This is a genomic window from Massilia sp. 2TAF26 (genome assembly GCF_052115005.1).
GTDB lineage: Bacteria > Pseudomonadota > Gammaproteobacteria > Burkholderiales > Burkholderiaceae_D > Telluria.
This window is the reverse complement of record NZ_JBFRFV010000010.1, coordinates 112,977-170,647: the sequence shown is the minus strand read 5'-3', so window position 1 is coordinate 170,647 and position 57,671 is coordinate 112,977. Positions and strand designations below refer to the sequence as shown.

46 protein-coding genes (2 of these 46 cut by a window edge) are annotated in these 57,671 nt (G+C 65.3%); 20 read left to right on the top strand and 26 right to left on the bottom strand.

The features are described 5' to 3' along the window. The 4 genes from AB4Z32_RS13185 to xapA all read right to left on the bottom strand — a co-directional run. Window positions 1-1,547 carry the 5' portion of an aldehyde dehydrogenase family protein gene (locus AB4Z32_RS13185; RefSeq protein WP_442122298.1) on the bottom strand. Its footprint begins 832 nt before the window's first position, so 1,547 of the gene's 2,379 nt are visible here — the first part of the coding sequence; its start codon is at window positions 1,545-1,547; its stop codon lies off the left edge, out of view. A 17-nt stretch (window positions 1,548-1,564) separates the two neighbouring features. After that, window positions 1,565-2,533, bottom strand: coding sequence for a deoxyribose-phosphate aldolase (gene deoC, locus AB4Z32_RS13180; RefSeq protein WP_442122297.1), 969 nt, complete (start codon window positions 2,531-2,533; stop codon window positions 1,565-1,567). After that, window positions 2,530-3,723, bottom strand: a complete 1,194-nt coding sequence (locus tag AB4Z32_RS13175) for a phosphopentomutase (RefSeq protein ID WP_442122296.1) — start codon at window positions 3,721-3,723, stop codon at window positions 2,530-2,532. The genes deoC and AB4Z32_RS13175 overlap by 4 nt, the downstream gene beginning before the upstream one ends. 130 nt (window positions 3,724-3,853) lie before the next feature. Beyond that, window positions 3,854-4,690, bottom strand: a complete 837-nt coding sequence (xapA, locus tag AB4Z32_RS13170) for a xanthosine phosphorylase (RefSeq protein ID WP_442122295.1) — start codon at window positions 4,688-4,690, stop codon at window positions 3,854-3,856. A 315-nt stretch (window positions 4,691-5,005) separates the two neighbouring features. On the opposite strand from xapA, the gene AB4Z32_RS13165 reads away from it, so the two are divergent. From AB4Z32_RS13165 to AB4Z32_RS13155, 3 genes are read left to right on the top strand one after another with little or no spacing between them, the layout of a single operon-like run. Further along, window positions 5,006-6,118: a carbohydrate kinase gene (locus AB4Z32_RS13165; protein ID WP_442122294.1), complete on the top strand. Its 1,113-nt coding sequence runs from the start codon at window positions 5,006-5,008 to the stop codon at window positions 6,116-6,118. A gap of 2 nt (window positions 6,119-6,120) precedes the next feature. Further along, the gene (locus tag AB4Z32_RS13160) at window positions 6,121-7,035 is read left to right on the top strand and encodes a pseudouridine-5'-phosphate glycosidase (protein ID WP_442122293.1); all 915 of its coding nucleotides are present in this window, start codon (window positions 6,121-6,123) and stop codon (window positions 7,033-7,035) included. Between the two features lie 21 nt (window positions 7,036-7,056). Further along, entirely contained in the window at window positions 7,057-7,962 is a 906-nt protein-coding gene (locus tag AB4Z32_RS13155) for a LysR family transcriptional regulator (RefSeq protein ID WP_442122292.1), read from the top strand. Window positions 7,963-7,991: 29 nt separating this feature from the next. Here the strand turns inward: AB4Z32_RS13155 and AB4Z32_RS13150 are convergent, their stop codons facing one another. Then, entirely contained in the window at window positions 7,992-8,459 is a 468-nt protein-coding gene (locus tag AB4Z32_RS13150) for a MarR family winged helix-turn-helix transcriptional regulator (RefSeq protein ID WP_442122291.1), read from the bottom strand. A gap of 142 nt (window positions 8,460-8,601) precedes the next feature. Between AB4Z32_RS13150 and AB4Z32_RS13145 the strand changes: the two genes are divergently transcribed. Then, on the top strand, window positions 8,602-9,609 hold the full coding sequence (locus AB4Z32_RS13145) for an alpha/beta fold hydrolase (protein WP_442122290.1): 1,008 nt from the start codon (window positions 8,602-8,604) through the stop codon (window positions 9,607-9,609). A 19-nt stretch (window positions 9,610-9,628) separates the two neighbouring features. Continuing rightward, window positions 9,629-10,741, top strand: coding sequence for a thioredoxin family protein (locus AB4Z32_RS13140; protein ID WP_442122289.1), 1,113 nt, complete (start codon window positions 9,629-9,631; stop codon window positions 10,739-10,741). A 140-nt stretch (window positions 10,742-10,881) separates the two neighbouring features. Here the strand turns inward: AB4Z32_RS13140 and AB4Z32_RS13135 are convergent, their stop codons facing one another. Beyond that, window positions 10,882-11,472 (bottom strand): hypothetical protein, encoded by a 591-nt coding sequence (locus tag AB4Z32_RS13135; protein ID WP_442122288.1) that lies wholly within the window; start codon window positions 11,470-11,472, stop codon window positions 10,882-10,884. 101 nt (window positions 11,473-11,573) lie between these two features. On the opposite strand from AB4Z32_RS13135, the gene AB4Z32_RS13130 reads away from it, so the two are divergent. Continuing rightward, on the top strand, window positions 11,574-12,068 hold the full coding sequence (locus AB4Z32_RS13130) for a hypothetical protein (RefSeq protein ID WP_442122287.1): 495 nt from the start codon (window positions 11,574-11,576) through the stop codon (window positions 12,066-12,068). 34 nt (window positions 12,069-12,102) lie between these two features. Here the strand turns inward: AB4Z32_RS13130 and pcp are convergent, their stop codons facing one another. The 3 genes from pcp to AB4Z32_RS13115 are packed head-to-tail and all read right to left on the bottom strand — an operon-like array spanning window position 12,103 to window position 14,436. Next, the gene (gene pcp / locus AB4Z32_RS13125; RefSeq protein ID WP_442122286.1) at window positions 12,103-12,747 is read right to left on the bottom strand and encodes a pyroglutamyl-peptidase I; all 645 of its coding nucleotides are present in this window, start codon (window positions 12,745-12,747) and stop codon (window positions 12,103-12,105) included. A 4-nt stretch (window positions 12,748-12,751) separates the two neighbouring features. After that, window positions 12,752-13,720, bottom strand: coding sequence for a DUF979 domain-containing protein (locus AB4Z32_RS13120; protein WP_442122285.1), 969 nt, complete (start codon window positions 13,718-13,720; stop codon window positions 12,752-12,754). Next, window positions 13,717-14,436 carry a DUF969 domain-containing protein gene (locus tag AB4Z32_RS13115; protein ID WP_442122284.1) on the bottom strand — a complete coding sequence of 240 codons (720 nt, stop codon included), beginning with the start codon at window positions 14,434-14,436 and terminating at the stop codon, window positions 13,717-13,719. The genes AB4Z32_RS13120 and AB4Z32_RS13115 overlap by 4 nt, the downstream gene beginning before the upstream one ends. 213 nt (window positions 14,437-14,649) lie before the next feature. Here AB4Z32_RS13115 and AB4Z32_RS13110 point away from each other — a divergent pair, with 213 nt between their 5' ends. Continuing rightward, entirely contained in the window at window positions 14,650-15,801 is a 1,152-nt protein-coding gene (locus tag AB4Z32_RS13110; RefSeq protein WP_442122283.1) for an NHL domain-containing protein, read from the top strand. A gap of 3 nt (window positions 15,802-15,804) precedes the next feature. Here the strand turns inward: AB4Z32_RS13110 and AB4Z32_RS13105 are convergent, their stop codons facing one another. Continuing rightward, the gene (locus AB4Z32_RS13105) at window positions 15,805-16,107 is read right to left on the bottom strand and encodes a YciI-like protein (RefSeq protein WP_442122282.1); all 303 of its coding nucleotides are present in this window, start codon (window positions 16,105-16,107) and stop codon (window positions 15,805-15,807) included. A gap of 87 nt (window positions 16,108-16,194) precedes the next feature. Here AB4Z32_RS13105 and AB4Z32_RS13100 point away from each other — a divergent pair, with 87 nt between their 5' ends. The 6 genes from AB4Z32_RS13100 (at window position 16,195) to AB4Z32_RS13075 (ending at window position 22,792) form a co-directional block, all read left to right on the top strand. Continuing rightward, complete coding sequence (locus AB4Z32_RS13100; protein ID WP_442122281.1) at window positions 16,195-16,494, top strand: PAAR domain-containing protein; 300 nt, start codon at window positions 16,195-16,197, stop codon at window positions 16,492-16,494. Between the two features lie 168 nt (window positions 16,495-16,662). Then, window positions 16,663-17,724, top strand: a complete 1,062-nt coding sequence (locus tag AB4Z32_RS13095) for an alpha/beta hydrolase (protein ID WP_442122280.1) — start codon at window positions 16,663-16,665, stop codon at window positions 17,722-17,724. Window positions 17,725-18,082: 358 nt separating this feature from the next. Then, entirely contained in the window at window positions 18,083-19,084 is a 1,002-nt protein-coding gene (locus AB4Z32_RS13090) for a BMP family lipoprotein (protein WP_442122279.1), read from the top strand. A gap of 109 nt (window positions 19,085-19,193) precedes the next feature. Further along, entirely contained in the window at window positions 19,194-20,723 is a 1,530-nt protein-coding gene (locus AB4Z32_RS13085; protein ID WP_442122278.1) for an ABC transporter ATP-binding protein, read from the top strand. 11 nt (window positions 20,724-20,734) lie between these two features. Beyond that, complete coding sequence (locus tag AB4Z32_RS13080; RefSeq protein ID WP_442122277.1) at window positions 20,735-21,826, top strand: ABC transporter permease; 1,092 nt, start codon at window positions 20,735-20,737, stop codon at window positions 21,824-21,826. Next, window positions 21,827-22,792, top strand: a complete 966-nt coding sequence (locus AB4Z32_RS13075) for an ABC transporter permease (RefSeq protein ID WP_442122276.1) — start codon at window positions 21,827-21,829, stop codon at window positions 22,790-22,792. Here AB4Z32_RS13075 and AB4Z32_RS13070 read toward each other — a convergent pair whose 3' ends face one another. From AB4Z32_RS13070 to xdhA, 9 genes are all read right to left on the bottom strand, one after another. Then, window positions 22,793-23,635 (bottom strand): MipA/OmpV family protein, encoded by an 843-nt coding sequence (locus tag AB4Z32_RS13070; RefSeq protein ID WP_442122275.1) that lies wholly within the window; start codon window positions 23,633-23,635, stop codon window positions 22,793-22,795. A 49-nt stretch (window positions 23,636-23,684) separates the two neighbouring features. Beyond that, a complete protein-coding gene (locus tag AB4Z32_RS13065; protein ID WP_442122274.1) occupies window positions 23,685-24,746 on the bottom strand; it encodes a S1/P1 nuclease in 1,062 nt (353 codons plus the stop codon). Window positions 24,747-24,782: 36 nt separating this feature from the next. Next, complete coding sequence (locus AB4Z32_RS13060) at window positions 24,783-26,498, bottom strand: bifunctional metallophosphatase/5'-nucleotidase (protein ID WP_442122273.1); 1,716 nt, start codon at window positions 26,496-26,498, stop codon at window positions 24,783-24,785. A 134-nt stretch (window positions 26,499-26,632) separates the two neighbouring features. After that, the gene (locus AB4Z32_RS13055; protein WP_442122272.1) at window positions 26,633-30,046 is read right to left on the bottom strand and encodes a carboxypeptidase regulatory-like domain-containing protein; all 3,414 of its coding nucleotides are present in this window, start codon (window positions 30,044-30,046) and stop codon (window positions 26,633-26,635) included. 572 nt (window positions 30,047-30,618) lie between these two features. Next, complete coding sequence (locus tag AB4Z32_RS13050; protein ID WP_442122271.1) at window positions 30,619-32,118, bottom strand: adenosine deaminase family protein; 1,500 nt, start codon at window positions 32,116-32,118, stop codon at window positions 30,619-30,621. 45 nt (window positions 32,119-32,163) lie between these two features. Continuing rightward, window positions 32,164-33,474, bottom strand: coding sequence for a guanine deaminase (gene guaD, locus AB4Z32_RS13045; protein WP_442122270.1), 1,311 nt, complete (start codon window positions 33,472-33,474; stop codon window positions 32,164-32,166). After that, window positions 33,474-34,484 (bottom strand): xanthine dehydrogenase accessory protein XdhC, encoded by a 1,011-nt coding sequence (gene xdhC, locus AB4Z32_RS13040; RefSeq protein ID WP_442122269.1) that lies wholly within the window; start codon window positions 34,482-34,484, stop codon window positions 33,474-33,476. The genes guaD and xdhC overlap by 1 nt, the downstream gene beginning before the upstream one ends. A gap of 1 nt (window position 34,485) precedes the next feature. Beyond that, window positions 34,486-36,834, bottom strand: coding sequence for a xanthine dehydrogenase molybdopterin binding subunit (xdhB, locus tag AB4Z32_RS13035; protein WP_442122268.1), 2,349 nt, complete (start codon window positions 36,832-36,834; stop codon window positions 34,486-34,488). A gap of 13 nt (window positions 36,835-36,847) precedes the next feature. Then, window positions 36,848-38,305, bottom strand: coding sequence for a xanthine dehydrogenase small subunit (gene xdhA / locus AB4Z32_RS13030; protein WP_442122267.1), 1,458 nt, complete (start codon window positions 38,303-38,305; stop codon window positions 36,848-36,850). A gap of 205 nt (window positions 38,306-38,510) precedes the next feature. Between xdhA and AB4Z32_RS13025 the strand changes: the two genes are divergently transcribed. The 4 genes from AB4Z32_RS13025 (at window position 38,511) to AB4Z32_RS13010 (ending at window position 43,736) form a co-directional block, all read left to right on the top strand. Next, on the top strand, window positions 38,511-39,068 hold the full coding sequence (locus AB4Z32_RS13025; protein ID WP_442122266.1) for a ClpP family protease: 558 nt from the start codon (window positions 38,511-38,513) through the stop codon (window positions 39,066-39,068). A gap of 61 nt (window positions 39,069-39,129) precedes the next feature. After that, a complete protein-coding gene (locus tag AB4Z32_RS13020) occupies window positions 39,130-40,428 on the top strand; it encodes an HlyC/CorC family transporter (protein WP_442122265.1) in 1,299 nt (432 codons plus the stop codon). Between the two features lie 323 nt (window positions 40,429-40,751). Further along, window positions 40,752-42,479, top strand: a complete 1,728-nt coding sequence (gene pilB, locus AB4Z32_RS13015) for a type IV-A pilus assembly ATPase PilB (RefSeq protein ID WP_442122264.1) — start codon at window positions 40,752-40,754, stop codon at window positions 42,477-42,479. A 21-nt stretch (window positions 42,480-42,500) separates the two neighbouring features. Next, window positions 42,501-43,736 (top strand): type II secretion system F family protein, encoded by a 1,236-nt coding sequence (locus AB4Z32_RS13010; RefSeq protein WP_442122263.1) that lies wholly within the window; start codon window positions 42,501-42,503, stop codon window positions 43,734-43,736. Window positions 43,737-44,081: 345 nt separating this feature from the next. Here AB4Z32_RS13010 and AB4Z32_RS13005 read toward each other — a convergent pair whose 3' ends face one another. From AB4Z32_RS13005 to AB4Z32_RS12985, 5 genes are all read right to left on the bottom strand, one after another. Then, entirely contained in the window at window positions 44,082-44,609 is a 528-nt protein-coding gene (locus AB4Z32_RS13005; protein WP_442122262.1) for a DUF1003 domain-containing protein, read from the bottom strand. A 348-nt stretch (window positions 44,610-44,957) separates the two neighbouring features. Beyond that, a complete protein-coding gene (locus AB4Z32_RS13000) occupies window positions 44,958-47,327 on the bottom strand; it encodes a PAS domain-containing protein (RefSeq protein WP_442122261.1) in 2,370 nt (789 codons plus the stop codon). Window positions 47,328-47,807: 480 nt separating this feature from the next. Further along, a complete protein-coding gene (locus tag AB4Z32_RS12995; RefSeq protein WP_442122260.1) occupies window positions 47,808-48,383 on the bottom strand; it encodes a DUF1648 domain-containing protein in 576 nt (191 codons plus the stop codon). Window positions 48,384-48,439: 56 nt separating this feature from the next. Next, complete coding sequence (locus AB4Z32_RS12990) at window positions 48,440-49,771, bottom strand: carbohydrate porin (protein ID WP_442122259.1); 1,332 nt, start codon at window positions 49,769-49,771, stop codon at window positions 48,440-48,442. Window positions 49,772-49,824: 53 nt separating this feature from the next. Beyond that, window positions 49,825-52,224: a glucose/quinate/shikimate family membrane-bound PQQ-dependent dehydrogenase gene (locus AB4Z32_RS12985; protein ID WP_442122258.1), complete on the bottom strand. Its 2,400-nt coding sequence runs from the start codon at window positions 52,222-52,224 to the stop codon at window positions 49,825-49,827. Window positions 52,225-52,499: 275 nt separating this feature from the next. Here AB4Z32_RS12985 and AB4Z32_RS12980 point away from each other — a divergent pair, with 275 nt between their 5' ends. Next, window positions 52,500-53,786 (top strand): DUF3472 domain-containing protein, encoded by a 1,287-nt coding sequence (locus AB4Z32_RS12980; protein WP_442122257.1) that lies wholly within the window; start codon window positions 52,500-52,502, stop codon window positions 53,784-53,786. 23 nt (window positions 53,787-53,809) lie between these two features. After that, a complete protein-coding gene (locus tag AB4Z32_RS12975; protein WP_442122256.1) occupies window positions 53,810-54,469 on the top strand; it encodes a choice-of-anchor J domain-containing protein in 660 nt (219 codons plus the stop codon). Here AB4Z32_RS12975 and AB4Z32_RS12970 read toward each other — a convergent pair. After that, window positions 54,450-55,250, bottom strand: a complete 801-nt coding sequence (locus AB4Z32_RS12970; RefSeq protein WP_442122255.1) for an AraC family transcriptional regulator — start codon at window positions 55,248-55,250, stop codon at window positions 54,450-54,452. The genes AB4Z32_RS12975 and AB4Z32_RS12970 overlap by 20 nt on opposite strands. A gap of 87 nt (window positions 55,251-55,337) precedes the next feature. On the opposite strand from AB4Z32_RS12970, the gene panB reads away from it, so the two are divergent. After that, the gene (gene panB / locus AB4Z32_RS12965) at window positions 55,338-56,180 is read left to right on the top strand and encodes a 3-methyl-2-oxobutanoate hydroxymethyltransferase (RefSeq protein ID WP_442122254.1); all 843 of its coding nucleotides are present in this window, start codon (window positions 55,338-55,340) and stop codon (window positions 56,178-56,180) included. Here the strand turns inward: panB and AB4Z32_RS12960 are convergent. After that, on the bottom strand, window positions 56,165-57,671 hold the 3' portion of the coding sequence (locus AB4Z32_RS12960; RefSeq protein ID WP_442122253.1) for a TonB-dependent receptor domain-containing protein. The gene runs 1,499 nt beyond the window's last position; the window shows 1,507 of its 3,006 coding nt (coding positions 1,500-3,006); its start codon lies off the right edge, out of view; it ends in the stop codon at window positions 56,165-56,167. The two genes, panB and AB4Z32_RS12960, sit on opposite strands and share 16 nt — an antisense overlap.

The window sequence follows — 57,671 nt, the reverse complement described above, 5'->3', positions numbered from 1 at the left end:
CGGTCGACGGCGAACGGGACACCCTCTTCCACCGGCTTGAGCTTGCCCTTTTCAGGCGCGAGCGGCGCGGCCGGGCGGCGGTCTTCGGCCAGCGGGGTCAGGTACTCGTACATGCCCTCCTTGCCGCCTTCGCGGCCGAAGCCCGATTCCTTGTAACCGCCGAAGCCGCAGGCGGCGTCGAACTGGTTGGCGGTGTTGATCCACACCACGCCGGCCTTGATGGCGGGCGCGACGTCCAGTGCCAGGCTGATCGACTCCGTCCACACGCAGGCGGCCAGGCCGTAGACGGTGTTGTTGGCCAGCTGGACCGCTTCACCCGGGGTGCGGAAGCTCATCGCCACCAGCACCGGGCCGAAGATTTCGGTCTGGGCCACGGCGGCCGAGGTCGAGGCGCCGGTGATCAGGGTCGGCAGGTACCAGGAGCCGGCAACCGGCATGTCGCAGCTCGGCTGCCAGATTTCGCAACCCTCGGCGCGGGCGGATTCCACCAGGCCGGTGATGCGCTGCTGCTGCACCGGATCGACCAGCGCGCCGATGTCGTTCGACTTGTCCAGCGGCGAGCCGACGCGCAGGTTCTGCATGCGCGCCTTGACCTTGGCGATGAAGCGCGGGTAGACCGATTCCTGCACCAGCAGGCGCGAGCCTGCGCAGCAGACCTGGCCCTGATTGAACCAGATCGAATCCACGAGACCTTCGACGGCGGCGTCCAGGTCCGCGTCTTCGAAGACGATGAAGGGCGACTTGCCGCCCAGTTCCAGAGACAGCTTCTTGCCGGTGCCGGCGGTGGCCTTGCGGATGATGCGGCCCACTTCGGTCGAGCCGGTGAAGGCCAGCTTGTCGATGCCCGGGTGGTTGACGATGGCTTCGCCCACGCGGCCGTCGCCGGTGACGATGTTGACCACGCCGGCCGGCACGCCGGCCTGCTGGCAGATCTCGGCGAACAGCAGTGCGCTCAAGGACGTGAACTCGGCCGGCTTGAAGACGATGGTGTTGCCGGCTGCGAGCGCAGGCGCGATTTTCCACGCCAGCATCAGCAGCGGGAAGTTCCACGGCACGATCTGGCCGACCACGCCGACGGCGCGGTAGTCGGCGAATTCTTCCGACTGCAGCTGGGCCCAGCCGGCGTGATGATAGAAGTGGCGCGCGGCCAGCGGCAGGTCGGCATCGCGGGTTTCGCGGATGGTCTTGCCGTTGTCCAGGGTCTCGAGCACGGCGAACAGGCGCGAGTGCTTCTGCAGCAGGCGGGCGATCGCGTACAGGATCTTGGCGCGGCCGTGGCCGCCCATGGCGACCCAGAGCGGCTGGGCGCGGCGCGCGGCTTCGACGGCGCGGTTGACGTCGTCCGAGGTTGCTTGCGTCACCTGGGCCAGTTCGTTGCCGTCGGCCGGATTGAAGGAACCGAAGGTGTCAAGGGCTTCAGTCCAGGCGTTGTCGATGAACAGGCCGAAACGGCGGCCATGCTGGTCCAGCCACGCTTGCGCTTCCTTGGTGCTTTCGGGTGCGGGACCGTAATCCATAGTTTGCAGAATCTCTTTGATAGTAGGCATGACGAATCCGTGAAATCTTAGGGTTGCGCGTGGCGGTGGGCGGCCGAGTAGTAGCCGGTCACGTGGTGCTCGAGCTGGCGCTCGATGTCGGTCAGCAGGCTGGATGCGCCGATGCGGAACAGGTGCGGCTGCAGCCATTCGTTACCCAGCTCTTCCTTCATCACGGTCAGGTACTGCAGCGCGGATTTCGCGGTGCTCACGCCGCCCGCCGGCTTGTAGCCGACCTTGAAGCCGGTACGTTCGTAGTATTCGCGGATCGCACGCACCATCACCAGCGACACCGGGATGGTCGCGTTCACGCCTTCCTTGCCGGTCGAGGTCTTGATGAAGTCGGCGCCGGCCATCATGCAGACCCAGGATGCCTTGGCCACGTTTTCCAGGGTGACCAGGTCGCCGGTCGCCAGAATGGCTTTCACGTGGGCTTCGCCGCAAGCCTGGCGGTAGGCCAGCATCTCGTCGTACAGCGCCTGCCAGTTACCGGTCAGGACGTGCTGGCGGGTGATCACGATGTCGATCTCGGTCGCGCCCGCGGCCACCGACAGTTCGATCTCGCGCAGCTTGGTTTCCATGCTCGACAGGCCGGCCGGGAAGGCGGTCGACACCGCGGCGATCGGCAGTCGGCCTTTCAGGACCTGCACCGCCGGGGTGATCATCTCGTGATACACGCAGACGGCGCCGGTGGTCAGCGAGTCCAGGCCCAGTGCCTGCATCAGGTCGGTGCGCAGCGGACGCATCGCCTTCATGCACAGGCGCTCGACGCGGCCCGGGGTATCGTCGCCGGACAGGGTGGTCAGGTCGATGCATTCGATCGCCTTGACCAGCCAGGCGGCCTGGTAGTCCTTCTTGACCGTGCGGCGGTTCGCCAGGCTGGCGGCGCGGCGGTCGGCGGCGTTGCGGTTGACCTTGAGGTGGTTGATCCAGCCCAGGTCGAGGCCGGTGGCCGTGTTACGCGCAGTGATAATTTTAGAATCGAGGTTCGGGCTCATAGCACAGCAGTTCCGTTCGAGAGAGGTTTGACGCCGAGGTGTTTGGCGAGCGTTGCGCCGATATCGGAGAAGGTGTCGGCCACCGGCAGTTCCTTCGCGGGCGCGGCCGGGCCGAAGAACAGCATCGGGATGTGTTCGCGGGTGTGGTCGGAGCCGGGCCAGGTCGGGTCGCAGCCGTGGTCGGCGGTGATCACGACCAGGTCGCCGGGCTGAAGCTTGGCCATGAATTCGGGCAGGCGCGCGTCCAGCTCGTGCAGCGCGTTCGAGTAACCGGCGACGTCGCGGCGATGGCCGAAGTGCATGTCGAAGTCGACGAAGTTCACGAAGGTCAGCGACTTGTCGCCGGCGGTGTCCGCGACTTCCAGCAGGCGGTCGAACAGCGCCATATTGTCGGCGCCCTTGATCAGTTGGGTCACGCCCTGGCCGGCGAAGATATCGCTGATCTTGCCGAGCGCGATGACCTCGCCGCCGGCGTCCTTGACGTGGTCCAGCAGGGTCGGCGCGACCGGCGGCACGGCGTAGTCGTGACGGTTGCTGGTGCGCTTGTAATCACCGTTCGCGCCGGTGAAGGGACGCGCGATCACACGGCCAATATTGTAGGGCTTGACCAGCTCGTACGCGGCTTCGCAGACTTCGTACAGGCGCTCGAGGCCGAAGTGTTCTTCGTGCGCGGCGATCTGCAGCACCGAGTCGGCCGAGGTGTACAGGATCGGCTTGCCGCTGGCGACGTGCTCGTCGCCCAGCTCGTTGATGATGGTGGTGCCGGAAGCGTGGCAGTTGCCCAGCCAGCCCGGTACGCCCGTCAGCTCCTGCAGTTTATCCGTCAGCTCTTTCGGGAAGCTCGGCACGGTCTTGGGGAAGTAGCCCCAGTCGAACAGCACCGGCACGCCGGCGATTTCCCAGTGGCCGCTCTGGGTGTCCTTGCCGGTCGACTGCTCGCGGGCGACGCCCCAGGCGCCGCTGAAGCCGTCGCGTTTCTCGAAACCGGCCGGCCATTCGCCGCAGGCTTTATGCGCCGCGGCGCCGAGGCCGATGGTTTCCAGGGTCGGCAGCGACATCGGCTTGCCTTCCCTGGCGGCCCATTCGGCGATGTGGCCGAGGGTGTTGGCGCCGGTGTCGCCGTACTTGCCGGCGTCGGGCAGTGCGCCGAGGCCGAAGGAGTCAAGCAGGAGGATGAATGCGCGTGACATATAGTTATCTCACATAGAAATTGCTAGCAGAAATTGCTAGCTCGTCGCCCCCGCGAAGGCGGGGGTCCAAGTTTGCCTGCGTTTCGACTGCTCGACAAACTTGGGTCCCCGCCTGCGCGGGGACGACGTATTAGGCGTTAGCGGTCGTACCCAGACGTTCAATAAACGCGTGCATCAACGCCACCAGGTCCTTGGCCGCCACCGCAGCATACTTCAGGGTCTGCTCGTGCGACAGCGGGAACGGGGTCAGGCCTTCGGCCAGGTTGGTGATGGCGGAGACGCCGGCGACTTTCAGGCCGCAGTGGCGGGCGGCGATCACTTCCGGGACCACCGACATGCCGACCACGTCGGCGCCCATGGTGCGGAAGGCGCGAATCTCGGCCGCGGTTTCGAAGTGCGGGCCCGGGGTCGACAGGTAGACGCCTTCGTGCAGGGTGATGCCCTTCTCTTTCGCCACGGTCTTCACCAGTTCGCGGGTGTCAAGGTCATAGGCGTTGGCCATGCTGAAGAAGCGCGGGCCGAAGCGGTCGTCGTTCGGGCCGGCCATCGGGCTGCCCGGCAGCAGGTTGATGTGGTCGGAAAGCAGCACGATGCTGCCGGCGTCCACTTCCGGACGCAGCGAACCGGCCGCGTTGGTCACGAACAGCAGTTCGCAGCCCATCAGTTTCAGGGTACGGACAGCGGAAGTCATCACGCTGGCGCCGTAGCCTTCATAGAAGTGGCCGCGGCCCTTCATGCAGGCGACCGGCACGCCGGCCAGGGTGCCCAGCACCAGTTCGCCGGCGTGGCCGTGCACGGTGCTGATCGGGAAGCCAGGCAGGTCGGCGTAGCTGATCGCCACCGCGTCCGTCATCTGCTCGGCCAGCACGCCGAGACCGGAGCCGAGGATGAGCGCCACACGCGGCGTGAAACCGGGCTTGCGGGCACGGATGACGTCGGCGGCTTCGAATGGGGTGTTGCTGAGCATGGATGGCTTCCTTGTGATATTCGCTGGATTGGGCTTATTGCGGGTATTCGTGCTGGCAGACCGGAGAAGCTGAAGGAGCGTCAGGCGCTCAAGGTGTTGCACAGAAAGCGGGAGCCCGGTGCACCAAATAAATCAAACTATGCATTATCGTGGATTGGTATGGCAAATACCAAATTTTTGCTCGATTTATATGTAGAAGGTATAAATGGGCTATGCTGCATGTTAGCCCCCGGAGACAGCCTCGGATTGACGCCGACCAAACAAGTGTTTAAGATTAAAAACAATTGTTTATAGCCTCCTTGAATCGGAACCACCGTGAGCGAACACTCAAAAAAACAACAGTTGCTTGAGCTGATCCGCGCGAACCCCTTTATTTCGCAGCAGGATCTGGCTGCCAGCCTGGGGCTGTCGCGCTCGGCCGTGGCCGGCTATATCGCCGGCCTGATCCGCGAACGCAAGCTGCTGGGACGCGCCTATGTGCTGCCGGACCGCCGTCCCGTCACCTGCATCGGCGCGGCCAACCTCGACCGCAAGCTGCGCTCGCTGGCCGGCATCGCCATGCACACCTCGAACCCCGCCATCCAGAGCGAATCCTTCGGCGGCGTCGCCCGCAACATCGCCGAAAACCTCGCGCGCATGGGCACGCCGGCCGCCCTGCTGACCGCGACCGGCAAGGACAGCTCGGGCGCCGCCCTGCTCGCCCACGCAAAAAGCCTCGGCATCGACCTGGGGGGCACGCTGCAGCTGCCCGACCTCGCCAGCGGCACCTATACCGCGGTGCTGGACCAGGATGGCGAGATGGTGGTCGCGCTGGCCGACATGGCCCTCTACGACCGCCTCGATCGCGCCTTCGTCGACAGCTGCCAGGCCCGGCTCGCGACCAGCGCGCTGGTGGTGGCCGACCTCAACCTGCCGCTCGACACGGTCGACGCCGTGATCGCCGGAGCGCGCCGTGCCGAGGTGCCGCTGGTGCTGGTGGCGGTGTCCGAGCCGAAGATGGCGCGCCTGCCGCGCGATCTCTCGGGCGTGCGTCTCTTGATCCTGAACCGCGGCGAACTCGCGGCGCGGGTCGGGCGCGAACTCTCCAGCGAAACCGAGCTCGACGCCGCGGTGGCCGAAGTGCGGGCCCAGGGCGCGCGCGACCTGATCGTCACGCGCGGCGCCGACGGCGTGCTGTTCACGCGCGGCGGCACGGGTGAGGACCGGATCGTCCGCCTGTACGCGCCCGGCACCGACGTGGTCGACGTCACCGGCGCCGGCGACGCCTTCGCGGCCGCCGTGTGCTGGTCGCTGGTCCACGACGGCGAAGACCTCGAACTGGCCTGCCGGCGCGGCCTGAAACTGTCGGCGCTGACCCTCGGCGTGACCGAGACGGTGCATCCGCGCCTCGGCCCGGACACTCTTACGAACATGAACCTCCAGGACTGACCATGCAAGCCTTTCTCCAGTTTTCTCCCGAAGTGCAGGCCGCCCGCGCCGCCGGCAAACCCGTCGTCGCCCTCGAGTCGACCATCATCTCGCACGGCATGCCCTACCCGCAGAACGTGCAGACCGCGCGCGAAGTCGAGCAGGTGATCCGCGACGCCGGCGCGGTGCCGGCCACCATCGCCATCATCGACGGCCGCATCTGCATCGGCCTGTCCGACGACCAGCTCGAGCAGCTGGGCCAGTCGACGGACGCGATCAAGGTGAGCCGCCGCGACCTGGCCTACGTCCTGGCCACCAGAAAGCTCGGCGCCACCACCGTCGCCGCCACCATGATCTGCGCGAAGCTGGCCGGCATCGAAGTCTTCGTCACCGGCGGCATCGGCGGCGTGCACCGCGGCGCCGAGACCAGCTTCGACATCTCGGCCGACCTGCAGGAACTGGCCCGGACCGGCGTCGCCGTGGTCTGCGCGGGCGTCAAGTCCATCCTCGACATCGGCCTGACCCTCGAATACCTCGAGACCCACGGCGTGCCGGTGGTGAGCGTGGGCCAGGCGGCCTTCCCCGCCTTCTTCACGCGCGACAGCGGCTTCAAGGCCGACTTCCAGCTCGACACGCCGGAAGAACAGGCGCGCTTCATCCGCACCAAGTGGCAGCTCGGCCTGGAGGGCGGCGTGGTGGTCAGCAATCCGGTGCCGGAAGTCTCGTCGATGAAGAACGAGGAGATCGATGCCATCATCGCCCAGGCCCTGGCCGAAGCGGCGCAGCAGGGCGTGAAGGGCAAGCTCGTCACGCCCTTCCTGCTGGCGCGCATCAAGGAACTGACGGGCGGCCGCAGCCTGGCCACCAACATCGCCCTGGTCAAGCACAACGCCCTGGTCGGCGCCAAGCTGGCCGTGGCGCTGCACGCCACCCATTAACGACAGCCTGACGGGTTCTCCATGTCGATCGACCTGAAGCAGTTGAAGTATTTCCTCGCGGTGGCCGAAGAGAAAAGCTTCAGCCGCGCCGCCGAGCGCCTGCACATCTCGCAACCGCCGCTCTCGCAGCAGATCATGAAGCTGGAGAGCGAGCTGGGGGTGCGCCTGTTCGCGCGCACCACCCGCAGCTTCGAGCTGACGGTGGCCGGCAAGGCCTTCATGCAGGAAGCCTCGGACCTGCTGGGGCGGATGCGGATGGCGGTCGACACCATCCGCCAGATCGACCGCGGCGAGGTCGGGCGCCTGCGCGTGGGCATCGTCGGCTCGGCGATGTGGGGCCCGATACCCGGCCTGCTGGAACAGTTCCAGAGCCAGTTCCCGCGCGTGACCTGGACCATCCACGAACTCGGCCCGAACGAGCAGTGGGACGCCCTGCGCGGAAAACAGATCGACGTCGGCTTCTGGCGCGAGCCGAAGCGCGACGAGGACGAACTGAAGCACGCCGGCCTGCGCCAGGACCTGTGCTTCCAGGAGAACTACTGCGTGGCGGTGAACGTCCAGGATCCGCTGGCGCGCAAGGACCGCATCGAGCTCACCGACATCGCCGGCGAGCCGCTGCTGATCCTGCACCTGGACCAGTCGGCCGAGCCGCGCTACCTGATCCAGTGCTGCGTGAACGCCGGCTTCCAGCCGACCATCTTCCAGGAGGCGGCCGAGCCGCAGACCCTGCTGGCGATGGTGGGCGCGGGCCTGGGCGTGGCGCTGATGCCGGAGACCACCGGCCGGATCGGCTGGCCGGGCGTGCGCTTCCTGCCGATCAGGGACATTCCGCCGTCGGCGAACCTGTACATCACCTATCCGATCCAGGACGACGCGCCGGTGGTGCGGGCCTTCCTGAAGATCGTGAATCCGGAAGGCGAATCCTAGGAATCGATCCCGATAGGGATAGGCTCCACTCAAGCCGGCGGACTGGCCGCATCCATCAGGTTCGTCCGCAGATTGACGATGGCCTTCTGCAGGGTCCGGAACTCTTCCGGGGTCAAGCCCGCGGCCTTGGCCGTGACCTCGCGGTAGTCGAAGGCTTTTTCCCGCAGTTGGCGTCCGGCCTCGGTCAGGGACACCCGCACGCTGCGCTCATCCTCCGCGTCGCGCTCGCGGCGCACATATCCCATCGCTTCCAGGCGCTTGAGCATCGGCGTGAGCGTGCTCGGCTCCAGGAACAGGTTTTCGCTGAGGCCCTTGACCGTCTGCCGGTCCTGTTCCCAGAGCGCGATGATGGTCACGTACTGCGGGTAGGTCAGCCCCAGCTGCTCCAGCACCGGCTTGTAGACGCGTGAATAGGCCAGGTTGGTCGAGTAGATGGCAAAGCACATGAAGTCGCCGAGTTTTGCGGCGTCCTTGCGCTTCCGATCGTCCTTGCTCATTTGACATCCCCAAAAAATAATTATCGCGATAACGATTATCGTACTTGAAAAGCGCGGAGACTTCGTATAAATTTATGATCATAATGATTATCGTCATAAGTAATTCCAGAAAGTTCTCCTCTAACCGCCATCGGAGTCAAGCATGAGCAAGCACGACAAGCAGTCCAGCATCCGCAGCCTGGCAGCGGCAGCCGCCCTGGCCGCCGCATCCTTCGCCCTGCCCGGCGCGGCGCAAGCGGCAAGGCCGGCGCCCGGCTTCGCCTCGATCAAACAGGTGGATGCGGGCGTCCTGAATGTCGGCTACGTGGACGAAGGTCCGGCCACGGGCCCCGTCGTGATCCTCCTGCACGGCTGGCCCTACGACATCCACAGCTACGTCGACGTCGTGCCCCTGCTGACCAGGGCCGGCTATCGCGTGATCGTGCCCCACCTGCGCGGTTATGGCAGCACCCGCTTCCTCGACGCCCATGCCGTGCGCAACGGCGAACCGGCGGCGCTCGCGGCCGACGTGGTCGCGCTGATGGATGCGCTGAAGATCGACCGCGCCATCCTGGCCGGCTACGATTGGGGCGCGCGCACGGCGGACATCGTCGCCGCCCTGTGGCCGCAGCGCGTCAAGGGCCTGGTGTCGGTGAGCGGCTACCTGATCGGCAGCCAGGAAGCGGGCAGGCAGCCGCTGCCGCCCGCCGCGGAACAGCAGTGGTGGTACCAGTTCTACTTCGCCACCGAGCGCGGCCGGGTCGGCTACGAGAAGAACCGCCACGATTTCGCCAAACTGATCTGGCAGACCGCCTCGCCCCGCTGGCACTTCGACGACGCCACCTTCGAGCGCAGCGCCGCCTCGCTGGACAATCCGGACCACGCCGCCATCACGATCCACAACTACCGCTGGCGGCTCGGCCTGGCGGAGGGAGAAGCGAAATACGCGGGGCTGGAAGCCAGCCTTGCCACATCGCCGGCCATCACGGTCCCGACGATCACCCTGGAGGGCGACGCCAACGGCGCGCCGCATCCTGAGCCGGCGGCTTATGCGAAGCGCTTCACCGGCAAGTATAGACATGAACTCATCCGCGGCGGCATCGGCCACAACCTGCCGCAGGAAGCGCCGCGCGCCTTCGCCGACGCCGTGATCGACGTCGACCATCTCTGAGACGGAGAGCAGACCCGCCATGTTCGAATTCAAACGCATGCTTCGCCATCCCCTGAACTGGCTGTCCGGCGCCGTCCTTGCAGCGGCCGCTACCGGCGCCGCCTTCTCGATGATGATGCCGGCGGCCGGCGCGGCCGGCGCGGCCGATACCGGCTACCGCAGCGGCTTGCCGGTACTCGGCGCCCTGCCGCCGCTGGACGGCGCCGTGACCTGGCTGAACTCCCCTGCCCTCAGCGGCAAGGCTTTGCAGGGCAAGGTGGTGCTGGTCGATTTCTGGACCTATTCCTGCATCAACTGCATCCGCACCTTGCCCTACCTGCGCGCCTGGGAACGGAAATACCGTGACCAGGGCCTGGTCGTGGTCGGCGTCCACACGCCGGAGTTCGACTTCGAGAAGGAGATCGCGAACCTCAACCAGGCCCTTGCGCGCTTCATGATCGACTACCCGGTGGCCGTGGACAGCGACAGGCGCATCTGGACCGCCTTCCGCAACAATGCCTGGCCCGTGTTCTACATTGCCGACGCCCGCGGCCAGCTGCGCGCGCGTGTCGTCGGCGAAGGCAACTACGAGAAGACGGAACGCATCATCCAGTCACTGCTGGCGGAAGCGGGCAAGGCCGGCGCGCCGGACACCCTCGTCACGCCGCGCGCCGCCGGCGAACAGTCCGCCCCCGACCTCGCGCACCTGGGGTCCGGCGAAACCTATGTAGGCTATGCGCAGGCGTCCAATCTGGCCGGCGGCGGGCAGCTCGAACGCGATGCGCCGCACGATTACGCGAGGACGGAGGTCGGATCGAACCAGTGGAGCCTCGTCGGCAACTGGACCGTCGGCGCCGAGCGCGCCCGCCTGAACCACGCGGACGGCAGCATCGTCTACCGCTTCAGTGCGCGCGACCTGCACCTGGTGCTGGGACCGGGACCCGGCGGCAAGCCGGTGCGCTTCCAGGTACGCATCGACGGCCGCGCGCCCGGAGCGGATCACGGTTCGGACACCGACGTCGACGGCAACGGCAGCATCGGCGATACGCGGCTCTACCAGCTCGTCAGGCAGTCCGGCGCCGTGAAGGAACACCTGTTCGAGATCCGCTTCCTCGACGCCGGCGCCAGCGCCTTCGCGTTCACCTTCGGCTGATCCTTTCGGAGACAAACCATGAGCACTTCCAGCCCGATCGTCCGCGAGGACCGGGTCTGCCTGGTGGGCGGCAGTACGACCTGTTGGAGCAGGCGCAGGTGGGCGTGTTCAGGCGTTGAAGGGCGCGCACCTTGCCCGTTTTACAGCGAGGGCTTCACGGTTTCCTTTGCCTTGCGATCCGCCTGCACCAGTTCGGAAGGCCGGGGATCGTAAAGCTCGACCTTCGTCGACGTGATCCGGAGGCGGGCCCCGGCCGAGAGGCCACTATCGTCCTGGCACGCCGGACCGCCTGGCCACGATGGATGGGGGCTTTCGCACCACTCCGGGTCCGGTCCCATCTGGATGATGTTCGTCGGCTCGCCGTACTTGGCAATGGCGTTGGCGCGCAATGCCTTTACGTTGTCGTTATTCCAGGGCATTTCATAAATCACCCTTTCGACCACAATCGCGCCGCCTGGAATCGCCCGGACGTGGACCGAGGTTTTACCGGCCGGCGCTTCACAGTGCATATATAGCTTGTACTTTTTCCCTGGAAGGTAGGGATTCGGCTCGGCGAACGGTGTCACATCGAATTTGCCGTGGTCGCGCTGGCACTTCGCTTGCAAGGCGGCCTTGGCTTCGCTGGGGCTCATCCCCAGCCTGACACCGCCGAGATCGAAGGCCCTGACGTCCGTTGCCGATGCAAGGCCGCTCAAGAGCATCGCGGACAAGAATACTGCGGTTTTTTTCATCAATCTGATTCACGCTTGAAAAAGTTGCCTCAAGGAACATTCTAAGCGATGCAAGCGCGTAATATGTCGCCTATTGCTTACAGAACGATGAAAGGCCACACGTGCATACGAATCTGAGCGCTGCTCAATCCGACTTTCTCTACAATTTGTACCTGGTGCTGCGCGAAGCGCCGTTGTCGGTGCACGGACGTTACCGCACCTTCGAGACCGCCGCCGTCGATATGCGCCCCTGGCACGTCGAGGCCATTTCGCTCGATGCGCTCAGGCACCTGGTAAAAGAGCGCAAGCCAAAAGGACTCCGGCGCGGTCACAGGATGGCGCGCAAGGATCGTGGCAAACACTTGTTCGCCGAGGGCGCCCCGGTCATGACCAAGGACGAGATGCTGCACTTCTTCTTCGAAAACGACCGTGTCACCCTGGTCACCGGCCCCGAAAACGGAAAGGATGGCATCGCACATTGGTCGGCGCAGATTCCGGTACCGGAAGGCCGCCTGAAGGGCGGATCTTATTCCCCTCGCGTCAATCGCGAGGATCTGGACTGGGCTGAAGGCGAGCTGCGCCGTTATGAAGCTGGCCAGCTGGCCGCCGCGGCCTGACCGCTTTCGAGCCCGAGGCGGATTCCCGGCGCACTCAATGCGTCGCCCCACCCGCCAGCGCCACGTCGGCGTCCACTGACAGCGCCACCTCGACCGCAAGCCGCAAGCCCGCCACGACCTCCTCCAGCGCCATCGACGGCGTCGGTTCGGGCCAGGCCGCGGCCTGCTCGGGCAGGAAGGGCACGTGGATGAAACCGGCCTTCACGCCCTGCCCGCGCAGGTGGTGCATCAGCGCATAGAAGACGTGATTGCAGACGAAGGTGCCGGCGGTCTGCGACACGCCCGCCTTCAGGCCCTGCTCGCGCATCGCCGCCACCATGGCCTTGATCGGCAGGGTCGTGAAGTAAGCGGCCGGGCCGTCCGCGACGATCGGCGCGTCGATCGGCTGCTGTCCGGCGTTGTCGAGGAAGCGCGCGTCGTCGACGTTGATGGCGATGCGCTCCATCGAGATCTCCGGACGCCCGCCGGCCAGCCCCACCGCGATCGCGATGTCGGGGCGGACTTCGTCGACGAAGCCGAGCAGCGCCTCGGCGGCGCGGCCGAATACGCAGGGCAGCAGGCGCACCTCGACCTTGAAACCATCGCCGGACCAGCCCTCCAGCAGGCGCACGGCTTCCCATGCCGGGTTGATGGAGGCGCCGTTGAAGGGCTCGAATCCGGTGAGCAGGACAGTTTTCATGAGCTTATCGATACATCAGGAAGTAGAGCAGGACGATATTCGCCAGCAGCAGCGGCAGCGCGGTCGGCAGCTGGGCCTTGATCACGGCGTTCTTGTCCGGCAGCTCGAGCAGGGCCGCCGGGACGATGTTGAAGTTGGCGGCCATCGGCGTCATCAGGGTGCCGCAATAGGCGCTGAACATGCCGATCGCCGCCATCACGGCCGGATTCGCATGATACACCCCGACCAGTATCGGAATCCCGATGCCGCCGGCGATGACCGGGAAGGCGGCGAAGCCGTTGCCCATCACGACCGTGAACAGCGCCATCCCGATGCAGAAGGCGGCGCAGGCGACCAGGCGCGAATCCATCGGAATATACGAGGTCGTGATGTGGGCCACGGCCTTGCCGACGCCGGCCTCGGAAAACAGCAGCCCGAGCACGGCCAGCATATGCGGCAGCACCACCGCCCAGCCCATCGCGTCGATCAGGCGGCGCGCCTCGCGCACGCCCTGCAGCGGCGTGGCGCGCGTCAGCCAGCAGGCCAGCGCCAGGGCCACGATGGAGCCGCAGCCCATGCTCACCAGGGTCAGGTTCTTCGGATCGAGCAGCGGCGCGCTGTAGGCTCCCAGGTCGATGCGTACGTCCTTCAGCAAGGTCGAGCCGATCATCGTCACCACCGGAATCGCGAGCGCCGGCACCAGCAGCCTGTGGCCGAGCCGGGCCGCGCTGGCGCGGCGCGCGTCTTCCGGCGGCGGATTCGCCTTCCCTCCCCGCACCAGGCCGACGCCCGCCACCAGCGCCATCGCGACCATGAGCAGGCCGGTGACGGCCGGCGGCGTGCGCCCGCCCGCCAGGTAGAGCAGCGCGTACAGGCCCCAGAACAGCGCGCTCGTGAAGCGGAGCGGATTGCTGCGGTCGCGCAGGTTCATGATGGCCGTGGCCGCGAACAGCAGGCCGACCAGCACGTAAAAATCGTCGAGCGCGAGGATCATTGCGTGACTCCGTCGGCCACGTGGCGCGGCCTGCCCGTGCAGCGCAGGATGCGGGCATCGAGCCGGCGCAGGTTCCAGGCGTGGATCAGGAAGGCCGTGACCGCGGTCGGGATGCCCCACATCGCCATGCGCAGGGGATCGACTTCGAGCCCTTCGGCGCGCAGGATGGTCTGCATCAGCACGATGGCGCCGAAGGCCACGAACACGTCTTCGCCAAAGAACAGGCCGACGTTGTCGGTGGCGGCGCTCATCGCGCGGATGCGCTGGCGCATCGCCTCGTCCAGGTTGGCGCCGCGCGCTTCGGCGGCCGCCTCGGCCATCGGCGCCAGCAGCGGCCTCACCATGTTCGGATGACCGCCGAGGCTGGTCAGGCCAAAGGCGGCGGCGAGTTCGCGCACCAGCAGGTAGACCGTCAGCAGGCGCCCGGTGGTGGCGGAGCGGATCTTCGCGATGCTGGCCTGGGCGTGCTCGCGCAGCCCGGCGCGCTCGAGCAGGCCGATCGCGGCCAGCGGCAGCAGCAATATCAAGGGCAGGTTGCGGGTCTTGACGAAAGCGGTGCCGAGCGATTCCAGCAGGTGGACGAGGGACAGGCCGCCGGCCAGCCCGGTCACGCCGCAGGCGGCGATCACGACCAGCACCGGATTGGCGCGCAGCAGGAATCCGGCGACGACAACGGCAATGCCGAGCAGCGGCCACAGGTTGACAGCGGTGTGCATGGGTCTCCGTATGGATTTTTTATCGTGGAGATATTACCTCAGCATAGGGCGCGTCCAACGAATGGATGAGATCCGCCATCGCAGCCCGCGCCGCCGTGGCTTTTACATCGGAAGAACGGCCACTGCATGAACGCGCCACTCCCGCATTGCGTGTGCACATGACAAGGCGGCGCCCACCCGCTATGCTCGGTGGGTCATCCAAGGGAGGCAGCCATGAATTCGCTATTACGCAGAGTCTCGCTGCTGACCGCGCTCGGCCTCGCCAGTTGCGGCGGCGACATCGGCATCGGCATCGGGGTCGTCTGGCACGACGGTCCCCAGTACCCGTGGCCCAACCACCCCGACTGGCCCAGCTGGCCCGACCGGCCGCAGGGCGCGACCGGACTCTTCCCCATTGCCGGGGACGTCTGCGGCGTCTGCGGCGGTTCGAAGGACGGCACCGGCTCGGCGGCCCGCTTCAATGCGCCGGAAGGCATTGCCGCCGACACCGCCGGCAACCTGTATGTGGCGGAGCCGGCCAGCGCGACCGTCCGCAAGGTCACGCCCCAGGGCGCGGTCACGACCCTGGCCGGCGCCCTCGGCGCGGTCGGCTATGCGGACGGCAGCGGCGGCGCGGCGCGCTTCAACGGACCGAGCCGGCTGGCGGCGGATTCCCAGGGCAATGTGTATGTGACCGACACCGGCAACTCGGTGGTGCGCAAGATCACGGCGGCCGGCCTGACCGGCACTGTAGCCGGCAACGGCACCTGCGGCAGCGTCGACGGGCGCACGACGTCCGCCCAGTTCTGCAATCCGAAGGGCATTGCGCTGGACCGCCGCGGCAATCTGTGGATCGCGGATACCGGCAACCACACGGTGCGCCGCATCGATATCGACGGCAAGGTCAGCACCGTGGCCGGCTCGCCGGGCGTGTGCGGCAGCGCGGACGGGCGCGGCGGCGCAGCCCGCTTCTGCAATCCGCAGGACGTCGGCGTCGACGAATGGGACAACGTCTATGTGGTCGACACCGGCAATTCGACCGTCCGCATGATCAAGACCGACGGGACGGTATCGACCCTGGCGGGCCAGGCCGGCCAGTGCGGGGCGGTGGACGGCAGCAGCACCGTGTCGCGGCTGTGCGCGCCGAGCGGCATCGCGGTCGAGGGCAACGACTTGTATATCGCGGACACCGGCAACGCCACCATCCGCAGGATCAACCTCGACAACGTGACCAGCACGGTGGCGGGCTTGGCCGGCCGCCAGGGCATCCAGCTGGGCGCCCTGCCCGGCGGCCTGGACCGGCCGATCGGGGTAGCGCGCGCACCGGACGGCTCGTTCGCGCTCACGACCCATAACCTGGTCGTGAAGCTGCTGCCGGCGAAATAAGTTTTACTCGGGCCGGACAGGATTGCTGGCATCCTTCCCCACCACCGTGGTCCAGGGACGCACGCGCCAGCTCGTCACCAGGCCCTGGACGACGTAGGGGTCGGTCTTGGCGAAGCGTTCGGCGACTTCCGGCGAGTCGCCGCTGAACAGCAGGACGGCGGTGTCGGCCGGATCGGCCAGGGCGCCGGCGATCACGAGTTCGCCGCGCTTCTCGGCCTCCCAGGCCAGTTTCAGGTGTTCGTTGCGGAATTCGCCGCGGCGCGCCAGGTAATCGGGCGCCAGTTCATACATCAGCAGGTAGTGCACGGAGTCTCCCAGACATGGATTCGACAAGACCAAGGCATCTTAACGCATCCCAATGCGGGCCGGCCGGAGGCTGGCAGCATGGCGCCCATGAAACGACATCACATCACACTGGGCGCACGCACGACGGCCGACGGCGTCGTCACCTCGGCCTCGAGCTGCATGTCGATCGACGGCGCCCGCATCGCCCTCGAAGGCGATGAGATCAGCTGCCATGGCTGCGGCGGCACCGGCACCATCCAGTGCACCGGGCCGCGCACGCCAGAGCGCTTCAACGGCAGGCAGGTGGCGCTGGAGGGTGACCTGTGCATCTGCAACTGCGCGACGCCGCCGACACTCCTCCCCAGCCAGGGCTCGCGCTACCAGACGGTCGAGGACACGGCGGCCTGAGCAGGCCCTGCCCTGCAGCTTTGCGCCAGCCATGTTATCGTTGCGACATGGCAACGTCGCTTGGGTAATTACTCCGCTCCTATGGCTTTGTACCTCAGCGCACAGAACGTTTCAGGATGGCAGAGGTAGACTAGTAGCATGGACACCAGGAAAAAAGTAGCGGCAGGGATGGCTGGCTTTGCCAGCATGCTGTGGCTGGGCCTCACGGCTGCGGTCGCGGCCAACCAGCGCCGCCTCGTATTCAATCCTACCGTCGAGCGCGAAGTCAAAAGCCCGCGCAGCAGCGGCCACCGCACCCGTCCCGTGGTGTTGCGCGCCGCCGACGGCACCCGTCTCTGCGGCTGGCTGATGACCCCGCAGATCCCTGGCCCGCATCCGGCCGTCGTCTATTTCGGTGGCCGCTCCGAGGAAGTCTCCTGGGTGGTGCGCGATGCCGGCAAGCTCTTCCCCAACATGGCCGTGCTGGCCGTGAATTACCGCGGCTACGGCGATTCGCATGGCGACCCGGACGAGATCCACATGGTCGAAGACGGCTGCATGCTGTTCGACTGGATGGCCGCACGCGCCCACGTGGACGCACGCCGCATCGCCGTGGTCGGTCGCAGCCTGGGTTCCGGCGTCGCCGTGCAGGTGGCGAAGGAGCGTCCGGCGCATTCGGTGGTCCTGATCACGCCCTACGATTCGATCCTGGCGATCGCCAAGCGCAAGTTCCGCGTGATGCCGATCGAGTACATGCTGCGCCACCGCTTCGAGTCGATCAAATATGCGCCCGCCCTGAAGGCGCCGACTTATGTATTGCGCGCGGAAAGCGACGACGTGGTGCCGCATTCGCATACCGACCAGCTGGTGGCCAAGCTGGCCCAGTTGTGCGGAGACGACATCGTGCCCGGCTCGGACCACATGGACATCCCCTACCTGGAAGGCACCCAGAGCCGCATCGCCGGCTTCCTGAGCTCCCAGTTCGCCAAACCGCTGGAACAGGCCGCGGCGGCGGGTAGTCGCGCGCCTGACGCGGCGCCGGCAAGCGCCGCATCGAGCGCGCCGATTCCGGCGCCTGTCATCGCCTCCGTCGCTACCGATGGCGCGCCGGCGCCTCTCATTCCCGCTCCCGTCGCGGCGATTGCCGTCACGGCCACCCTCCTTCCCAACCCGGCCGATGCCATCCCGCTGCCCGCCATGGACGCCAGTCCCAACCTGGCCGCACTGCCGATCCAGGTAGCCGTCAAGTAAGCGGCAAGCCGGCGCGCATCGGCCTCGGCCAGCCTTTCGCAGCTGTCAAGACGTGTGGTTTTCTGCAAGAAACCACCGAAAAGTGGCACTATTTATATTTCCAGTAAATAAATTGCGAAGTAAAATCGTATTTGCCACGAATAAACAGACTGATGCATAGTTAAACGTCAAGGACGAATACGATGCTCAACCGCGTGGCCGACTCTCCGGTCTTGCCCGCCTCGGCCAGATTACACAATCGACACCACAGGATTCAACAAGGTTTGACACAGTCCGCGAGGAGACCCGCGGATGGCTGGTCCTTGCTTTGCCGCGTAGCGCGCAAGCTTGCAGGTCCTTCCAGATTCAGGAAAAACAGATGAAATTCAAGCAACTCAGTCTGGCGATCGCGGCACTCTGCATCAGCGCCAGCGCATCGGCCGACATCGCCGGCGCCAAGCTGGCCATCGTCTATGACGCCGGCGGCAAGTTCGACAAGTCCTTCAACCAGTCGGCGGCCGAAGGCGTGACGCGCTTCACGAAGGAAACCGGCATCAAGGTGTTCGAAGCCCAGGCAAACTACGACACCCAGGCCGAGCAGGTGCTGCGCGCCCTCGCGCGCAAGAAGCTGACCCTGATCGTGTCGATCGGCTTTTCCCAGACCCAGCCGGTGCAGAAGATCGCCGCCGAATATCCGAACGTCCATTTCGTCATCATCGACGGCAATGCCCAGGGCAAGAACGTCAATTCCGTGCTGTTCAAGGAACAGGAAGGTTCCTATCTGGTCGGCGTGGCGGCCGCCATGGCGTCCAGGACCAAGACCATCAGCTTCGTCGGCGGCATGGACATTCCGCTGATCCGCGCTTTCGCCTGCGGTTACGTGCAGGGCGCCCGGTCGATCGTCCCGAAGATCCCGGTCCTGCAGAACATGGTCGGCACCACCAGCGCGGCCTGGAACGACCCGGCCAAGGGCGGCGAACTGGCGCGCGCGCAATTCGACCGCGGCTCCGACGTCGTGTTCGCGGTGGCCGGCGGCTCCGGCATGGGCGCCCTCCAGATGGCCAAGGAAAAGGGCAAGCTGGCGATCGGCGTCGACTCGAACCAGAACTACCTGTATCCGGGCACCATGCTGAGCTCGATGGTCAAGCGCGTCGACAACGCCGCCTACGACGCCTTCATGAAGGCGAAGAACGGCCAGTTCACCTCCGGCATCACGTATGAGGGACTGAAGGAAGGCGGCGTCGACTGGGCGCTCGACAAATACAACCGGGCCCTCATCACGCCCGAGATCGAGAAGCGCGTGCTCGCCGCCAAGGACGACATCATCAGCGGCAAGATCAAGGTGGTCGACTACCGCGCGTCGAATTCGTGCCCGCAATAGGCGAATGTTTTTTTACGTAGGAAGCGCGCCGCGCCGGCCCGAAACCGGCGCGGCGCGCTTTTGAATGAATGCTTTTCATAATTACTTTGTCTAACGAAAACGGATCGCTATGCAGCCAGCCGTAGAATTCCGCAATATCAGCAAAGCCTTCGGGGCGGTACAGGCGAATGCCGATGTCAGCTTCTCGATCGCCAAGGGTTCGATCCATGGCGTGATCGGTGAAAACGGCGCCGGCAAGTCGACCCTGATGAGCATCCTGTACGGCTACTACAATGCCGACAGCGGCCAGGTCCTGATCGACGGCCAGGCGCAGGATATCCGCACCAGTAACGAAGCGATCGCCCTCGGCATCGGCATGGTGCACCAGCACTTCATGCTGGTCGAGAACATGACGGTGCTCGACAACGTCATGCTCGGCAACGAGGGCGGCTTCAAGCTGTCCGCGCACCGCGCCGGGGTCGAGGCGAAGCTGCGCGAGATCTGCGAACGCTACCGCCTCGACGTCGATCCGCTGGCCACCGTCCACGACCTGTCCGTGGGCGCCCAGCAGCGCGTCGAGATCCTCAAGCAGATCTACCGCAGCGCCAACATCCTGATCCTGGACGAGCCCACCGCCGTCCTGACCGCCCAGGAAACCGCCTCGCTGTTCGAGATCCTGCGGCTGTTCAAGGAACAGGGCAAGACCATCATCCTGATCACCCACAAGCTGCAGGAGATCATGGAGATCACCGACGAGGTGACGGTGATGCGTGCCGGCCGCGTCGTCGGCGCCGTCAAGACCCCGGAGACCTCGAAGGAACAGCTGGCCAACATGATGGTCGGCCGTCCGATCCAGAGCGAGCTGCCGCGCGCGCCCTACAATCCGGGCTTTGACGTGCTGAAGGTCTCGAACGTCCAGCTGAAGGACGCCAACGGCGTCGCGCTGCTGTCGGACATCGACTTCACGCTGCGCGCAGGCGAAGTGGTGGCGATCGCCGGCGTGTCCGGCAACGGCCAGAGCGAGTTGCTCGAGATCCTGTCCGGCATGCGCCTGCCGACTTCCGGCAAGGTCGAGTTCCTGGGCCAGGACCTGCCCTACGCCGGCCGCGCGAACGCCGACGGCCTGCCGGCCACCTTCCGCAAGCTGGGCATCGGCCACGTGCCGGAAGACCGCCTGCGCGACGGCGTGATCAAGGATTTCTCGGTCATGCAGAACACCGTGTTCGGCTACCAGGACCACGTCAAGAACCGCTGGGGCCTGTTCGACTTCAGGAAGATCGCCCAGCGCTGCGCCGGCCTGATGCAGGCCTTCGACGTCCGTCCGAACAATCCGGACCTGCGCATCGGCCTGCTCTCGGGCGGCAACCAGCAGAAGGTCGTGATCGCGCGCGAAGTCGCGGCCAGGCCGAAGATGATGCTGGTCGGCCAGCCGACCCGCGGCGTCGACATCGGCACCATCGAGAGCATCCACACCCAGCTGCTGCGCCTGCGCGACGAGGGCGTGGCCATCCTGCTGTCCTCGGTGGAACTGGAAGAAGTGCGCGCGCTCGCCGACCGCATCCTCGTGATGTCCGGCGGCCGCATCACCGGCATCCTGCCGATCGATGAATTCGACACTACCCGCATCGGCCTGCTGATGGGCGGCTTGCACAAGTCCTGACGGTAAGAGACATGAAAAAGACTGAACTCCCTCGCTGGGCCACGGGTTTCGCCCTCCCCATCCTGAACCTGCTGTCGGCGCTGCTGGTGGCGGGCCTGGTCATCCACCTGCTCGGCGAAAGCCCGTCGGAATCGCTGCACATCCTGATCGACAGCGCGATCCTCGATCCGGAAGGCCTGGGCTACACCCTGTTCTATGCCTCGACCTTCATCTTCGCCGGCCTCGCGGTGTCGATCGCGATGCAGGCCGGCCTGTTCAACATCGGCGCCGAAGGCCAGATGTATGTCGGCGGCCTCGGTCTCACGCTGGCCGTGCTGGCCTTCGATGCCCACCTGCCGGGCTGGCTGATGATCCCGGTCGCGATGATCGGCGCCGCCCTGTTCGGCGCGCTGTGGTCCTTCCTGCCTGGCTACCTGCAGGCCAAGCGCGGCAGCCACGTGGTGGTCACGACCATCATGTTCAACTTCATCGCCGCCAGCCTGATGAACTACGTGATCCTGAAGATGATCCCGGAAGGCCAGCAGAACCCGGCCTCGCGCGTGTTCGCCGACAGCGCCTCGCTGCCGCTGCTGAACAAGATCTTCCCCGTGTTCGGCGACACCCCGCTGAACATCAGCTTCCTGCTGGCGATCGCCGCACTTGTCGTGTATGGCGTGATCGTCTGGCGCTCGTCGTGGGGCTACAAGCTGCGCGCGACCGGCCTGAATACCCACGCCGCGCACTACGCCGGCGTGCGGATCGACCGCATGATCATCGTCACCATGCTGGCTTCGGGCGCACTGGCAGGCCTGGGCGCGGTCAATTCGGTGATGGGCTCGACCCACTACCTGTCGCTGAACTTCCCGGCCGGCGCCGGCTTCGTCGGCATCGCGATCGCGCTGATGGGGCGCCAGCACCCGGTTGGCATCTTCCTGTCGTCGGTGCTGTTCGGCGCCCTGATCCAGGGCGGCTTCGACCTGTCGCTCGAGAAGCCGAACATCCCCCAGGAGACCTTCATCTTCATCCAGGGCCTGATCATCCTGTTCTGCGGTGCGATGGAGAATTTCTACGCGCCGGCGCTCCTGAAACTGATCAACCTGACCCGCACCAGCAAGGAAGCATAAATGGAAGACTTTCACATCGCCAGCATCGTGGTGTCCATGATCCGCAACGCGCCGGTGCTGATGTTCGCCGCAATGGCGGGCCTGTTCGCCGAACGTTCCGGCGTGGTCGACATCGGCCTCGAAGGCAAGATCCTGGCCTCGGCCTTCGTCTCGGCCTCGGTCGCCTACGTCACCCAGAGCCCGTGGCTCGGCATCCTGGCCGGCGTCGGCGTATCAAGCGCCCTGGCCATGGTCCAGGCCTTCGTCTCGATCACCCAGAAGGGCAACCAGCTGGTGTGCGGCATCGCGATCAACATCGCCATGAGCGGCCTGACCTTCGTGCTCGCCCAGTTCTTCTTCCATGAAGGCGGCCGCACGCCGGACCTGCGCGAGGCGCGCCTGTTCGACGTCACCCTGCCCGGCACCGCCGCGCTGGACAACATCCCATTCATCGGCTGGCTGTACGGCCACGTGATCGGCGGCCAGTCGGTGCTGGTCTACGTCGCCTTCCTGCTGGTGCCGGTGGTGCACTGGACGATCTACCACAGCCGCTTCGGCCTGCGCCTGCGCGCCTGCGGCGAGAACCCGCACGCCGCCGACGCCGCCGGCGTCTCGGTCGAGCGCACCCGCTACCTGGCGATGCTGGTGGCCGGCGTGCTGTGCTCGTTCTCGGGCGCCTATCTCGCCATCGTCCAGAGCGGCTTCTTCCTGCGCGACATGTCGGCCGGCGCCGGCTACCTGGCCCTGTCGACCCTGGTGTTCGGCAACTGGCGTCCGCTGCACACCGTGCTGGGCTGCCTGATGTTCGGCCTGTTCGGCGCGATCCAGATCCAGCTCGAAGGCGTCGAGCTGCCGGTCGTGGGCAGCATCCCGGGCTCGCTGGTGCAGATGATCCCGTATGTGGTGACCGTGATCGTGCTGGCCGGCCTGATGGCCAAGTCGGTGGCGCCGAAGGCGATCGGCAAGCCGTTCGTCAAGTCGCGCTGATCACTCGGCGCTGCGCGCTCGTTCCTGCGAGCGCGCGAAGGTCCACGCAAATCCGATACCGGCCGATGTGCCGGTATTTTTTTTCATCAGCGGACTGTCCTGGTTCGCCGCGCCCGAGTAGGTTTCATAGCGGACGAAGCCGAACATCCTCAGGTCGGGGTTCAGGCGGTAGGTGCCGAACAGCCCGGTGCGCACCAGCAGCAGGCCGCTGTCCGCCTTGTAGGCCGGCCGCCCGGCGGTCGCATACTGCGGCTGCACTTCATAGAAATAACGGTTGATGCGGCCGTCGCCGAACACGGCGCCGAGCTGGGCTTCCATGGTCCAGCGCGCGGCCTCGCCACGCTTCTCCCACACCAGGCGCGGCTCCATGGTCCAGCCCTGGCGCCGCAGCCCGCCACGAGCCTCGATCACGGCGCGCAGCGGCAGTTCGAAACGGAGCCTGCCGCGCTCGCCGAGGTCGGCGAACTTGTATTTCACGCGCGGGCCGAACTCGACCAGGGTGCCGAGGTCGGGCATGCCGCGCCGCGCCTCGACGTCCTTCGAATGCGCGGGCAGCGAGCCGGCGAAGCCGACGTCGAATTCCACCTTGTCGGTGTTCACCAGGCGCGCGCCAATGCCGTTCTGGTCGGCGCGGAAGACCTTGCCGCGGTAGATCAGGTAAGGCAGGGCCAGGCCGCGGTTCGAGCGGTCGTCGGCGCCCGGATAGGCTGGCGTGCTGAAGGCGGCGGCGCCGATGCCGGCTTCCCACAGCGGCAGGTCGCGTTCTTGAGGTTGAGCCTGGGCGGCCGCGATGCCGGGCAGGATGGAGGCGGCCGCGAGGGCCAGGAGGGATAGTTTGTGCATGGGCGCCATTTTAACGGCGCCCATGTGCGCGTGGTGCGTGCGTTAGCGATTATTGATAGATGGCCTGCAACACCTGCGCCAGGTGATACCCACCCTTGATCAGCTGGGTCTTGGCAATCGCGGAGCTCGGCACCGGATAGTTCTGCGGTACTTCCAGGCTCCAGGTGTAGTAGGTCTCGCCCTTCTTGCCGGTCTGCGGGGTGATCTTGCCGACGGTGACGCCGTCGAACACCTGCTTCGACACCGCCAGCGCATCGTCCGCCCATTGATAGGGCCAGGTGGCCAGGTCGCCGGTGGAGCGGGCGACGTCCGGCTTGCTGTCGATCGCGGCCTGGGCGAACTTTTCCGGCGTCCTGGTCTGGATGCGGCGGAAGGCGTAGTTGACGGTGGTGCTGTCCCAGTAGGAGTGGAAGGGCTTGGTCAGCGCCTTGGGCACGCCTTCCTTGACCGGCTTGGCTTCTTCCGGCGGGATCACGCTGGACAGGTTGGCGACCAGGCCGGCGAGCTTGGCGTCGTCCATCAGCAGGTTGTTGCCGCCGCGCGAATCGAAGATCGCGGTTTCGTCGATCTCGGCCTTGGTCTTTGGCACCACGAACTTGCCGTCCTTGTCGACGAAGGCGGCGCCCACGTGCAGCGGCTGGTGGATGTCGCCGGTCATGTGGGTCAGCAGGATCAGGGCCTGGCGCGGGGTGAACTTGTGCGGGTTGGTGGCCGGGGTGTCCTTGCCCTGCAGGACGGCGATTGCCTGCTTCAGGGTCTGCACGATGTCGTCGTCGGCGGTGCCGGCGGCGCCGTCATGATAATGATCCAGCTGGAACGGCACGTCGGTGTAGTGGTACTCGCTGTGCTTCGGGTTGGCGTTCACGTACTCGACCATGTCCGGGGTCTGCGGGCCGCACCAGTTGCCCTTCACGCAGTCGGGCCAGGTGGCGATCGATTCCAGGGTCTCACCCGGCAGCAGGATGGCTTTCACCTGCTGTTCGGCCCTGGTGCCCTTGATCAGCTTGTCGGCGATGGCGCCGACCGCGCGGTGGCCGTCGTTGCCCCAGGCGAGCGCATCGGTCGAGGCGAAGGCGCCGGCCAGCGCGAGTACACAAACGAGTTTTTTCATGATGGTTCCTTGTCTGGACGTTTCATCGAACGGTGCTCAGCGCACCTTGTTGATTCGGGGCTGGGGCGCGGCCATGCCGGTCGCACCGATGCCCGGGTTCTGTTTCAGCCAGGCGATCAGCGCGTCGAGGTCGCGCATCCCGGTGTCATGGCGGTTGACGCCCTGGGCCAGCGCCGGGAAGTTGTCGCCGCCTTCGGCCAGGAAGTTGTTCGCCACGATGCGGTAGGTCTTGCCCTCCTCGACCGGCTTGCCGTCCACCTTCAGGCTGCCCGGCACCAGGCGCTGGCCGACCGGACGGGTGCTGTCCCACGAATAGGACAGGCCGCGCGAAACCTGCAGCATGTACTGGCTGTTGTCCGGACGGTCCCACTGCTGCTCCAGCATGGCGCGCAGCTGGGCGCCGGTGATGTCCAGTACCACCAGGGTATTCCCGAACGGGAGCACGGCCTGGGCCTGGCCGAAGCTGACCACGCCGCCCTCGCCCGCTTCCAGGTCCTTGCGGATGCCGCCCGGGTTCATGAAGCCGAGCAGCACGCCCTGGTCGCGGGTCGCCGCCACCGCGGCGTCGGCGATCACGTCGCCCAGCGGCGATTCGCCGGCGTCGCTGTCCTTGCGCGACACGCCGGACGCGGAGATGCGCGCGATCGGCCTGGCCAGTTCGGCGGCGCTGCGGGCGCGCACGTCCTGCAGGTAGGCCGTCATCTGCGCATCCGGGGTAAAGGCCGGATTGCCAGGCAGGTCGGGCGCCATGACGACGTTGCGGACCTGGATGTCGTCGACCTTGCCGCTGCCCGGCTCGACAGTCATCTTGATGCGCGACAGCACGTGGCCGGCATAGTCGGCCTGCGTCACCACGCGGCCGTCGACCTTGCAAAGGTAACCCTTGTGCGAGTGGCCGGTGATGACCAGGCGGATCGCCGGATCGAGCTTCTTGACGATGCCGACGATCGGGCCTTCGAGGCCGTCGCAATACGTCTTGTCGAAGGGCTCGCCGGTGTGGCCGCCCTCGTGGATCAGGACCACGAATACCTGCGCACCCTGGGCGCGCATGGCGGGAATCACCTTGTTGATCGACTCGGCCTCGTCGAGGAAGGACAGGCCCTTGATCGAGGAAGACACCGTCACCGACGGCGTGTCCTTCAGCACCGCGCCGATCAGGCCGACCTTCACGCCCTTGACGTCGACGACGCGCCAGGCCGGCACCAGGTTCTTGCCGGTCGCGGCATCGACGACGTTGGCGGCCAGGTAAGTAAAACCGGCGCCGCGGAAGTCCTTCGACAGCCGGCAAGCCTTGTCCGGGCGCGGCGAATCGCAGCCGCCGTGCTGCTGGCGCAGCAGTTCCTTGCTGCCGGGGTCGAACTCGTGATTGCCGAGCGAGCTGGCGACCAGGCCCATCCGGTTCATCGCCTCGATGGTCGGCTCGTCCGCGAACATCGAGGACACCGCCGGGCTCGCGCCCACCAGGTCGCCGGCGGCGACGAACAGCAGGTCCTTGTCTTCCTTGCGGAAGGCGTCCAGCGCGCCCTTCAGCACGTCGATGCCGCCGGCGCGGATGTTTTCCTTCTTCTCGCTGCCCATCGGCGCATAGCTGTACCTGCTGGATTCCAGGTTGCCGTGGAAATCGTTGATGGCGACGATATTGAGTTCGATCGGGCCGCGCGGCGCCGTTGCGGGAGCGCTCGCGCAACCCGCCAGCACCAGGCCGGCTGCCAGCACGGTGAGGCCGGTGCGGAGGGGACGGGAAACGGTCATGAAGTGGTACACCTTATCTTGTTGCGATGGATTGCAAGCCGAAGATTATTGCATGTAATCCAGTCACTGCGGGAAAGAAAAACGGCCGGTGTCGCCACCGGCCGTCTCGATCATCCAGCTACGAAATCAACAGATCAGAAGTCGTAGTGCAGGGTGATTTGTGCTGCCCACTGCGATTCGCCCTTGTTCTGGCGGATGCTGTAGTCGTCGTTCTGGGTGCGCACTGCGTAGACGTAACGGCCCTGTGCATCCAGGCCGGCGTAGTCGACGAAGCCGCGAGTCTGGCCGCCCGAGGACGAGAACGGCATCTCGTTGATGTGGCCCCACTTCTTGTTCAGCAGGTTGCCGACGTTGAAGATGTCGAACGAGACACGGCCCTTGTTACGTGCGAACAGGCCCGGGATCTCCTGGCTGATACGCAGGTCGAAGCTGTTGGTCCACGGTGCGAAGTCGCTGTAACGGTTCACGACGCCGCCGGCCGAGTTCTTCAGCGCCTTGTTGGCGTTGACGATGTCCCAGAAGCGCTGCTCGTTGGCGTGGCTGCTTGCGGTATCGCCGTAGAACACGACTTCACCCGAACCGAAGGCCTTCGGGATGTACATCAGGTCGTTGGTCGCGATGCCGTCGCCGTTCATGTCGTTCTTGAAGGTCCAGCTGTACGGCTTGCCGGTACGGCCTTCGTAGAACAGGCCGAAGCGGGTCTTCAGGCCCGAGAAGAATGCCTTCTCGAAGTTGACCGTCGCGTTGACGCGGTTCTTCACCAGGTAGGCCGAGTTCGCTGCCACGTCTTCGTTCGGGTTGAACACCGAGCGTGCACCGAAGTTCGAGCTCGAGGTCGACGAAGTCAGGTTCGACGCTTCGGTCGCATAGGTGTGGGTCGCGGCGATCGACCAGCCCAGGCCACGGGTCATCGGATAGGTCAGCGACAGGGTTTCCAGACGGCTTTCGCCCTTGTCGGTACCGGTTGCCATCAGCACGTTGCCGTAGCCCGCGTTGCTCAGCGCCTTGGTGGTGTTGGTGCAGCCGCTTGCGGTGCTGACCGAGTTGTTACCCACGTTCCAGCACTTGGCCAGCAGGCCGCCGGTGGCGCCGTAGTACAGCTCGCGGCCATCGGTGCCGATTGCGCTCGGCTTGCCCAGGTTCAGGTTCTGGTAGGTGATGCCATCCTTGGTCTTGATGTACAGCGCTTCGGCGCCAGCCACCAGGCCGTACCACGGCAGTTCCATCTCGAAGGCCAGGTTCGACTTCCAGTTCGACGGCTGGCGCAGGCTCGGGTTCAGCAGGTCGACCGAAGCGGTGGCCGGCGCGCCGGTCACGACCTTCTGGGTGTCCGGATTCGGGCTGAAGGTGCCGTCGGTAGCCGGGCAGCGGGTGTTGCCGGTGCCCGAGCAGGTGCTCGAACGGGTGGCGATACCGGCGTTCTGGTACGGGTTGGCGATCCACACGCTGGCCGACGCGCCCTGGAACAGGCCGGCGCCACCGCGCAGCTGCATCATGCGCGGGGTGTTGAAGCGGTAGTTGAAGCCGAAGCGCGGCTGGAACAGCTTGCTGTTGTCCGGCGTGTAGGTGTTGGCGATGCCGAAGCCGCCGGTCTGGCGGGCACCGGCTGCACCGGCGACGACCGGCGCGGCGAAGGCGGCGTTGGCCGGCGGTGCGTGGTCGAAGCCGAGCTGGTCGACGCGGAAGCCGTAGTTCACGGTCAGCTGGCGGTTGACCGACCAGGTGTCCTGCAGGAACAGGCCGACGTTCGACATTTCGAACTGGGCGATTGCGTCGTTCAGGGTGTAACCAGCGGCGGCGGTCTGCAGGCTGTACGACGACGGACGGCCACGCTGGAAGTTCTCCAGGACGGCTTTCTCGATCTGGGCCAGCGATGCCGTGCCGCAGTTGATCGTGCTCGATCCGATCGTGTTGTAGGTGAAGTTGTTGTCGCAGGCGAAGGTGTAGTTACCGTACACGTTCTGCAGGAAGGCGTTGTAGATCTTGTTCTTCTGGTAGTCGCCACCGAACTTGATCTCGTGGTCGCCCAGCGTCCAGTTGGCGCCGCCGTAGTAGTCCTGGGTACGGGTACCCAGCACGTTCTGCTGGCGCGACATCTCGGTACCGGCGTTGATGAAGCGGCTGCCGGTGCGGGTGCCGGCCGGCGCATCCGACGGCAGCGGGCCGCTGAACTGGAAGCCCAGGGTCGGCAGGCGCGCATTGTTCTTCGGCACCGAATCGTAGTCACGCTTCGAAGCCTTGAACTCGGTCGAGAAGGTCGGGGTCCAGTCCGAGAAGACCTGGGCGACGGCGGTCTGCAGCTGCTTCTGCTGGGTGTACAGGTAGGAGCTCAGCGCGATGCCGGTAGCCGAGTAGCCCGGATAGATCGGCTCGGACTGCGAGGTACGCTGGATGCGCAGGTTGGCGCGGTGGATGTCGCTGATGTTCCAGTCGAGTTTCAGCATCTGCTCGCGCGAGCTCAGCTCGCTGCCGCCGGCAACCGGGTTGCCGAGGTCGATACCGTAGGTGCTCTTGGCAACGTCACGGACGCGGTTGATCTCGTCCAGGGTGATGCCGGCGGTGGTGCCCTGGCCCTGGCCGACGTAGCCGAAGTCCGGAGCGGCGCGGCTCGAGCTGGTCTCTTCGCTCAGGGCGTAGAAGAACAGCTTGTCCTGCACCAGCGCGCCGGAGGTCCAGACGCCCTTGGTGGTTTCGGTGAACTTCGGCGGGTCGCTGTATTCGCCGCTGGCGGTGTTGAAGCGCTTGCCCGACAGCTGATCGTCACGGTAGACGTAGTAGATGCCGCCCTTCCAGTTGTTGGTACCGGACTTGGTGACAGCGTTGATGTTACCGCCGGTGTAACCCTTCTGGGTCACGTCGTAGTTGGCGATGTTCACCTGCACCGACTGGATCGCTTCGATCGAGATCGGCTGGCGTGCGGTCGGGCTGCCGTTGGCTTCCAGGCCGAACATGTCGTTGATGGCGACGCCGTCGACGGTCATCGAGTTAAAGCGCGAGTTCTGACCCGCGACGGACATCTCGCCGCGTTCCTTGTCGGTCTGCGACACACGGGGGTCGGCACGTGCGTAGTCCTGCAGGTTGCGGTTGATCGATGCCTGGGTCTGCAGCACGGCGTTGCTGATCGAGGTGCCGGCGCCCATGTTGTTGCGGTTGAAGATGTCGGCACGTGCGCGGTTGCCGGCAACGGTCACGGTCTGCATCGGTGCGCCGATGGTGGCGTCCACGGCGGCGACTTCGGCCAGTTCCAGGTAGATGCCTTCACGTTTCTCGGTCACGCCGTTCTTCGTGATAATGATCGTGTACGGACCGCCGGTACGCAGGCCGCGCGCGAGGTAGCGGCCTTCGGCGTCGGTGGTGACGTTGCTGACCGAACCCGATTCGGTGTGGATGATTTGCACCGAGGCGCCGGCGGCAGGCTTGCCGTCCGGGCCGGAGATGCGACCGCCAACTGCCGAAGTCGTGTTCTGGGCAAGAGCCGGTGCTCCTGCCAGTGCAATCGACAAAGCCAGCGCCAGCTTGGTCAGCTGGATCCGTTTTTGATAGATCATTGGATTAACCCCAAAAAGACTTAATAATTATTAAGGGACACGTCGTTCCCTCTCTCACAGTACTGCAACCCTTAGGACCGACCGCTTAGCGCCGTCGCCTATACATTCGGTACATCCCTTTACCGCCCTTGCCAAAGCTTCAAGAACAAAAGCGGCGCACGCGATTCTAGCGGCCAAATATTTCCCGGCTGTTACAGCCATTGGTTGCCAGCTTCGTCTTTGCTACTGGTTAATAAAAGACCAATATGCATGAAGGCAAAACTGATAGCAAATACGTTTTCTCTTGGGAATTTATAGCTTGCGCGTATAAGTTGATGAAAAAACGGGCAGGAATTCGCGTGTGGAGCGGCTTTCCCCTAGGAAAAGCGCACGGCGGGATTATAAGGGAGGCATTCTGTAGAAAAATTGTTTCGCTTGTTTTTTGGGCAAAGCTGTGAAGAAAGCGTGAGTTTTGTAGCGAGTTGACCACAGAGCCAGCATAAACATATGCATTTTTTGGGTAGTTACGCACGCCCAAAGCCGTCGTTCCCGCTTTCGCGGGAACGACGGCTTTACTGCTAACTAAATAAAAATCAGCGCTTCGCCGCAGCCTTATCCAACCCGGCAATCTCCGCCTCGAACTTCGCAAAGCGCTGGTCCAGCTGTTTGGTCAGCCGCGCCTTGTCGGCGGCATCCAGGAAGGAATAGCGGATGCTGTTGTAGGACGCCTTCTTGAGCTCGGCGTAGCCCGGCTTGTAGCGGCTGGCGAACAGCACGTATTCGTTGGCCAGGTTGTGGCGGGTCACGCCAGCGTCGTCGGTGGAGATGACGTAGGGAACGCCGTACTTGCGGTACAGGGTGACCGGGTGGTTCTCGCCTTGCACGCCGTTGATGAAGGCGTTCGAGGTCAGGTTGATCTCGACCGGGATGTCCTTCTCGCGCATGCGCTGCATGATAGCGACCGCATTGCTCTCGTGGGCCAGGTCGATGCCGTGGCCGATGCGGTCGGCGCCGGCCAGGTTGACGGCCTGGTCGATGTGGAACTGCAGGTCTTCCGGCGGGACGTCGCCCAGGGCCAGCTCGCCGGCGTGCATCGCCACCTTGACCTTCGGGTAGACCGACTTCAGGAAGCGGAACATCTGCATGTGCAGGGTGTAGTCGCGCATCGACACCATCTGGCTCTCCTGCCCGACGATGTTGACGCCGACGATCTTGCTGTCCTTGCTCGCGGCCTTGAAGCCGGCCAGCATCGAGGAGAATACCTGCGACGGGTTCAGCAGGCGCAGCACATAGGTCTGGTAGCGCATGGTGAAGCGCTCGTCGTCGATACCGGCGGCGGCTTCGTCGATTTTGGCCGTGAAGTCGGCGATCGCCTGGTTGAACTTCTGGTCCGCGTCGAGCTGGGTCATCCAGGCGCGCATCTGGGCCTCGAAGGCCTTGTCGTCGTGGGCGTTCTGCCAGGCCTGGGCGTCGAAGTCCTTGTTGGCGACGAAGGGCGACATCTTGAACATGGTCTCGATGTAGCCGACGTTCTCGCGGATCGCGCGCTCCTTGATCTCGACCAGGCCTTCGTGGAAGTTGGCGTTGGAGACCGGGCCGAAGTAGCCGAAGGTCTGGAAGAACTGGCGGTCCGGCGGCGCCTGCAGGGCGCCGTGGTTATGGAAATCCTTGCTCGACCAGCGCTGCAGCAGCTCGCGGTAAGTGAAATCGTCGGCGTAGACGTCGGCGGTGCCCAGGCAGTTGCGCTCTTTCGCCGGCTTGGCGCGCTCGGCCTCGACCAGCGCCTTGTCGGTCTCGATCCTGTAGGTCTGCTTGTTGACGCAATAGCCCTGCTTGTCGAGGAAGTCGACATAGGTCTCGGCGTAAACGGCGCCGGAATAATGGTGGTGCAGGTCGCCGCCCTTGGGCATCTGGGTGAAGAACATGGTCAGCTCGGCCGTCTTCGGCTCGGCGCCCGCGATCAGGGCCGCGTAATGGCGGGCGGTGGCGGCCTCGTTGGCGTTGGCGGCGGTCGGGCGCGCGCCGGCATTGGCGGCCAGGGCCAGGCCCAGTGCGACGGCGAGCGGGAGGCGGCGGCTGAATGTGTTCTGCATAAAGTTCTCGTGGCTGATCCAGGGGCGAAACGTCAAGGGTAAACCTCAGGGCAGCGTCCGCTCGTGGACCAAACGGCCGGCCGCGTAGGTGGCGCGGATGACACGGTCGTCGCCCAGCAGGGCCAGCGCAAACAGGGTTTCCTCGAGCGTATTGCTGTGCGCGGTGCGGCGCTCCAGCAGCGGCGTGGCCTTGGGGTCGAGCACGATGAAATCGGCTTCAAGCCCCGGAACGAAATTCCCGATCGTGCCCTCGAGCTGCATGCTGCGCGCGGCGCCCAGCGTGGCGAGGTAGAACATGCGCAGGGCCGGGAGGTAGCTGCCTTTCAGTCGCGCAACTTTATACGCTTCATTCATGGTTTGCAACATCGAGAAGGAAGTGCCCGCCCCCACGTCGGTACCCAGCGAGACCAGCGCGCCGGCCTTGTCGGCGCGCGCCATGTCGAACAGGCCGCTGCCCAGGAACAGGTTCGAGGTCGGGCAGTGGGCGATCGCCGAGCCGCTTTCCGCCATGCGGGCGACGTCGGCATCGTCCAGCCAGATGCAGTGTCCATACATGGCGCGCTCACGCATCAGGCCATAGTGGTCGTACACGTCCAGGTAGCTGCGGCGCTGCGGGAACAGCTCGCCCACCCATTTGCACTCGTCCTTGTTTTCCGATACGTGGGTCTGGATGAAGATGTCCGGATAGGCGCGCGCCAGTTCGCCGGTGGCGGCCAGCTGGGCCTCGGTCGAGGTCGGGGCAAAGCGGGGCGTGATCGCGTACATGCTTCTCCCCCGCCCGTGCCAGCGCTTGATCAGTCCCTCGCTCTCGCGCAGGTCGGCGGTGTCCTGCAGGAAGTCCGGGCAGTGGCGGTCCATCAGCACCTTGCCGGCGCCCATGCGCAGGTCGCGCGCCGACGCCGCCTCGAAGAAGGCGTCGACCGATTCCCTGTGCACGCTGCAGTAGACCAGCGCCGTCGTGGTGCCGTTCCTCAGCAGCTCGTCGAGGAAGAACTCGGCGGTGGCGCGCGCGTGCACGGGGTCGCCGAACTGGCGCTCGGTCGGGAAGGTATAGGTCTCCAGCCAGGGCAGCAGGCCCGGCGCCGGCGAGGCGATCATGTCGGTCTGCGGGAAATGCAGGTGGGTGTCGATGAAACCGGGCGTGATGATCTTGCCGCGGTAGTCGACCGCCTCGACACCTGCCGGCAGGGTCGATCCCAGCTTCGCGTAGTCGCCGGCCGCCTTGACGCGGCCGTTCTCGACGACCAGCAGGCCGTCCTCGTGCCAGGCATGGGCGGACTCCAGAAAGGCCGGATCCGCGTGAAAGTGCAGCAGGCTCGCTCGGTAGGCCTGCAGGTTCTGGGTGTCGATCGACATTAGATTCTTCCTGTTGAAGCGATAGTGGCGGCGTGGGCTTCCCACACCATCAGCAGTTGGGCGGCGACGGCGACCGCGATCACGGCGGGCTGCTTGCCTTCGATGCCGGGCACGCCGATCGGGCAGACCATGGCATCCAGGCGCGCGGGCTCGATGCCGCGCTCGCGCAGGCGGTGCTCGAACTGCTTGCGTTTGGTATTCGACCCGATCAGCCCGAACCAGTCTTCATCGAAGGACGGGCGTTTCAGGATCGTTTCGGCCAGGCGCTGGTCGAGCGCATGGCTGTGGGTCATGACGAGGAAACTGGTGCCCGGCGCAGCGCTTTCCGCCAGCGCCTCCGGGGTGTCGGTGGCTTCGGCGACGACGTTGGACGGCAGGTTCGCGGGGAACAGGTCCTCGCGCTCGTCGACCCAGGTCACGCGGCAGGGCAGCCCGGCCAGGACGCGCACGATGGCCGCACCCACATGGCCGGCGCCGAACAGCACCAGGCGCGCGCGCGGGGCTTCGACGGCATCCACCAGCCAGCGGCGGCCGTCCGGCTCGCGCATTATATGAGTAGCGGCGGGGTTGCGTGCAAATTCCGGCGCCGCGCCGCCGTGGACCGTTTGTCCGTGCGCGTCGAACAGCGCCAGGCCGGGCGCGCCGTCCAGCGCCACCAGGCGCCAGCTGTCCTGATTGACGCGCGCCGCCAGGGCCGCCAGGTGGCCGGCATCCGCCAGCTCGAAGGCGAGGTGCACCACGCCGCCGCAGCACTGGCCGAGGCTGGGGCCGAGCGGGAAGCGTTCCAGGCGCCGGACCTCCCCCTTTTCCAGCATCGCGCGTGCGGTCTCGACGCCGCGCAGCTCCAGGTGGCCACCGCCGACCGTGCCCCACTGGCGCACGGCATCGACCAGCATCTTCGCGCCGGGTTCGCGCGGCACCGAGCCTTCGACCGCGGCCACGGTCACCAGGACCCTGGGCGCGGCCTCGGGCCCGGCATCACGTGCCGCCACGAACAGCCAGTCTTCCATCTCAGCCTGCCCGGGTGGCCGCTTCGACGGCGGCGACGGCGTTGAGGATGGCTTCGCAGGTCGCCGGCGCGTTCAAGGGCGGATTGACCTTGTGACCGCCGACGCTGGAAATCGCATCGCGGATCGCGAAGAACACCGAGAACGGCAGCAGCAGCGGCGGCTCGCCGACGGCCTTCGAGCGGTGGATCGAGTCTTCGACGTTGCGGTTCTCGAACAGGCGCACGCGGAAGTCCTCCGGGCAGTCCGACACCGCCGGGATCTTGTAGGTCGACGGCGCATGGGTCTTCAAGGTGCCGCGTTGGTCCCACCACAGTTCTTCGGTGGTCAGCCAGCCCATGCCCTGGATGAAGGCGCCCTCGACCTGGCCGATGTCGATGGCCGGATTCAGGGACTTGCCCGCATCGTAGAGCGCGTCGGCGCGCAGCAGCTTCCATTCGCCGGTAAGGGTGTCGACGATCACCTCGGACACCGCGGCGCCGTAGGCGAAATAGGAAAAGGGACGGCCGGTCATGGTCTTCGGATCCCAGGACAGGCCGGGGGTCGCGTAGTAGCCGTCCGACCACAGCTGGGTGCGCGCCAGGTAGGCTTTCGCCACCAGCTCGTCAAAGGGGATCTCGGCGCCGTTCGCGAATACCGTGTCGGCCGCGAAGCGCACGTCTTCCGCTGCGCCGCCGTGCTGCCTGGCCGCGAATGCCGCCAGCCGCTCGCGGATTCTCCGCGCCGCGTCCTGGGCCGCCTTGCCGTTCAGGTCCGCGCCGGTGGAGGCCGCGGTGGCCGAGGTATTCGCGACCTTGCTGGTATTGGTGGCGGTGATGCGCACGCGGGACAGGTCCACGCCCAGCTCGTGCGCCACCACCTGCATGACCTTGGTGTTGACGCCCTGCCCCATCTCGGTGCCGCCGTGGTTGACGAGGATGGAACCGTCCACGTACACGTGCACCAGGGCGCCGGCCTGGTTCAGGTGGGTGACGTTGAAGGCGATGCCGAACTTGACCGGGGTGAGCGCCACGCCCTTCTTCAGCACCGGGCTGGACTCGTTGAAGGCGTCGACGGCGGCGCGGCGCGCACGGTATTCGCTGCTGGCTTCCAGCTCGTCGACCAGTTCGTGGATCACGTTGTCGACGATGACCTGGCCGTAGGGCGTGACGTTGCGCTCCATACCGTCACCACTGCGGCCGTAGAAATTCAGCTTGCGGACGTCGAGGGCGTCGCGGCCGAGGTTCCTCGCGATCTCGTCGAGCACGTACTCGATCGCGATCGCGCCCTGCGGACCGCCGAAGCCGCGGAAGGCGGTATTCGATTGCGTATTCGTCTTGCCGCAGGCGGCGCGGATGTCGACGTCGGCCAGGTAGTAGCTGTTGTCGAAGTGGCAGACGGCGCGCGTGGCCACCGGGCCGGACAAGTCGGCCGAGAAGCCGGCGCGCGAGACCATGTCGACTTTCGCGCCGACGATGCGGCCTTCGCCGTCGTAGCCGACTTCGTATTCATAGTGGAAGCAGTGGCGCTTGCCGGTGACGAGCATGTCGTCGTCGCGGTCGGCGCGCAGCTTGACCGGGCGGCCGCACAGCCTGGCCGACACGGCCGCCGCCGCCGCCCACAGCGCCGACTGCGATTCCTTGCCGCCGAAGCCGCCGCCCATGCGCCTGCATTCGACCACCACGTGGTGCGAGTGCAGGCCCAGCGCATGCGCGACCACGTGCTGCATCTCGCTCGGGTGCTGGGTCGAGCACAACACCAGCATGCCATCGTTTTCCTGCGGGATGGCGTAGGCGATCTGGCCTTCGAGATAGAACTGCTCCTGGCCGCCGACGTGCAGCTCGCCCTTCACCCGGTGCGGCGCGCGCTCGAAAGCCGCCTGCGCATCGCCGCGCGCCAGCCGCATCGGCGGCAGCACATAGCTTTGTGCGGCGCGCGCGGCCTGCGGCGTCAGGATGGCCGGCAGCTCGTCGTAGGCGACCACGCCTTTCTTCGCGGCGCGGCGCGCGTTGTCATGGCTGTCCGCCACCACCACGAACAGCGGCTGGCCCACGTACTGGACCAGGCCGTCGGCCAGGATGGGATCGTCGTGGATGATGGGGCCGCAATCGTTGGTGCCGGGAATGTCCTGCGCGGTATAGACCGCGACCACGCCGCGGCTGGCACGGACTGGCGCCAGGTCCATCGAGACGATCTTCGCATGCGGCCTGGCGGAGAGACCCAGGGCCGCGTGCAGGGTGCCGCGCACCTCGTCGATGTCGTCGGTGTAGTCGGCCTGGCCGAGCACGTGCAGGCGGGCCGATTCGTGGGCCCGCGAAACGCCGACCGCGCTCCACGCCGCCGTGTTCAGATCCGGTGCGCTCATGTCGTTCATGGTCAGTGTCTCCTTACGCGAATACGTTCACGGCTTCGGCCGGCAGCGGGTTCTCGGTCCGCGTTTCGAGCCAGAAGCGGCGCAGCAGGTTCTGCGCGCCCTGCATGCGGTAGCTGTTCGAGGCGCGCATGTCGGTCAGCGGCGCATAGTCCTTGGCCAGCGCCGCCATCGCATCGGCCAGCGCGGCCTCGTCCCAGGCGCGGCCCAGCAGCAGGGCCTCGGCTGCCGCCGCACGCTTGGGCGTCGCGGCCATGCCGCCGAAGGCGATGCGCGCCTGCCTGACGACGCCATCATCCAGTTCGAGGGCAAAGGCGGCGCACACGGCCGAGATATCCTGGTCGAAGCGCTTGGCCAGTTTATAGGTGCGGAAAGCGACGCGCTCGCGCGGCAGCGGAATCCGCAGCGCCTGCACGAATTCGCCCGGCTGCAGGTCCTTCTGCTGGTAGCCGAGATAGAAGTCTTCCAGCGCCAGCTCGCGCTCGCCGTCCGGGCCGCGCAGCACCAGGCGGCTGCCGAGGGCGATCAGCCAGGGCATCGAGTCGCCGATCGGCGAACCGTTGGCGACGTTGCCGCCCAGGGTGCCGGCATTGCGGATCGGCAGGGAAGCGAAGCGCTGCCACAGCTCGGCAAGCGCGGGATAGCGCGCGCAGATCGCCGCATAGGCATCGTTCAGGGACACCCCGGCGCCGATCTCGAGCAGGCCGTCGTGCTCGCGCACGGATTTCAGTTCCTCGACGTGGCCGAGATAGATGATGTCGGTGAGCTCGCGCATCTGCTTGGTGACCCAGAGACCGACGTCGGTCGAACCGGCCAGCAGCACGGCTTGCGGATGGGCGGCGCGCGCGGCCACCAGTTCGTCGACGCTGCGCGGGGCGTGGAAGGTCTGGCCCTGTGCGCTGTAGACGGCGCCGGCTTCGCGTTGCAGGCCGCGCAGGGTGGCGGCCAGCGCCTCGCGGTCGAAGTCCACGCGCGGCAGTTCCGTCATGCGGCGGGCGGCGTCGATGATGGGACGGTAGCCGGTGCAGCGGCACAGGTTGCCGGACAGGGTGTCGTCGATCTCGCGGCGCGAGGGGCAGCCCTGCCCTTCGCTCTTCAGATACATCCCCCACAGCGACATCGCGAAGCCAGGCGTGCAGAAGCCGCACTGCGAGCCGTGACACTCGACCAGGGCCTGCTGCACCGGGTGCAGGTCGCCGCCGGCCTGCTGCAGGTCTTCGACGGTGAACAGGGCCTTGCCGTCCAGGGTCGGCGTGAACTGGATGCAGGAATTCACGGCCTTCATCTCGAGCCGGCCGTTCTCCAGCGAACCGATCACCACGGTGCAGGCACCGCAGTCGCCCTCCGCGCAGCCTTCCTTGGTGCCGGTGCAATGCAGGTCTTCCCGCAGATGCTGAAGGACGGTCTGCGTGGTGGGGGCGCCGCTCACTTCGTGGACGGCCCCGCGGTAGAAGAATCGGATCGGTGTGGACATTGTTGCCTCGGATTTAACCCAGCGTGCGAGATTAACATCGGCGGGGGCGCATGATATATCCGGCGGATGATTTTGAATATCATCAATATCGAATAGTTCAACCAAACCTCTTACCCCAGTATATTCCCGGTGCGGGCGCGGCGGCTGAACAAGACGAGGCGAAACGCCGGAACTTGCTATGCTTGAACCGTCTCGAGGAGGAAGCATGGCGCTACACATCGTTCATTTCATTGGTCCCATCAACGCCAACTCGGCCTGCACGGTGCGCAACCTGTGCCTGCAAGCCCTGCAGAGCGGCGCCAGCGAAATCGAACTCCACATGTCCACCGAGGGCGGCAACATGACGGCCGGCTTCGCCCTCTATTTCTTTCTCAAGTCCCTGCCGCTGCCCCTCACCACCTGGAATGTCGGCAGCGTCGAATCGGTGGGGGTCGCGATCTTCCTGGCCGGCCAGAAGCGCTACGCCTGCCCCGGCACCCGCTTCCTGATCCACCCGCTGCACTGGGGCTTCGGCAACCTGGTGGCGGCCGATCATGCCCGCATCTCGGAATGGCGCGACTGCCTGGATTTCGACGCCGAGCGCTATGCCTCGATCTTCGAAGAAGCGACGCGCGGCGCCCGCACGCCCCAGGACATCCGCGGCTTTTTGACGGGCAGTTCGCGTATCTACACGGCCGAACAGGCCGTCGAGGCGGGAATCGTCCACGATGCGCGCCAAGTCCGATTGCCGGAAGCGGGTACGACTTCGCATTGGTGGAACTGAACTTGCAGCCCCCACCCCCGTACCTTAGAATCGACCTCTCCCCGATTCTTCACGGTAAACCTTGGAATCCGTACCCCTTTGGGCGCTCGTCCTCGCCCTCGTTCTCCTGATTCTCTGCTCGGCCTTTTTCGCGATGGCGGAAACGGCCCTGATGGCAGCCAATAAATACCGCTTGCGCCACCTGGCCAAGCGCGGCCACCGCGGCGCCGTCACCACCCTGTGGCTGCTGGAGCGTACCGACAAGCTGCTGTCGCTGGTGCTGATCGCAAATACCCTGATCAATGCGATGGCCACCGCCCTGGTGACGGCGATCGCGATCCTGTTCTTCGGCCACGAGGAAAGCGTCATCACGATCGCCACCGCCAGCGTGGCCTTCCTGCTGATCGTGTTCGCCGAGATCGCACCAAAAGTGATCGGTGCCACCTATCCGGAACGCATCTCGCTGGGCACCAGCCTGGTGCTGCGGCCGCTGATGAAGCTGGCCAAGCCGGCGATCTGGTTCGTCAACCTGTTCGTCTCCGCCATCTTGCGTCCGCTGGGCATCCGCGGCGGCGCCGACGCCCACCAGCAGCGCCTGTCGCCGGAGGAATTGCGCACCGTCGTGCTGGAAGGCGGCAACTTCATGCCGCAAAAGCACAAGAGCATCCTGCTCAACCTGTTCGACCTGGAAAAGATCTCGGTCGAGGACATCATGACCCCGCGCAGCCAGATCGAAGCCCTGAACCTGGCATCACCGGTCGAGGACATCATGGCCGAGCTGACCACCTCCTACCACCGCAAGCTGCTGGTCTATGAAGGCGAGATCAACAAGGTGGTCGGCATCCTGGCGGTCCGCAAGGCGGTCCGGCTGCTCAACGAAGCGGACGAGCTGACGGTCGACCACATCCGGGGACTGCTGAGCGAGCCCTACTTCATCCCCCAGGACACGGACGTTTTTACCCAGCTTCAGTATTTCCAGGAAAACAAGGAAAGGCTGGGCATCATCGTCGACGAATACGGCGAAGTGCAGGGCCTGGTCACGCTCGAGGACATCATCGAGGAAATGATCGGCGACTTCACCACCTCGACCCCGAGCAATGCGCGCGCCGACGCCATGGCCTGGAACACGAAAGGCGAATGCCTGCTCGAAGGCAGCACGCCTCTGCGCGACATCAACAAGAAGCTGGGCCTGGAACTGCCGCTGGACGGGCCGAAGACGGTCAACGGCCTGCTGCTGGAACTGCTGCAGGAAATTCCCGAGTTTCCGATTGCGCTGAAGGTGGGCCAGTGCGTGATCGAAGTGGTGCAGGTGCAGAATCAGTCAATCAAGATCGTGAAACTGTTGCGGCCGGCTGCCGTCAAACGGTGGCTGGCGGCCTGAAAAGCCGCCACGTCGCCCCCGCGAAGGCGGGGGCCCAGGTTTGTATGCGTTTCCTTAGCTCAAGCAAACTTGGATTCCCGCCTCCGCGGGAAGTCGTTTCCGACAATGTCGGGAACGACGATGTGCTTTTGCCCACCCAGGAGCCGCAATGACCCCAGCCAACAGCTTATCACCTCAGCAATACCATTCCGTCTACGTGGTATGCACGCCTCTTTCCCAACGCCAATCTCTTTACAAATTTGATGCCTGCGGGCATGATCCCAAGCAGCCGCCGGGCATAACCGTCCAGCCCGGCCCCTTGTCGACACTCCGTCCCTGATCCTATGGCAGCAGTCCTCCCCAACACGACCGCAGGCACCGCATTGCCCGGGTTGGCGCGCGCCCTGGTCCAGGCGGGGCGATTGACGCTAGCGCAGGCGGACGGCCTCCAAAAGAAGGCCGCCGCCGACAAGACTGGTTTCATCGACACCTTGCTCGGCGCCGGAATCATCGATGCGCGGGGCCTGGCGGTATTCTGCGCCGAGACCTTCGGCTATCCCCTGCTCGACCTGTCCACCTTCAATGTGGACTCCCTCCCCACCAACGCCATCGATGCCCGCCTGATGCAGGGCCAGCGCGTGGTGGCGCTGTCCAAGCGTGGCAACAAGCTGTCGGTGGCGCTGTCCGATCCGACCAATTCCCAGGCCCTGGACCAGATCAAGTTCCAGAGCGAAGCCTCGGTCGAGCCGGTGATCGTCGCCCACGACACCCTGCTGGCCCTGCTGGCCGGCCTGTCGAAGAACGCCGAACAGAGCATCAGCGAGCTGGTCGGCGACGATGCCGAGATCGAATTCGCCGAGGACGAGCCGCACGCCGCGGCGGTCGAAGCCGCCGCCACCGAAGTCGAGGACGCGCCCATCGTGCGCTTCCTGAACAAGGTGCTGATGGACGCGATCACGCTGGGCGCTTCGGACATCCACTTCGAGCCCTACGAAAAGCAGTACCGGATCCGCCTACGCGTGGACGGCGTGCTGCGCGACCACCTGGCGCCGCCGCTGTCGATCCGCGACAAGCTGGTCTCGCGCATCAAGGTGCTGGCCAAGCTCGACATCTCCGAAAAGCGCGTGCCGCAGGACGGCCGCATGCGCCTGGTGCTGTCGCCGACCAAGTCGATCGACTTCCGTGTCAGCACCCTGCCGACCCTGTTCGGCGAAAAGACGGTCATGCGTATCCTCGACGCCACCCAGGCGCAGATGGGCATCGACTCGCTGGGCTACGACCCGGACCAGAAGGCGCTGCTGATCGACGCCATCACCCGCCCCTACGGCATGGTGCTGGTGACGGGGCCGACCGGCTCCGGCAAGACGGTGTCCTTATATAGCTGCCTGAACCTGCTGAACAAGCCGGGCATCAATATCTCGACGGCCGAAGACCCGGCCGAGATCAACCTGCCCGGCGTGAACCAGGTCAACGTCAACGAAAAGGCCGGACTCACCTTTCCGGTCGCCCTGAAAGCCTTCCTGCGCCAGGATCCGGACATCATCATGGTCGGCGAGATCCGCGACCTCGAAACCGCCGACATCGCCATCAAGGCCGCCCAGACCGGCCACATGGTGTTCTCGACCCTGCACACGAACGACGCGCCGTCCACGCTGACGCGCCTCATGAACATGGGCGTGGCGCCCTTCAACATCGCTTCTTCGGTGATCATGATCACGGCCCAGCGCCTGGCGCGCCGCCTGTGCACCTGCAAGCAGCCCCTCGACATCGAGCGCGACGTGCTGAAGGCGGCGGGCTTCCGCGACAGCGACCTGGACGGCGAATGGAAGCCCTACGGCCCGGTCGGCTGCGAACGCTGCCTGGGTTCCGGCTACAAGGGCCGGGTCGGCATCTACCAGATCATGCCGATCAGCCCAAGCATCGAGGCCCTGATCCTGGCCAACGGCAACTCGATGGAGATTGCCGCCCAGGCCGAAAGCGAAGGCGTGAACTCGCTGCGCCGCTCCGGCCTGATGAAGGTGAAACAGGGGCTGACCAGCCTCGAAGAAGTGCTCGGCTGCACCAACGAGTAGTAAACCAATACGGGAAAACACATGGCAACTTCGGCCCAAGTCCGCAGCGCTGGCGGCGCCCAGATCAAGGAGCACGTCTACGCCTGGGAAGGCAAGGACAAGACCGGCAAGACCGTGCGCGGCGAGATGCGCGCCGGCGGCGAAACCATCGTCAACGTGACCCTGCGCCGCCAGGGCATCATGGTCACCAAGGTCAAGAAGAAAGCCTACCGCAGCGGCAAGAAGATCGTCGACAAGGACCTGACCCTGTTCACGCGCCAGCTCGCCACCATGATGAAGGCCGGCGTGCCGCTGCTGCAATCCTTCGACATCGTCGGCAAGGGCCACTCGAATCCGTCGATGTCCAAGCTGATCATGGACCTGCGCGCCGACATCGAGACCGGCACCAGCCTGAACAACGCCTTCCGCAAATACCCGCTCTATTTCGACCCGCTGTTCTGCAACCTGGTGGGCGCCGGCGAACAGGCCGGCATCCTCGAAGACTTATTGACGCGCCTGGCGATCTACAAGGAAAAGACCCTGGCCCTGAAGGGCAAGATCAAGTCGGCCCTGATGTACCCGATCTCGATCCTGGCGATCGCCTTCATCGTCACCGCCGTGATCATGATCTGGGTGGTGCCTGCCTTCAAGGAAGTATTCACCACCTTCGGCGCCGACCTCCCGACCCCGACCCTGGTGGTGATGGCGATGTCCGACTTCGTGGTGAAGTGGTGGTACATCATCTTCGGTTCGCTGTTCGGCGCCATCTACTTCTTCTTCCAGTCCTGGCGCCGCTCGCTGAAGATGCAGCAGGCCATGGACCGCCTGATGCTGCGCCTGCCGGTCTTCGGCGACGTGATCCGCAAGGCGACCATCGCCCGCTGGACCCGCACCCTGGCCACCATGTTCGCGGCCGGCGTGCCGCTGGTCGAAGCCCTCGACTCCGTCGGCGGCGCCTCCGGCAACGCGGTCTACCTGGACGCGACGAGAAAGATCCAGACCGAAGTCAGCACCGGCACCAGCCTGACGGCGGCCATGCAGAACGCCAACGTGTTCCCGAACATGGTCACCCAGATGGTCGCCATCGGCGAAGAATCCGGCGCCCTCGACGGCATGCTGGGCAAGGTTGCGGATTTCTATGAAGAGGAAGTCGACGAGGCGGTGAGCGCGCTGTCTTCGCTGATGGAGCCGATGATCATGGTGATCCTGGGCGTGCTGATCGGCGGCCTGGTGGTGGCGATGTATCTGCCTATCTTCAAGCTGGGGTCGGTGGTTTAAAACTTTGACATTATAGGTTCTCAGAATACTTCGCAGTGAATTCGCAGTGATCTCATGGTGTTCGCAGTAGTTTGCTCGGGTTTGGCAAACTACTGCACAAGCGAGATGCCAAGACCTATCGAAAGTGTCCGTCGCGGTGGGGGAATGCCAGGATACGGCCAGGAGCATGACAGGCGTAAAACCACGGCAGCTGGGTTCGGCCATCATCTCGTGAAACCAATCGACGTTACCAAAATCGACGTTACCAAAATCGACGTTACCAAACTAGTAGATTTGCTCGACCAACATCGACCATGAAGGGGTGCCAAGGCGAGAGCGAGCCTCGGTGTATATAAGAAATTGCACTCAGTTTTTTTGCTCGTTATCCCGTACGAAATGCTGATGCATTTCCGTCGTCAGCTTTTCGATGCGTTCCGCCATGGCTTTGGTGATTTCCGTCAGCTCTGTATTCTGACGGAGCAGCTCAAGCATCTGCTCGGATTGCTTGGTTGACGCAGTGGCGATTGCTTCGCGGTGCTTGGCATCCGCGTCGGAATGGGCCTTGTCCCGCGCTGCCTGGCGAGTTTGGGCAAGCAAGATAAGCGGCGCCGCATAAGCCGCCTGGAGGCTGAACGCCAAATTCAAAAGAATGAAAGGGTAAAGGTCAAAATGCGTGAAGCCCAGCACGTTTGCTGCGATCCAGACGGCGACGATTAAGGTTTGCCCACCGAGAAAAACCGGCGTTCCGAAGAAACGGGCGAAGGCTTCCGCTCGCAGTCCAAACAAGTCACTGCCAAACGTCTTGAACAAATGTTCGTGCTGACGATGGAAGCGCAAGTGATCGACATCAGGCTCACCTTCCGAAGATAAAGTGTGGACTTGAGACGAGTTCATGACATCCCCTTAAGAAGGCCCGACACGCTCACTATAACTCACATCAAGTTCAAGTCTTGGTGACCTTGCCCTGCTTTTCCCGGACACAGCCTGATGCTTAGTTAGCGTCAGTTTCCAGGGCCTGACGTCGTCGCTTTTTCCTAAACATGCGCGGCGATTTGTACCCTAGGGCCGAATGCGGATGCACCTCGTTGAAGTGCCTGTCATGAAAAAAGCCGGTATGCCGAGATTTAACGGCCTGGCAACCAGGTCGACAGTTTCTTTGATTGAGACCATGAGTTTCTGGCGTCCTAAAACCTGGAGCTTGGACTCGGGCGGCACTTCAGGCATCCGCCTGAATCAAGGCCCTTACAGCGTCGACGCGCGAACCTCGTGTTTGAACCTCGCCGACAGCACGCGCTGGACTTTGTCGATGTCGACCGGCTTGGTAAGGTGGAGGTCGAAACCCGCCTCGAGGCTGCGCGCCTGATCGGCCTCGCTGCCCCAGCCGGTGAGCGCCACCAGCACCCGAGCCTGCGCGCCCGGCAAGGCCCGTAACAGGAATGCAGTCTCGTAGCCATTCATGCCCGGCATCCCGATGTCGAGGAACACCACCGCAGGGTCATGCCGCTTCACCATTTCTACCGCTGTCTGCCCGTCGTGCGCGAGGAATACCTCGTGGCCGCTCATGTCCAGCACCATGGCCATGGTCTCGGCCGCGTCGCGGTTATCGTCGACGACCAGCACCCTGTGCCGCTCGATGGCGCCCTGACTCGAAGGCGGTGCGGCCTCGGCCGGCTCCGGCATGTCGGCACGCGGCAGCCAGATGCGGAACAGGCTTCCTGCGCCCGGGCCGGCGCTCTGGGCGGCGACGCGGCCACCGTGCATCTCGACCAAGCCCTTGACGACGCTCAGGCCGATGCCCAGCCCGCCCTGTGCATGGTCCAGGTGCTGCTGCACCTGCGCGAACCGGTCGAACACGTGCTCGATCATATCGGGCGGGATGCCGATGCCCGTGTCGGCCACTTCGATGAGCAGCATGCCGGGCTGAGGGGACTCGCCACCGCGCAGCGCCACGCGGCCTCCACGTGGCGTGTACTTCGCCGCGTTGTTAAGCAGGTTGCCCACCACCTGCACTAGCCGGGTCGGGTCACCCGTGACCCATAGCCCCCGATCCACACCTTGCCAAATGACCTCATGGCCCTGCGCATCGAGCAGAGCCTGCACGCCCTCCAGCGCTTGTTCGAGCACGGATTGCAGCGAAAGCGGTTCCTGCCTCAGCAGGATTTTGCCCTGCCGGATGCGGGCAATGTCGAGCAGGTCGTCGACCAAGTGCACCATGTGATCGAGCTGGCGTTGCATGATGCCCAGCACCTGATCCGCCTGGCTCGGCAGCTCGCCTTTGATGTTCTGCAGCAATTGCAGCCCGGTGCGCAAAGGTGCGAGCGGATTGCGCAACTCGTGCGCGAGCGTGGCAAGAAAGTCGTCCTTCTGGCGATCGGCAAGCTTAAGCGCCTCGCGCGTGCGTACATAGTCGGTAATGTCGACACAAGCGCCGGTCATTGTCTTCGCGCGGCCCGTCGGGTCCAGGAAGGTCCGGCCACGATCATACAGCCAGTGCACCGAACCATCCGGGTACACCACCCGGAACTCCATCTCGAAATCGTCACCGTCATCGCGGCAGCGTTCGCAGCGGCGGATAACCTCGGCGCGGTCGTCCTGATGAACCAGCGCGATGAATTGGTCGAGGCTACGCACCGCCTCCCCGGGGCGCAGTCCGAACAGGCGGTCAAGCGCGCCATCCCAGGTGAGCCGGTTGTCCTGGATGTCCCAGTGGAAGGTGCCGGTGCGGCTGGCTTCCAGGGCCATCTCCATCGCCAGTTCGGTGGTCTTGCGGCTGGTGATGTCCATAGCCGTGCCGTTAGCGCGCACACAGCGGCCGGCGTCGTCGAATAGTCCGCGTCCCTTGGCCGCAATCCAGCGAACCCGGCCGTCGTCGCGTCCCACCGTGCGGTACTCGACGTTGTAAAGCTCGCGCCGCTGCGGATCGCACGCCGCCGCGAATGCGCGGGCCACTGTCGCCCGATCGTCCGGATGCAGGCCCGCGAAGAAGTCGTCCAGCGAAAGCGCTTCATCGGTCGTGATGCCGAACATGGTTCGCAGCCCTGGTTGCCAGATCAGGCTGCCCTCGGGCACGTTCACGTCCCAGAACGCGATCTCGGAAGCGTCCGTGGCCAGGCGCAGGCGTTCTTCGCTCTCGGCCAGGGCCTGCTGCGCCGCGCTCGCGGCACGTGCGTTGTCCGCGAGCATCACTGTCGAGGTGGTTTCGATCGCTGCGCAGAAGATGCCCGCGACCTGCCCGTCGTCATCCAGCAAGGGCGTGTAGGTGAAGCTGAAATAGTGTGGTCCGGGCGTCTTGCGGCTGGCCAAGCGGAACAGCTTGTTCTCGAATGACAGCGACTCGCCGCGCATGACGGCCTCGTTCAACGGCCCTAGTTCGTCCCAGATCTCGCCCCAGACATCGGCCATCGAATGGCCGAGCGCATCGGGATGTTTGTCGCCAAGGATCGGGATGTAGTCGTCGTTATAGAGCGAGATGCAGCGTGGCCCCCAGCCGATGTACATAGGCTGCTGCGCGCGCAGGATCAGGCTCACGGCCGTCTTCAGGGACAGAGGCCAAGATCCCGGTGCGCCAAGCGGCGTCGTCGACCAGTCGTGGCAACGGATCAGTGCGCCCATAGCGCCACCACCGCGCAAGTGCGGCTGGTCTGGGTGGTCGATCATTGGTATGGCTCAATATATCAGCGGCGCAGAAGCGATTCGCACAGCTTGCTTGGGTTAAGTCTACATTTTTAGAGGCGAAGGATAAGACTCTACCCGGTCGCTCGCTGCCTGCGGGACAGTGTCTTCCCGAATAGTTGCTCAGTTCCAGTGGCTAGCCAACTAAAGAATTGTAAGTTAGGCAGCCCATGCATCTCAAGACTGCACCGGCTACAGGGATATTGTACTTATTGACAAAAAAGTGTGGAAGAAATCACGCCGGCCGCTCCCATGGAAACTCGGCTGGCAAACCTGCTTGCCTTGCCCAGCCGTTGCACGCAAGACCATACTTTTTCAGTCTACTGACAAAGTGCGATGATGTCTATCGGGTAATATGCTTGAACCACTTAAGAGGTGTGAAGCTGCTGCCAATGTACCCATTTTGGAAAGCTTGCTCATCTATCCGGTACGGCTCATCAAGTGGGAATAGAGCACCGTCACCAAGGGTGCTCCAAGTGCCAGCACAAACACCCCGAGCACCTTATCCCCCCGCTCCAGCCCGAACGCGGCAACCAGCATCCCCAGCCCGCTCGCCACGAAAATCCAGCGCCCGGCCTTGCGCGATTTGTCGAGCGCCCCAATCGCGATATAGAGCATGCCCAGCGCAAGGGCAATATAGTTGCTGGTATCGACCTCACGTCCCAGCGCATGAATCGCAATGACCGCCTGGATCGCAAGCTGGACGAAAAGCAGGCGCGAAAACACGGTACGCCGGACCCGCGCCGGCGGAACGGAATCTCCCGACGATGAAAAGCCCTGCGGCGACACGGACATCAAGAACCACACCACACAGGCGACGATCGGAATAATCAAGAGGCCGGCCCACTCCCCGACCCAGGCATCCGGCCTGCCATCCGAACCCCAATGAATCACGACCTGCCCGCCGGCAGGCAATTCGTGAATCGCCCAGAGTGCAATGCCGAACATGGCGGCAATGAGAATCGCATTCAGGGCAGCGGCGAAAAGCTTGTTCAATTTTTCCCTTGCAATCAGTTAGCGCCTCCAGAATACCAGTTCCTACCCCGCACGCATTAGAAGCTGAGACTGGATTTCAAACCGATCACGAAGGCATTGCTGTTGCGCGTCGTGCCGCCCGGATGCACGATGTACTGAAGATTGGGACGCAAAACCACCGAGGGCAGCGGCAACCAGGAGTAATACAGCTCGCCCACGTATTCGTAGCCACCGCCCGCGACGGTGTCCCGGCCGGTGCGGGCATTGTTCTGGCGCGTGAAATCGGCGAAGCGCCCATTGTTGTGGGTGGCACCCACGGCGAAGCCGATCGAGTCCTGGGCGCGGCTTTCGAACGGGCCCTTGTACTGCACGCCCAGCGTGAGCTGGTGGTCCAACTGGGCCGTGTCGTGGTCGGCCTGCGTGAAATTCAGGAACAGCGTCGCGCCGCTACCCTTGGCCGTTCCGGTCACCTTCTGCTGCAGGCTCAGGTAGGCACCGTACTGGCCGTTGCGCTCGAGGGGTTCCAGTCCCGTCAGGCCGCGCGGGTTGTGGTTGCGGTCGAAGAACAGGTCCTTGCCGTCCGAAGTGTTGTACCAGGCGCCCAGCTTGTAGGAACCGGGCAGGCCCTGCCAGTTCGGCTGCCAGCCGAGCTCCAGCGGGATCAGGGCGCCGGTGGTGCCGCTCGGGTTGTTCGGCTTCCAGCCGTTGTGGCGCGCGTACTCGTCGTCCACGTACTTCGGATTGACCTGGTAGACGCCCAGCTGCACGTAGCTGTCCGCGGACGGGTGGTATTTGATGCGCGTGGCCCATTGGCTGGTCGGCCAGTTGACCCAGTAGTTGCCGACCAGGTTGCCCGGCTGGGCGCTGCAGAAAGTCAGGTTCTGGAAGTCGCAGGAAAAGCTGAAGAAATCCTCGCTGAGGGTCATGCGCCCGAACTTGAGTTCCAGGCGGTCGTCGAGCAGCTTCTGGTTCAGCCACAACTGCGTCAGATGCCAGGTCTGGCCGCGTCCATAGACTTCCTGGATCAGCAAGTTGTTGCCGATGTGTGCGTCCGCGCCGAGATTGCGGCCATTACGGTCGGTCATGGTGAACTGGAAGCTGCCGCCGCGCCAGCCCCAGCGCTTGTCGAGGTCGACGGTGGTGCCGAATTCCCACTGGTCGGTGTCGCGCGTCAGGTGTTCGGTGCCGCCGCTGAAGTTGTGGGCCAGCTGGTTGCCGTAGCCGAGATTGAACACCACGCCGCGGTCGGCCAGCTGCTTGCGCAGGCCGCCCCAGTCGCCGGTCAGGGTGGGGCTGGTCGTGAGGTCGCCGGCATGGGCCATGGCCTGGCCCAGCAAGGCCGCCGCGGCAAGGACGCCGGGCCGGACCAGGGAGCGCCGGGAACGGAAAAGCCTGTCGAGCGTCGCCATGTGATTCCCCCTGCATTGACACCTTGGAGTCGTATCGAGGCGATGGAGTTCGCCTAGGGCAGCGCATAGGCGATCACATAATCGCCCAGTCTGGTGCCGAAGGATCCGTGGCCACCCGCGGCGATCACGACGTACTGTTTGCCGTTGGCGGAATAAGTCATCGGCGTGGCCTGGGCGCCTGCCGGCAGGCGGGCCTGCCAGAGCTGCCTGCCGGTGTTCACGTCGAAGGCGCGCAGATAGTTGTCCGCGGTCGCGCCGATGAAGGCGAGGCCGCCGGCCGTCACGATCGGGCCGCCCAGCATCGGCATGCCCATCTTGAAGGGCAGCGGCACCGGCGAGCTGTCGCGCACCGTACCGATGCGCTTCTTCCACACGATCCTGTTGGTCTTCAGGTCGATCGCGGAGATATACCCCCAGGCCGGCTGCTTGCACGGCAGGCCGATCGGCGAGAGGAAAGGATTCAGGGTCACGCCGTAGGGCACGCCGTATTGCGTCTGCAGGCCCTGTTCCGAGCCGCCGCCCTTCACGCCGGGTACCGGTTCCACCGGATTGTTCGGGCCGCGCGGCACCAGGCGCGAGACGAAAGGCAGCGCCATCGGATTGGCGATGGCGATCTGGCGATCGGTGTCGACGGCGATGCCGCCCCATTCGAACATGCCGAGGTTGCCGGGGAAGACGAGCGTGCCCTGCAACGAGGGCGGCGTGAAGGTGCCTTCGTAGCGCAGCCGGTGGAAGATCACGCGGCACACGAGCTGGTCGTACACGGTCGCGCCCCACATGTCGGCATCGGTGAGCAGCTTCGACGGGCGGAAAGTGAGTTCGGAGAAGGGCTGGGTCGACGAGACACGGTCGCCGGGCGCCGCGCCCTGCGGCACCGGCCTTTCGGGCGCGGGCACGACCAGCGCGCCGCTGCGGCGGTCGAGCACGAACAGGTTGCCCGTCTTCGTTGGCGCGTACACGACCGGAATGGTCTTGCCGTCCTTGCCGGTGATGTCGGCCAGCGTCGGCTGCGACGGCAGGTCCATGTCCCACAAGTCGTGGTGCACGGTCTGGTAGAACCAGGCCAGCTTGCCCGTCGACGCATGCAGCGCCAGCAGGCCGGACGCATGGCGCTCCTGGTCGGGCGTGCGCTTGCCGCCCCAGATATCCGGTGTCGATACGCCCATCGGCAGGTAGACGATGTCGAGTTGCGGGTCGTAGGCGGCGGGCGCCCACGAGTTCGGCGAATTCCATACGTAGTGCTCGCCGGGGCCCGGAATCCTGTTCGGATCGGGCGCACCGGGATCGAAGGCCCACAGCAGCTCGCCGGTCCTGACGTCGAAGCCGCGGATCACGCCGGACGGTTCGCGCGTGGAGTAGTTGTCCTCGACCGCCCCCGCCACCACGATCACCTTGCCCGTGACGACCGGCGGCGAAGTCGGCTCGTACATGTTCCTGGCCTGGTTCGTCACCGGCATGCCGTGCTGGAGGTCGAGGTCGCCCTTGTCGGCGAAGTCGGCGCAGCGCTCGCCGGTGAGCGCGTCGAGGGCGTAGAGGTGGCCGTCATTCACCGGCAGGAAGATGCGGCGCGTGCAGGCCGGGGCCGGGCCGCTAGCTGTGCTGGCAGCCAAAGCGGCGCCCTGCGCCAGGTCGACATGGGACACGCCGCGGCAGGTCACGTGCTGGAAGCTCGGGTCGGTCCGCAGACCCGGATCGAACTTCCACTTCAGCGCGCCGGTCTTCGCATCGAGGGCGAACAGTTTCTGGTGCGGCGAGCACAGATACAGCAGGTCGCCGATCTTGACCGGCGTGACTTCGTCGGTGATCTCGACGGGATCGTTCGGCCCCTTCATGTCGCCGGTGCGGAAGGTCCAGGCGACCTGCAGGTTCCTGACGTTGTCCGGCGTGATCTGCCGCAGCGGCGAGTAGCGCGTGCCCGCCTGCGTGCGGCCATAGGCGGGCCAGTCGGCCGGATCGCCGGCGCCGGCATTCACGTTGGCGTTCGCCGCTTGCGCTCCGGCGGCAGCGGCGAAGCGGCCGTCGACGGTCTGCGGATCGTTGAAGGCTGCGTAGACCAGCACGCCCGCCCAGATCACCAGCGCCGCAAGCAGCGAGCCGCTGTCGAACCTGGGCGGCGCCACCGGACGCAGGCTCACCAGCAGCAGCCAGACGCCGAAGACGACCAGCACGCCCGAGCGCGGCGCGAGCGCCCAGAAATCGGACCCCGATTCCCACAGCGACCAGGCCGCCGTGCCGACCAGCACCAGGGCATAGAGCGCGAGCGCGCCGGGGCGGCGGCGGAACAGCAGCCATGCCACGCCGAGCAGCACGATGCCGGTGATGAGGTAATACGCCGATCCGCCCAGCGACAGCAGCCAAGCGCCGCCGATCAGCAGATACAGCCCTGTCAGCACGGTGAACAGGAGGCTGACGAAGCCGGTGGATCCCAGCGGCCTTGCTTGTTCTGTGGACATGATGATCTACCGCTTGCACCGATGTAGACAGGGTCAGATTACACGTCACCGGAGAATCGGAGCGCACCACACCATTCCGGCAAAACGAAAGCCAAAAATCCATCTCAGCTATAAACGAAACATATATTTGGTTTTTTATCTGATCATCGGCATGAAACTTATGTTTTTGTTGACGATACTTTCTTTTATTCGTAAATTACCCAGGCAATCGTAATAAAAAAGAAAGAAATTTAATTAATATCTTTCGCTTTATGACAATCACATAAGGAGATGCAATGGAACGCAGGATCAAGTATTTGAATGCTGCCGCCTTCGCCGCCGCCGCCGCCGTGGCCCTGGCGCCTCTGCCGGCGGCGGCCACCGACGCCGTGGTCGCCCTCGCCGGCAACGCCTTCGTCACCAGCGCGGCGCCGAACGCCGCCGAAGTCATTACCAGCAATGGACTCGGCAACTGGACCAGCGCCGGCACCGTCACCAGCACGTACTTCCGCGTGGCCGCATCCCCCAACTGTTCGCGCAGCTGTCCGGCGGCGGTGACGGTGTCGCTCAATGCGCGCCTGGCCGGCAGCACGCGCAGCACCGTCCGCGTCAGCATCAACGGCACGCCCTTCGACGTCACCTTGACGGGCAACGTCACCAAAAATTACCCGGTCGGCACCGTGATCGTCCCCGCTGGTTACGTGAAGGTGGACCTGCAGGGCGTGAGCAAGGATGGCGGCTATTTCGGCGACGTGTCCTCGATCGGCGTGTCGACCGAGGCGACGCTGAACTACGCGAACGATCCGGCCAACTACTACTGGTCGCGGCGCGGTCCTTCGGTGCACCTCGGCTTCACGGTCCCGGCGCAGACCGAGTACTTCTACAACGAGGTCACGGTCCCGCAGGGGCAGGACAAGATCGGCTCCTACTTCATGGCCAACGGCTTCACCGGCGGCTACTTCGGCATGCAGGTGAAGTCGCCGAGCGAGCGCTGGATGCTGTTCTCGGTCTGGGATGCCGACAACGGCGCCAGGACCACTCTTGTCGGCAAGGGCGCCGGCGTGGTCGACAACGGCTTCGGCGGCGAAGGCACCGGCGGCCAGTCCTACCTGCGCTTCAACTGGATCGCCGGGAATACCTATCGCTTCATCACCCGCGCCCGGCCCGACGGCGCCGGCGGCACCGATTACTCGGCCTGGTTCTTCGCTCCGGAAACCGGCGCCTGGAAGTACATCGCCACCTGGAAGCGGCCGGGAACCTCCAGCTACCTGACCGGCGTCTACTCCTTCCTCGAGAACTTCATCGACACCAACGGCTATATGGAGCGCTCGGCCGACTACGGCAACCAGTGGGCGCGCTCGAACACCGGCAGCTGGACCGAAATCACCACCGCCCGCTTCACCGGCGACGCCACCGCGGCCAACGCCCAGCGCATGGACTATGCCGGCGGCCGGCGCGGCAGCAGCTTCTACCTGCGCAACGGCGGCTTCTTCAGCAACTACGTGCCGATCAACCAGAACTTCACCCGCCCGGCCACCGGCACCCCGCCCGCCGTCGACCTCAACGCCCTGCCGCTGCAGTGAGCGCAAACCATCAGGAGTCCATCATGTTCAAACGATCGCCGCGTACAGTTCTCCTTGCCGCCCTTCTCGCCTCCCTTGGTTTTGCCGGCACCGCCCAGGCCAACATCATCGAAGGCTTCGACGACATCGCCAGCCTGGCCGCCAGGGGCTTCATCCTGCGCAATGCCAGCGCACCAGTCGGCAGCAACGGCTTCTTCCAGGGGAACAGCCGCGTCTTCGGCGCCCAGGACGGTGCACCCGGCGCCTACCTCGGCGCCAACTACCAGAGCGCGGCCGCCGGCGGCGGCATCGACGACTGGCTGATCAGCCCGGAGTTCTCGACCAGCGCCGGCGGCACCATCTCCTTCTATGTGCGGGCGGCGGCGGACCAGGGCTACTCCGACCTGTTCCAGTACGGCCTGAGCACCGGCGGTACCGGCGCCGCCGATTTCGTCCTCGGCAGCCTGGACGCCGCGCCGACCGGCGACTGGACCCGCGTCAGCCTGGACTTCGCCGGCACCGGCACGCCGGGCAGCGTCGGCCGCTTCGCGATCCGCTACACCGGTCCGGCGGACAGCGCCAACTACATCGGCATCGACACGCTCTCGCTGCCGCTGCCGGAACCGGCCAGCCTGGCGCTGCTGGGACTCGGACTGGCCGGCCTCGGCGCCAGCCGCCGCGGGATCAGGCGCGCGGCCCGCTGACGGCAGCGTCGTCGATGAAACGGCTGGGCGCGACGCCCAGCGCCCGCCGGAACATCGCCGAGAACGCGCTCTGGCTTTCATAGCCCATGCGCGCGGCGACTTCGCCCAGCGGCAGGCCGCGGACCATCAGTTCGATCGAGCGTTCCAGCCGCAGTTGCTGGCGCCAGGTGCCGAAGCCGAAGTTCATCTCTTCGCGGAACAGGCGCGCCAGCGTGCGGGCGCTGGCGCCCACCTGTCCGGCCCAGTCTTCCAGGGTCCGGTGCGAGGCCGGATCGGCGGCCAGCGCCTGGCATAAGGCCTGCAGGCGACGGTCACGCGGCATGCGCAGGCCGAGCGACAATGCCGGCGCCCTTCCCACTTCCACCAGCAGCAGCTCTGTCAGCAGGTGCCGCCGCCCGTCATTGACAGGATCCGCCGCCAGCAAGGCTTCGAACAACGCCCGCGTGAGCGCCGAAATCTCGATCACCGCGCAGGCGTCGATGGCGCGCGGCGCCGCCTCCGGCGCCACGTAGATGGTGCGCAGCTCGACCTCGCCCAGCATGGTCACCTCGTGCTCGACGTCCGGTGGAATCCACACCGCGCGCAGCGGCGGCACGATCCACATCATCTCTTGCGCTTCCACCTGGATGCTGCCCCGGAAGGGATAGGCGATCTGCGCCCAGGCGTGGCGGTGCTTCGGCACCCGCAGGCCGGGCGCGGGGCGGCGCAGGTTGACCGTCACCGGCTCCGCAATGGAGGGGACGCGGCGCGGGTCGGGGTCGAAATCGAGGGTTGTCAGCATTGCGACAATTCTTGTCCGCCTGTCGAAATCCTGTCAAGGCGCCGCTGCCTAGAATGGCGGCTGCTTGTTCCAACAGGAGACCATTCGATGAGCACCCACACTACCCTCCGCCGCATCACCGTGCCGCAGATCCGCGCCATGAAGGGACCTGGACGCATCGTCTCCCTGACCGCCTACACGAGTTTGATGGCGAAGCTGATGGATGATTATGTCGACCTGATCGTGGTCGGCGACTCGACCGGCATGGTGGCCTACGGGATGGAGTCGACCCTGCAGGTCGGCCTCGACATGATGATAGCCCACGGCAAGGCGGTGGTACGCGGCGCCGCGCGCGCCTGCGTGGTGGTCGACATGCCCTTCGCCACCTATCAGGAATCGCCGCGGCAGGCCTACCGGAACGCAGCCCGGGTGCTGGCCGACACCGGCGCCCAGGCGGTCAAGATGGAGGGCGGCGAAGAGCTTCTCGAGACCGTGGATTTCCTGGTACGGCGCGGGATTCCGGTGATGCCGCACATCGGCCTGCTGCCCCAGCACGTGCAGGCGATGGGCGGCTTTCGCTACCAGGCCCGCACGCCGGAAGAGATCGACGCGCTGGTGCGGCTGGCGCGCGGCCTGGAGCGGCAAGGCGCCTTCTGCCTGCTGATCGAAGGCACCAGCGAGGCGGCGGCGCGCGCCGTCACCGGGGCGGTGGCGATCCCGACCCTCGGCATCGGCGCCTCACCCAGCTGCGACGGCCAGGTACTGGTCACCGAAGACATGCTCGGCCTGTTCTCCGACTACCGGCCGCGCTTCGTCAAGCAGTATGCCGCGCTGGCCGACAATATGCGGGAGGCCTTCGGAAAGTACCGCGACGAAGTCCGCGACGGTACTTTCCCCAGCCTCGATCACTGCTTCGCGGCGGCCGGCGCCCCGGCTCAGAAGAACTTGTAAGCGGCCGACACCGAGAACTGGCGGCCGAACAGGTTCTGGCTGTGGTTATAGCCTTCCCAGCCGTTCGGATCGTAGTACGGGCGCTTGTCCAGCAGGTTCTTGACGTTCAGCCCCACCTCCAGGTTCTTCACCGGCTTCCAGTTGAAGCCCAGGTTGACCGTGGTGTACGACGGCGCGCCGTCGCAGGAACTCTCCGGCAGCGACACCCCGGCCGCGGTGCAGTTCTCCGGCGCGTTGTCGTTGTCGTAGGGACCGTAGGCCCACTTGGTGCGGCCGGTGAAGTTGACGAACAGGCTGGTCACGAAGTTGCGGTAGCTCCAGTCGGCGTTGACGGTCGCACGCAGGCGCGGCGAATCGTAGTAGCCGACGTAGTTGCCCGAGAAGCCGCTGCCGTCGTCGTAGTTATAGGTCTCGCGGCGGCGGATGGTCGCCGCCACGCCCGTGTTCAGCTTGCCCCAGGCGCCCAGCGAGAAGCGGGTGCGCGCATCGATGTCGAAGCCGTCCACCAGCGTGCGGCCGCGGTTCAGGTAGGAGTTGATCAGGCCGCCCAGGTTGCCCACCGAGTAGCCCGGCACGCCGCCGGCGCAGGCCGCCGCATTCGCCGCGTTGGCGCACATGCCGCGTACCGCCGCCATGTTGGCGCGGTCGGCGTCGGTGAGATCGTTGCGGATCGCCTGGCTGGTGCCTTGCAGTGCCGGGCCGTACTGGTCGACCAGGTCGGTGAACAGCTGGTTGAAGTCCTGGCGCACGATCTCGTTGCGGCGGTTGACGATCCAGTAGTCGATCGAGATGCTGACGTCGCGGGCCGGCTGCAGCACCACGCCCAAGGTACCGATCTTGGCCTTCTCCGGCTGCAGGTTCGGGTTCGGCGGGGTCAGGCCGCCCACCGTGGTCGAGCAGTTCGAGTTCAGCAGGGTCTTGCCGAGATCGACGTCGGTCGGCGTCACCGATTTCATCAGCAGGCGCGCCATCGCATTGGTCTCGTCGCAGCGCACGGTGTCGCGGATGCCGCCGACCTGGGCGAACACGCCGCCCTCGCCCGATTCCGCCAGGTTGGGCGCGCGGAAGCCTTCCGAATAGGTGCCGCGCACCAGCAACTCGGGACGGGCGCGCCACTGCACGCCGATCTTCGGCGCCAGGTTGGCGGCAAAGTGCGGGTACTTGTCCAGGCGCGCCGCCGCGTTCAGTTCCAGCTTGTCGGTCAGCGGCACCACCACTTCGCCGAACACGGCGCCGATGGTGCGCTTGCCGTCGAACCAGGAACCGCCCTGCTGGGTGATCAGGCCGTTGGCGGCATCCGGATTGCCCGGGGTCTCGAAGCTCTCGCGCATCAGGCTGGTGCCGACGGCGGCGCGCACCTCGCGCTCGCCGATCTTCGCGATCGTGCCCTCGATCTTGGCGTCCCAGGTCATCAAACGGGTCCAGGACTGGATGTCGAAGGTCGGGAAGGCTTCGCGCAGCAGGGCCGCATTGGCTTCGCTGATCTCGCCG

Coding starts and splice junctions, on each gene's coding strand:
- xdhB (WP_442122268.1), bottom strand. CDS start 36,834: ATGAACGACATGAGCGCACCGGATCTGAACACGGCGGCGTGGAGCGCG.
- xapA (WP_442122295.1), bottom strand. CDS start 4,690: ATGCTCAGCAACACCCCATTCGAAGCCGCCGACGTCATCCGTGCCCGC.
- AB4Z32_RS13085 (WP_442122278.1), top strand. CDS start 19,194: ATGCAGCCAGCCGTAGAATTCCGCAATATCAGCAAAGCCTTCGGGGCG.
- pcp (WP_442122286.1), bottom strand. CDS start 12,747: ATGAAAACTGTCCTGCTCACCGGATTCGAGCCCTTCAACGGCGCCTCC.
- panB (WP_442122254.1), top strand. CDS start 55,338: ATGAGCACCCACACTACCCTCCGCCGCATCACCGTGCCGCAGATCCGC.
- AB4Z32_RS13140 (WP_442122289.1), top strand. CDS start 9,629: ATGTTCGAATTCAAACGCATGCTTCGCCATCCCCTGAACTGGCTGTCC.
- AB4Z32_RS13095 (WP_442122280.1), top strand. CDS start 16,663: ATGGCTGGCTTTGCCAGCATGCTGTGGCTGGGCCTCACGGCTGCGGTC.
- pilB (WP_442122264.1), top strand. CDS start 40,752: ATGGCAGCAGTCCTCCCCAACACGACCGCAGGCACCGCATTGCCCGGG.
- AB4Z32_RS13050 (WP_442122271.1), bottom strand. CDS start 32,118: ATGCAGAACACATTCAGCCGCCGCCTCCCGCTCGCCGTCGCACTGGGC.
- AB4Z32_RS13135 (WP_442122288.1), bottom strand. CDS start 11,472: ATGAAAAAAACCGCAGTATTCTTGTCCGCGATGCTCTTGAGCGGCCTT.
- AB4Z32_RS13100 (WP_442122281.1), top strand. CDS start 16,195: ATGAAACGACATCACATCACACTGGGCGCACGCACGACGGCCGACGGC.
- AB4Z32_RS13010 (WP_442122263.1), top strand. CDS start 42,501: ATGGCAACTTCGGCCCAAGTCCGCAGCGCTGGCGGCGCCCAGATCAAG.
- AB4Z32_RS13065 (WP_442122274.1), bottom strand. CDS start 24,746: ATGAAAAAACTCGTTTGTGTACTCGCGCTGGCCGGCGCCTTCGCCTCG.
- AB4Z32_RS13025 (WP_442122266.1), top strand. CDS start 38,511: ATGGCGCTACACATCGTTCATTTCATTGGTCCCATCAACGCCAACTCG.
- AB4Z32_RS13070 (WP_442122275.1), bottom strand. CDS start 23,635: ATGCACAAACTATCCCTCCTGGCCCTCGCGGCCGCCTCCATCCTGCCC.
- AB4Z32_RS13090 (WP_442122279.1), top strand. CDS start 18,083: ATGAAATTCAAGCAACTCAGTCTGGCGATCGCGGCACTCTGCATCAGC.
- AB4Z32_RS12990 (WP_442122259.1), bottom strand. CDS start 49,771: ATGGCGACGCTCGACAGGCTTTTCCGTTCCCGGCGCTCCCTGGTCCGG.
- AB4Z32_RS12970 (WP_442122255.1), bottom strand. CDS start 55,250: ATGCTGACAACCCTCGATTTCGACCCCGACCCGCGCCGCGTCCCCTCC.
- AB4Z32_RS13005 (WP_442122262.1), bottom strand. CDS start 44,609: ATGAACTCGTCTCAAGTCCACACTTTATCTTCGGAAGGTGAGCCTGAT.
- AB4Z32_RS13080 (WP_442122277.1), top strand. CDS start 20,735: ATGAAAAAGACTGAACTCCCTCGCTGGGCCACGGGTTTCGCCCTCCCC.
- AB4Z32_RS13155 (WP_442122292.1), top strand. CDS start 7,057: ATGTCGATCGACCTGAAGCAGTTGAAGTATTTCCTCGCGGTGGCCGAA.
- AB4Z32_RS12975 (WP_442122256.1), top strand. CDS start 53,810: ATGTTCAAACGATCGCCGCGTACAGTTCTCCTTGCCGCCCTTCTCGCC.
- AB4Z32_RS13145 (WP_442122290.1), top strand. CDS start 8,602: ATGAGCAAGCACGACAAGCAGTCCAGCATCCGCAGCCTGGCAGCGGCA.
- AB4Z32_RS13160 (WP_442122293.1), top strand. CDS start 6,121: ATGCAAGCCTTTCTCCAGTTTTCTCCCGAAGTGCAGGCCGCCCGCGCC.
- AB4Z32_RS13075 (WP_442122276.1), top strand. CDS start 21,827: ATGGAAGACTTTCACATCGCCAGCATCGTGGTGTCCATGATCCGCAAC.
- AB4Z32_RS13150 (WP_442122291.1), bottom strand. CDS start 8,459: ATGAGCAAGGACGATCGGAAGCGCAAGGACGCCGCAAAACTCGGCGAC.
- AB4Z32_RS13175 (WP_442122296.1), bottom strand. CDS start 3,723: ATGTCACGCGCATTCATCCTCCTGCTTGACTCCTTCGGCCTCGGCGCA.
- AB4Z32_RS12980 (WP_442122257.1), top strand. CDS start 52,500: ATGGAACGCAGGATCAAGTATTTGAATGCTGCCGCCTTCGCCGCCGCC.
- AB4Z32_RS13110 (WP_442122283.1), top strand. CDS start 14,650: ATGAATTCGCTATTACGCAGAGTCTCGCTGCTGACCGCGCTCGGCCTC.
- AB4Z32_RS13055 (WP_442122272.1), bottom strand. CDS start 30,046: ATGATCTATCAAAAACGGATCCAGCTGACCAAGCTGGCGCTGGCTTTG.
- AB4Z32_RS13120 (WP_442122285.1), bottom strand. CDS start 13,720: ATGATCCTCGCGCTCGACGATTTTTACGTGCTGGTCGGCCTGCTGTTC.
- xdhC (WP_442122269.1), bottom strand. CDS start 34,484: ATGGAAGACTGGCTGTTCGTGGCGGCACGTGATGCCGGGCCCGAGGCC.
- AB4Z32_RS13060 (WP_442122273.1), bottom strand. CDS start 26,498: ATGACCGTTTCCCGTCCCCTCCGCACCGGCCTCACCGTGCTGGCAGCC.
- AB4Z32_RS12985 (WP_442122258.1), bottom strand. CDS start 52,224: ATGTCCACAGAACAAGCAAGGCCGCTGGGATCCACCGGCTTCGTCAGC.
- xdhA (WP_442122267.1), bottom strand. CDS start 38,305: ATGTCCACACCGATCCGATTCTTCTACCGCGGGGCCGTCCACGAAGTG.
- AB4Z32_RS13000 (WP_442122261.1), bottom strand. CDS start 47,327: ATGGGCGCACTGATCCGTTGCCACGACTGGTCGACGACGCCGCTTGGC.
- deoC (WP_442122297.1), bottom strand. CDS start 2,533: ATGAGCCCGAACCTCGATTCTAAAATTATCACTGCGCGTAACACGGCC.
- AB4Z32_RS13115 (WP_442122284.1), bottom strand. CDS start 14,436: ATGCACACCGCTGTCAACCTGTGGCCGCTGCTCGGCATTGCCGTTGTC.
- guaD (WP_442122270.1), bottom strand. CDS start 33,474: ATGTCGATCGACACCCAGAACCTGCAGGCCTACCGAGCGAGCCTGCTG.